The sequence below is a fragment of the Devosia sp. J20-27 genome (genome assembly GCF_055808595.1).
Map to the genome: position 1 here is coordinate 3,218,461 of NZ_CM147875.1, position 56,789 is coordinate 3,275,249.

Consider the following 56,789-nt stretch of genomic DNA (forward strand, 5'->3'; position numbering starts at 1 on the left):
CGGCGGCCCGGAGAGGTCGGATTGTAAGTTTTTAGAGCCATTGTTCTCTCTCCCCTCAGATGCCGGTCGAAATGTCGATCGACTGGCCATCGACCAGGGTTACAACTGCTTTCTTGACGTCCTTGCGGGTGCCAAGTTCCTGGCGGAAGCGCTTCACCTTGCCCTTGCGGATCGAGGTGTTGACTGCCTTGACCTTGACCGAGAACAGCGCCTCGACGGCGGCCTTGATCTCGGGCTTGGTGGCATCGATCGACACATCGAACACGACCTGGCCGTGCTCGGATGCCATCGTCGACTTTTCAGTCACGACGGGGTTACGAATGACGTCGTAGTGACGGAGCTTGCTCATGCGAACCGTGCCTCCAGCGCGTCAAGCGCTGCCTTGGTCAGAACGAGACGCTGGCGACGGAGAATGTCGACGACATTGATCCCCTGCACCGGCAGAACATCGATCTGCGGAATGTTGCGCGCCGCGAGGGCGAAATTCTTGTCGACCTCCGCCCCATCAATGATGAGCGCGTTGGACCATTCGAGCTTGCCGAACTGAACGCGGAGCGCCGCAGTCTTGGCTTCCTTGGTTGCAAGGCTGTCGACGATCGAGATCTCGCCGGCCTTGGCCTTGGCCGAAAGCGCATGCTTGAGGGCCATGGCACGGACCTTCTTGGGAAGGTCGATGGCGTGGCTGCGCGGCGTCGGACCGAATGCACGGCCACCACCACGGAACTGCGGCGCTTTGCGATCGCCATGGCGAGCGCCGCCCGAGCCCTTCTGCTTGACGAACTTCTTGCCCGTCCGATTGCCTTCAGAGCGGTTCTTCACGTCATGCGTGCCGGACATCGCCTTGAGCTGCTGATAGCGGACCATGCGGTGGAGGATGTCCGAGCGCACTTCCAGGCCGAAAATATCGTCCTTCAAAGTGACCGAACCGCCGGCCTTGCCATCCAGAGAGGTGATCTGGAGTTCCATTAAATCGTCTCCCCAGCGGCTGCGGGCTTGAACGAGCCCGGAGTCTGTACACCTGTGGGCGCCGGCTTCTTGACGGCGTCCTTGATCATGATCCAGCCGCCCTTGGAGCCCGGGACCGCACCCTCGATCATGATCAGCCCGCGCTCCACATCGGTGCGCACGACCCGCAGATTCTGGGTGGTTACACGACGGTCGCCCATGTGGCCGGCCATCTTCTTGCCTTTGAACACCTTGCCGGGATCCTGGCGCTGACCGGTGGAGCCGTGCGAACGGTGCGAAACGGACACACCGTGCGTGGCACGCAGACCACCGAAATTCCAGCGCTTCATACCGCCGGCAAAGCCTTTACCGATCGAAGTTCCGGTCACATCGACCAGCTGACCTTCAACGAAGTGATCGGCCTGCATAGTCGCGCCGACTTCGATGAGGTTCGCAGGATCGACACGAAACTCTGTTACCTGACGCTTGGGCTCGACCTTGGCGACGGCGAACTGGCCGCGCTCTGCCTTGGTCGTGTTCTTTGCCTTGACGGTGCCTGCGCCGAGCTGGAGGGCCGTGTAGCCGTCCTTCTCCTGAGTGCGCTGACCCACCACCTGGCAGTTCTGCAGACCAAGAACTGTCACCGGGACGTGATTGCCGTCCTCAGTGAAGATCCGGGTCATGCCCAGCTTCTGTGCGATCAAACCAGAACGCATCGGTTGTTACCTTTTCTCTTTGGCGCGTGACCGGGTCATTATTCCAAGAGGACCCTTTTGGTGATCAGCGCGAAAACTCGTTATCTAGAGCTTGATTTCGACGTCGACGCCGGCGGCAAGATCAAGCTTCATCAGTGCATCAACCGTCTGCGGCGTGGGATCCACGATGTCCAGCAGGCGCTTGTGGGTCCGGATCTCAAACTGCTCACGCGACTTCTTGTCGATGTGCGGCGAGCGGTTCACCGTAAACTTCTCAATTCGCGTCGGCAGCGGGATCGGCCCGCGAACCTGTGCACCTGTGCGCTTCGCCGTATTGACGATTTCGCGGGTCGAGGTATCGAGAACACGATGGTCAAACGCCTTGAGCCGGATGCGAATGTTTTGACCGTTCATCTTGTTTTCCTAGCGAAAAATGGATCGCGGCGCACTTGAAGTAGCGCGCCGCTCCTCGGTACCCAGAATTACTTCAGGATCTTGGCAACCACGCCGGCGCCGACGGTGCGGCCACCTTCACGGATAGCGAAGCGGAGCTTCTCTTCCATGGCGATCGGCACGATCAGCTGAACATTGATGTTCACGTTGTCGCCCGGCATCACCATTTCCGTGCCTTCCGGCAGGGTCACAACACCGGTCACGTCGGTGGTGCGGAAGTAGAACTGCGGACGGTAGTTGGCAAAGAACGGCGTATGACGGCCACCCTCTTCCTTGGTCAGAATGTACGCTTCGGCAACGAACTCGGTGTGCGGCAGAACCGAACCGGGCTTGCAGAGAACCTGGCCACGCTCGACCTGCGTACGGTCGATGCCGCGGATCAGCGCGCCGATGTTGTCGCCAGCCTGGCCCTGATCGAGCAGCTTGCGGAACATTTCAACGCCGGTAACGGTCGTTTTCTGGGTTGCCTTGATGCCGACGATCTCGACTTCTTCGCCAACCTTGACGATGCCGCGTTCGACACGGCCGGTGACCACGGTGCCACGACCCGAGATCGAGAACACGTCTTCGATCGGCATCAGGAACGGCAGGTCAACCGGACGTTCCGGCTGCGGGATATATTCGTCAACATTGCGCATCAGCTCGAGAACGGCGTCGTGGCCGAGCTTCGGATCGCCGTTGCTGAGGGCTTCGGTAGCCGAACCCTTGATCACCGGGATATCGTCGCCCGGGAATTCATAGGACGACAGCAGCTCACGAACTTCGAGCTCGACGAGCTCGAGAAGCTCCGGATCGTCGACCATGTCGCACTTGTTCAGGAACACTACGAGAGCCGGCACGCCAACCTGACGGGCGAGCAGGATGTGCTCGCGGGTCTGCGGCATCGGGCCGTCGGCAGCCGACACGACCAGGATCGCGCCATCCATCTGGGCAGCGCCGGTGATCATGTTCTTCACATAGTCGGCGTGGCCGGGGCAGTCGACGTGAGCGTAGTGACGGTTTTCCGTCTCATACTCGACGTGGGCGGTGTTGATGGTGATGCCGCGTGCCTTTTCTTCGGGCGCCGCGTCGATCTGATCGTACGCCTTGAAGGTTGCGCCACCGGTTTCAGCCAGGACCTTGGTGATCGCTGCAGTCAGCGAGGTCTTGCCATGGTCAACGTGACCGATGGTGCCGATGTTGCAGTGAGGCTTATTGCGGGAAAACTTTTCCTTGCCCATCGCTTCTCTCCGTATTCGTTAGCCCTACGGCCAACCTTGAGTTTCAGTTTGTTGTTTTAGGCGTACTTGGCCTGGACTTCGGTAGCGACCGCCTGAGGCACCTGCTCGTAGTGGTCGAAGGTCATGCTGTACTGAGCACGTCCCTGGCTCATCGAGCGGAGCGAGTTCACGTAGCCGAACATGTTGGCAAGCGGCACCATGGCGTCGATCACCTGAGCAATGCCGCGGGCCTCTGTGCCGCGGATCTGGCCGCGACGTGAATTGAGGTCGCCGATGACATCGCCCACATAGTCTTCCGGGGTCAGCACTTCAACGCGCATGATCGGCTCGAGGATCTTCGGAGCGGCCTTCTCGATAGCTTCGCGGAAGCCCGCGCGGCCGGCGATTTCGAAGGCGAGAACCGAAAAGTCAACGTCATGGTAGGCGCCGTCCACCAGCGTGAACTTCACGTCAACGATCGGGAAGCCGATGATCGGGCCAGAACCCATGACCGAGGCCACACCCTTCTGCACGCCCGGCACGTATTCCTTGGGCACGTTGCCGCCGACGATCGCCGACTCGAACTCGAAGCCCTTGCCGGCTTCATTTGGCTCGATGACGAACTTGATACGAGCGAACTGGCCCGAACCGCCGGACTGCTTCTTGTGGGTATAGTCGTGTTCGACCCGACGCGTAATGGCTTCACGATAAGCCACCTGCGGCGCACCGATATTGGCTTCCACCTTGAACTCGCGGCGCATGCGGTCGACGAGAATGTCGAGATGCAGTTCGCCCATGCCCGAGATAATGGTCTGGCCGGATTCTTCGTCGGTCTTGACGCGGAAGCTCGGGTCTTCGGCAGCCAGGCGAGCGAGGGCAAGGCCCATCTTCTCCTGGTCGGCCTTGGACTTGGGCTCCACGGCGATGTCGATGACCGGCTCCGGAAACTCCATGCGCTCAAGGATCACCTTGTTGGCAGGATCCGAGAGCGTATCGCCCGTCGTCGTGTCCTTGAGGCCGACGATAGCGACAATGTCACCAGCGAAAGCTTCGTTGATCTGCTCACGGCTGTTGGCGTGCATCTGGAACATGCGACCAACGCGCTCGCGCTTTTCCTTGACCGTATTTTCCAGCATGGCGCCGGCTTCAACGTGACCCGAATAGATGCGGCAGAAGGTCAGCGAGCCCATATGCGGGTCGTTGGCAATCTTGAAAGCCAGCATCGAGAGCGGCTCGCTGTCATCGGCGTGGCGCTCGATCTCGGCCTCGGTCTTCACGTCGATACCCTTGATCGCCGGGATATCGATCGGCGACGGCAGGAAGTCGATGACGCCGTCGAGCAGAGGCTGCACGCCCTTGTTCTTGAAGGCCGAACCACAGAACACCGGATAGAGCTTCACGTCGCAGGTGCCCTTGCGGATCAGCTGACGGAGCGTTTCGTTGCTCGGCATTTCGCCATTCAGGTAGGCTTCGGTCGCCGCATCGTCCATCTCGACGGCGGTCTCGACGAGCTTCTCGCGATACTCAACGGCGCGCGCCTTGAGATCTTCCGGGATCTCCACGACGTCCCACTGAGCACCAAGCTCTTCGTTGCGCCAGACGAGCGCATTCATCTCGATCAGGTCAACAACGCCCTTGAACTCGGTCTCAGCGCCGATCGGCAGCTGCATCACCACGGGCTTGATGCCGAGGCGCTTGTCCATGGTATCGAGGCAGTAGTAAAAATCAGCCCCGGTCTTGTCCATCTTGTTGACGAAGATCAGGCGCGGCACGTTGTACTTGTCGGCCTGACGCCAGACGGTCTCGGTCTGCGGCTCAACGCCCTGGTTGCCGTCGAGCAGCGCAATGGCGCCGTCGAGGACGCGGAGCGAACGCTCGACTTCAATGGTGAAGTCCACGTGGCCGGGAGTGTCGATGATGTTAAAGCGGAACGGCGTGCCGTCACGGCCCTTCCAGAAGGTCGTGGTCGCGGCCGACGTAATGGTAATGCCGCGCTCCTGCTCCTGCTCCATCCAGTCCATGGTGGCTGCGCCATCGTGAACTTCACCGATCTTGTGGCTCTTACCGGTGTAGTAGAGCACACGCTCGGTTGTCGTGGTCTTGCCAGCATCGATGTGAGCCATGATGCCGAAGTTGCGGTAATGATTGATCGAATATTCGCGAGCCATCTTGGTCGTGCCTTCCGATTACCAGCGGTAGTGCGAGAAGGCACGGTTGGCATCAGCCATACGGTGCGTGTCTTCGCGTTTCTTGACGGCCTGGCCGCGGCCGTTCAGCGCGTCCATGAGTTCGCCGGACAGACGCTCGCGCATGGTGTGCTCACCACGCTTGCGGGCGGATTCGATGAGCCAGCGAATGGCCAGTGCCTGCTGACGGTCGGTGCGGACCTCGACCGGAACCTGGTACGTGGCACCGCCAACGCGGCGCGAGCGCACTTCAACGGCAGGCCGGACATTGTCGAGCGCTGTGTGGAACACAGTGATCGGGTCCTGCTTGGTCTTGCTCTCGACGATGTCGAAAGCACCATAGACGATGCTTTCAGCAGCCGACTTCTTGCCGTCTTCCATGAGCGAATTCATGAACTTGGTGACGACGAGATCGCCAAACTTGGGATCTGGGATAACTTCACGCTTCTCGGCGCGGTGACGACGGGACATCTAAAGCTCTCCTTACTTCGGCCGCTTCGCGCCGTACTTCGAACGGCGCTGCTTGCGATCCTTGACCGACTGTGTGTCGAGGACGCCGCGCAGCACATGGTAGCGCACACCGGGAAGGTCGCGAACGCGGCCGCCACGGATCAGCACGACCGAGTGTTCCTGCAGGTTGTGGCCTTCGCCGGGGATATAGGAAATGACTTCACGGGTGTTCGTCAGGCGAACCTTGGCCACCTTGCGCAGTGCCGAGTTAGGCTTCTTGGGGGTGGTCGTATAGACACGGGAGCAAACGCCGCGCTTCTGCGGGTTCGCCTCCATCGCCGGGACCTTGTTCCGCTTGGGCTTGGAAACCCGGGGCTTGCGGATCAACTGATTAATGGTCGGCATTGCGCTCTTTCCATCCGTCCGAAATTCGTGCTCGCGAAAGATGCAGCAAACCAAAACGGCGCTCGCTATACCCGTTTTGGGTCAGCGGCGCCTTTGAATGCAGCGGACCACCGGCCAGACGGCAGGCGTTCATGCGCACAAAGATTTGCTACGTCTTCTTGCCTTTAGCAGTGTGTTTGAGTGCCCTGGATGCCCGCGCTAGGTGGCAGATACCCGTGTGAAACTCACGACCGACTGTTAAGGTGGCGCCTCTTTACGTCCCCTGAGTCATTGCGTCAAGGATTCTTTGCGCGGATTTTCGCGGCAGAGGTCCCGAAATCCGGTCGATGGCGGCATTTTGCGACGTCGGGGGAACCGGGCAGGCCACCCCTGCCCTTCATGCATAGCTCAGCAGGATTCGGTGCGCTCCACGTTGCCGTCCTCAGACAAAGGTGTACCATCGCTGAAGCTATGGGAACGATAGTGGTGTTAGGCCACCCGGTGAGGGAGAGCATAATGGGTTTGCGCGCGTCACTGGCCGTTGCGATGCTGATCGTCCTCTTGAGCGGGAACGCCGTGGCGCAGGTGCTGGTAGATGGTACCGATCCGGACAAGGTTGCCGAAGTGGCACGCGGCTATGGGTCGGCGCAGATGGACAGCGCCGCCAACGGCAACCCGATGATCTCCGGGGAGATTGAAGGTGTTTCCTACTACCTGTTCTTCCGCAATTGCTCCGACACGCATTCCGACTGCGAGGATTTGAATTTCTACGCCGGATTTCGCGACAACAAGCAGGCGCTGGATGCCATCAATGCCTGGAATCGCGACAAGCGCTTCGGCAAGGCCTATCTAGACTCAGATCTGGATGCGGTGATCGAGTACGATGTGAACCTTGAGTACGGCATTTCGCGAGAGAATCTCGACTCAAGTTTTTCCATCTGGAGCCTGATTCTCAAGCAGTTCGCCGATTACATCGGCTTTGAGCGCTGAGCTTCCTTTCTAGGGACCGAGCCCGCCTACTTGAGCACGGCGAGAGCGAAACCGTCGTAGCCCTTGCTGCCGACGGTCTGTATGGCGGTCGCATCCAGCTGCGGATGGCTGGCCAGGAAATCGATTCCCGCTCGCGATCCCTGAACGTTGGCGTCCGAGCTCGACGGATCGGCAACAGCGCCGTCGCGGACGACGTTATCCAGAACTATCACTGTACCTGACCGCGCCATTTTCAGAGCCCATTCGAGGTAGATCGGGTTGTTCGGCTTGTCGGCGTCAATGAAGACGAAATCGAAGGGCCCTGCCCCCTCCGACGCCAGGACCGGCAGGGTGTCAGCAGCAGCGCCGACACGTATATCGACCAAAGCGCCGAGGCCCGCCCGATCAATGTTGACTCTGGCCGTCTCGGCATGGCGCGGCACAAACTCGAGCGTTACGAGCCGGCCATCAACTGGCAGTGCCCGTGCCAGCCAGATGGTTGAGTAGCCGCCCAGCGTACCGATCTCGAGGATGTTCCTGGCGCCCTGAATGCGGGCGAGAAGATTGAGCATCCTGCCCTGCAGAGCCGACACATCAATGGCCGGAAGCCCGCTTGTGGCATTCAGGCTCAGCGTCTCTTCCTGAACGGGGTCATGCGGGAGCAATCTGGACGCTAAGTAGTCGTCCACAGCAGACCAGGTTGTGTCGCTCATCACGTACCTTCAGTGCTCAAGGGAGGCCCTGTAGTGTCATTAAGGCTGTGTTGAGGGCGGTACCAGCCCAAAAAGAAGGGGCCGCTGGGGCCCCTTCTGCAGTCTGTGTGACGTTCGCTTATTCCGCTGGCTCGGCCGGGGTCGGGACTGGCGCCGCAATTGCGGCCGTCGCGGCCTGACGGCGGCGTTCGTCGAGGATCAGATCGTCGCGCTTGGCGGCGATCAGCTTGGCCGACGAAATACCGGCACCGGTACCAGCCGGGATCAGACGGCCGACGATGACGTTTTCCTTGAGGCCTTCGAGAAGGTCGGCCTTGCCGGAAACCGCAGCCTCGGTAAGCACGCGCGTGGTTTCCTGGAACGAGGCAGCCGAGACGAAGCTGCGGGTCTGCAGCGACGCCTTGGTGATGCCCAGGAGCACCGGCACGGCTTCCGCCGGCTTCTTGCCGTCGGCAACGAGCTGGTCGTTGAGCTCGTCAAAGTCCAGCCTATCGAGCTGCTCGTCCTTGAGCATACCGCTGTCGCCGGGCACGGTGATTTCGACCTTCTGCAGCATCTGGCGAACGATCACCTCAATGTGCTTGTCGTTAATCAGCACGCCCTGCAGGCGGTAGACTTCCTGGATCTCGTTGACGAGGTAGCGAGCAAGCTCCTCCACGCCCTTGATGGCCAGGATGTCGTGCGGTGCGGGGTTGCCGTCGAGGATATACTCACCCTTCTCGATGGTGTCGCCTTCCTGGAGATGGAACGGCTTGCCCTTCGGGATCAGGTACTCGACCGGGTCTGCACCCTCTTCCTCTGGCTCGATGATGATGCGGCGCTTGTTCTTGTAATCGCGACCGAATTTGATCGTACCATCGATCTCCGCGATGATCGCGTGATCCTTGGGACGACGGGCCTCGAAGAGCTCGGCCACACGCGGCAGACCGCCGGTGATGTCCTTGGTCTTGGCGCTTTCGAGCGGGATACGCGCGAGCACGTCGCCCGGCGCAACCTTTTCACCCGGTTCAACCGCGATAACGGCGTCCACCGACAGCAGGTAGCGGGCTTCACCACCACGCTCAACCTTGGCGACAGAGCCGCCGCGGGTGATTGCCAGTGCCGGCCGCAAGCCATCGCCACGCTGGCTGGTCCGCCAGTCGATAACGACGCGCTTGGTAAAGCCGGTCGTTTCGTCGGTATTCTCGGCAACGGACGAACCGTCGACGAGATCCTCGAAAGCAACCTCGCCATCGACTTCGGCCAGGATGGGACGGGTATAGGGGTCCCATTCGGCGATACGCTGTCCACGGCGGACCTCGTCGCCTTCCTTGACCAGCAGCTTGGAGCCATAGGTCACACGGTGCGTGGAACGCTCCTTGCCCTCGTTATCGAGGATGGCGAGCGACACATTGCGCGCCATCACAACCAGCTTGCCGTCGGCCAGCTTGGCCACGTTGCTGTTGCGAATGGCGATCTTGCCTTCCGCACCGGCTTCGAGGAACGAGGTGTCGACCACCTGAGCCGTGCCACCGATGTGGAACGTGCGCATGGTGAGCTGTGTGCCCGGTTCACCGATCGACTGCGCCGCGATGACGCCCACGGCTTCGCCGATGTTGACCGGCGTACCGCGAGCCAGGTCACGGCCATAGCAGGTCGCGCAGCAGCCCTGACGCAGAGCGCAGGTCAGCGGCGAGCGGATCTTGACGCTCTGGATCTTGGCCGCCTCGATGATATCGACGTCCTTTTCCGACAGCAGCAGGCCGCGAGCGGCAATGACTGCACCGGTTTCGGGATGAACGATGTCTTCGGCGACGGTACGGCCCAGAATACGCTGGCCGATGGAGGCCACGATCTGACCCGCATCGATGATCGGCTCCATAGTGAGGCCGGCATCGGTGCCGCAATCGACTTCGGTGATGATCGAATCCTGGGCGACGTCAACGAGACGACGGGTCAGGTATCCCGAGTTCGCGGTCTTCAACGCGGTATCCGCGAGACCCTTACGGGCACCGTGGGTCGAGTTGAAGTACTCGAGAACGTTCAAGCCTTCCTTGAAGTTGGCCGTGATCGGGGTTTCGATGATCGAACCGTCCGGACGCGCCATCAGGCCGCGCATACCAGCAAGCTGCTTCATCTGCGCCGGCGAACCACGCGCACCGGAATGGCTCATCATGTAGACCGAGTTGATCGGCTTCTGACGACCGGTTTCCTTGTCGATCTGAACGGCAGCAATGCCCTTCATCATCTCTTCGGCAACCTTGTCACCACACTTGGCCCAGGCGTCGACGACCTTGTTGTACTTCTCGCCCTGAGTGATCAGGCCGTCATTGTACTGCTGCTCGAATTCCTCGACCAGCTTACGGGTCTCTTCGACGAGCGTGTACTTGCTCGCCGGGATAACCATGTCGTCCTTGCCGAACGAGATGCCGGCGCGGGCAGCGTGCTTGAAGCCAAGATCCATGATCCGGTCACAGAAAATGACCGTCTCCTTCTGACCGCAACCGCGATAGACGGTGTCGATCATCTTGGAGATCATCTTCTTGGTCATCAGCTGGTTCGCCGTGGCGAACGGCACCGTGATATTCTTGGGCAGAAGCTTGCCCAGGATCATGCGACCAGGAGTGGTCTCGACGATCTCCTTGGTCTCCTTGCCATCCTTGTCATAGACCGAAACGCGGCCCTTGATCTTGGTGTGCATGGTGACAACGCCCGTCGCAAGGGCGTGCTCAAGCTCGCCCATGTCGGAGAACGCCATGCCCTCGCCGGGCTCGTTCTCGTTCATCAGCGACAGATGGTAGAGGCCGAGAACGATGTCCTGGCTCGGAACAATGATCGGCTGACCATTGGCCGGATGCAGGATGTTGTTGGTCGACATCATCAGAACGCGGGCTTCAAGCTGCGCTTCAAGCGACAGCGGCACGTGAACGGCCATCTGGTCGCCGTCAAAGTCGGCATTGAAGGCGGCACAAACGAGCGGATGCAGCTGGATGGCCTTGCCTTCGATCAGATGCGGCTCGAACGCCTGGATGCCAAGACGGTGCAGCGTGGGCGCGCGGTTCAGCAGAACCGGGTGCTCGCGGATGACTTCGTCGAGGATATCCCAGACCTCCGGCTTTTCCTTCTCGACCAGCTTCTTGGCCTGCTTGACCGTGGACGAGAAGCCCTTGGCCTCGAGGCGCGAGTAGATGAACGGCTTGAAGAGTTCGAGCGCCATCTTCTTGGGCAGGCCGCACTGGTGCAGCTTGAGTTCGGGACCAACGGTGATCACCGAACGGCCGGAATAGTCGACGCGCTTGCCGAGCAGGTTCTGACGGAAGCGGCCCTGCTTGCCCTTGAGCATGTCGGACAGGGACTTCAGCGGACGCTTGTTGGCACCGGTAATGGTGCGACCACGGCGGCCGTTGTCGAACAGCGCGTCCACAGCTTCCTGCAGCATGCGCTTTTCGTTGCGAATGATGATGTCCGGGGCGCGGAGCTCGATCAGGCGCTTCAACCGGTTGTTGCGGTTGATGACGCGGCGATAGAGATCGTTGAGATCGGACGTGGCGAAGCGGCCGCCGTCCAGCGGGACGAGCGGGCGGAGTTCGGGCGGAATGACCGGAATGACGGTCATGATCATCCATTCGGGCTTGTTGCCCGAAACGATAAACTGCTCGACGATTTTGAGACGCTTGGCCAGCTTCTTGGGCTTGAGTTCGGTGGTCGCCTCGGCGATCTCGACACGGAGATCGGCCGCAATAGTTTCGAGGTCGAGCGCCAGCAGAATGTCGCGAATAGCCTCGGCGCCGATCTTGGCGGTGAAGCTGTCGGCACCGTACTCGTCCTGCGCATCGAGGTACTGCTCCTCGGTCATCAGCTCACGGAGCGTGAACGGGGTCAGACCGGGATCGAGAACGACATAGTTCTCGAAGTAGAGGATACGCTCGATGTCCTTGAGCGTCATATCGAGCAGCAGCGCGATACGGGACGGCAAGGACTTGAGGAACCAGATGTGCGCGACGGGCGCGGCCAGTTCGATGTGGCCCATGCGCTCGCGGCGTACGCGGCTCAGCGTGACTTCAACGCCGCACTTCTCGCAGATGACACCCTTGAACTTCATTCGCTTGTACTTGCCGCACAGGCACTCGTAGTCCTTCACGGGCCCAAAGATGCGGGCGCAGAACAGGCCGTCGCGCTCGGGCTTGAACGTACGGTAGTTGATGGTTTCCGGCTTCTTGATCTCGCCGTACGACCAGGAGAGGATTTTCTCCGGGCTCGCGATGTTGATCTTCATCTGATCGAACATCTGGGCGGGGACCTGCGGGTTGAACGGGTCCATGACGTGGTGATGAGAATTCATCAGGTAGCTCCTCTTATCGGTGGCTCCCGGCGGGCTGGGCCGGGAGCGTACCGAATGAATGGGGGGTAGAACTCGGCAGCTTTATTCCGCCGCGTTCTGAGGAGGTTCGAGCTGGTCCGCAGCCGGGCCGCCCGGGGCAAGTTCGCTGCCTTCGGACATGTCGAGTTCGACATTGAGTCCGAGAGAACGGATTTCCTTGACCAGAACGTTGAACGATTCCGGGATGCCCGCTTCGAAGGTGTCGTCGCCACGCACGATGGCTTCGTAAACCTTGGTACGGCCGGCAACGTCGTCCGACTTGATCGTCAGCATTTCCTGGAGCGTGTAGGCAGCGCCATAGGCTTCCAGTGCCCACACTTCCATTTCGCCGAAGCGCTGACCGCCGAACTGCGCCTTGCCGCCCAGCGGCTGCTGGGTAACGAGCGAGTACGGACCGATCGAACGGGCATGGATCTTGTCGTCGACCAGGTGGTGCAGCTTGAGCATGTAGATATACCCAACCGTCACCTTGCGGTCGAAGGCTTCACCGGTACGACCATCGTAGACAGTCGACTGACCCGAGGAATCGAGGCCTGCGCGCTGCAGCATCTCGACGATATCGGCATCCTTGGCGCCGTCGAAAACCGGCGTCGCGATCGAGATACCCTTGGACAGATGCTCGCCGAGACGGACCGTGCTGTCGTCATCCAGATCGGTGATCGACATGTCGCCCTCGAAGATCGAGTGGATCTCCTTCTTGAGCGGCTTCAGGTCACCCTTCTGCTGGTAGACCTTGAGCATGTCGTTGATCTTCTTGCCGACGCCGGCGCAGGCCCAACCCAGGTGGGTCTCAAGGATCTGACCAACGTTCATGCGCGACGGCACGCCAAGCGGATTGAGCACGATGTCGACGGGGGTACCGTCTTCAAGGTACGGCATGTCTTCGCGCGGAACGATGCGCGACACCACGCCCTTGTTGCCGTGACGGCCGGCCATCTTGTCGCCTGGCTGGAGCTTGCGCTTGGTGGCGACAAACACCTTGACCATCTTCATGACGCCCGGCGGCAGTTCGTCACCGCGCTGCAGCTTGTCCACCTTGTCGATGAAGCGCTGCTCGAGCGTCCGGCGGCTCTCCTCGTACTGAGCGTGCAGAGCCTCCATCTCGGCCATGACCTTGTCGTCCTCGACCGCAAACTGCCACCACTTGGCGCGCGGCTGGGCCTCGAACATCTGGTCATTGAGCTTGGTGCCGACGACATAGCCCTTCGGACCTGCTGTCGCGGCCTTGCCGAACAGCATCTCCTTGAGGCGCGCGTAGACGTTGCGGTCGAGGATCGACTGCTCGTCGTCGCGGTCCTTCGCCAAGCGCTCGATTTCCTCGCGCTCGATGGCCATGGCGCGCTCGTCCTTGTCGATGCCGTGGCGATTGAACACGCGCACTTCAACGACCGTACCAGCATCGCCCGGCGGCACGCGCAGGGAGGTGTCGCGAACGTCGGAAGCCTTCTCGCCAAAAATGGCGCGGAGAAGCTTCTCTTCCGGCGTCATCGGGCTTTCGCCCTTTGGCGTGATCTTGCCGACGAGGATGTCACCGGCCGCCACTTCGGCACCGATGTGCACGATACCAGCTTCGTCGAGGTTCTTGAGCGCTTCTTCCGAGACATTGGGAATGTCGCGCGTGATTTCCTCGGGGCCGAGCTTGGTGTCGCGGGCCATGACTTCATATTCCTCGATATGGATCGAGGTGAAGACGTCCTGCATCGAGATCTTCTCGCTCAGCAGGATGGAGTCTTCGAAGTTGTAGCCGTTCCAGGGCATGAACGCGACGAGCACGTTGCGGCCCAGGGCGAGGTCGCCCAGTTCGGTCGACGGGCCGTCGGCAATGATGTCGCCCTGCCCGATGTGATCGCCAACAACGACCAGCGGACGCTGGTTGATGCAGGTCGACTGGTTCGAACGCTGGAACTTCATCAGGTTGTAGATGTCGACGCCAGATTTCGAGGCATCGGTCTCTTCGGTGGCGCGAATGACGATACGAGTCGCATCCACCTGGTCGACGATGCCCTTGCGCTTGGCAACGATAGCGGCGCCGGAGTCGCGGGCCACAACCGACTCCATGCCGGTGCCCACGAAGGGGGCCTCGGCACGCAGCAGCGGCACAGCCTGGCGCTGCATGTTCGATCCCATGAGGGCGCGGTTGGCGTCGTCGTTCTCAAGGAACGGGATGAGCGCCGCGGCCACGGAAACCACCTGCTTGGGCGAAACGTCCATGAGATCGACGAGATCGCGCGGCGTCAGGCCGTTGTCGCCGGCGTGGCGGGCAACGATCAGTTCGTGCGCAAATTCGCCCTTTTCATTGAGCTCGGCATTGGCCTGAGCGACGTAGTGCTTAGCCTCTTCCATGGCGGAGAGGTAAACAACGTCGTCGGTCACCACGCCCTCCACAACCTTGCGGTAGGGAGTCTCGATGAAACCGTACTTGTTGACGCGGGCGAAGGTCGCCAGCGAGTTGATCAGACCGATATTCGGACCTTCGGGGGTCTCGATCGGGCAGATACGGCCATAGTGGGTCGTATGCACGTCGCGAACTTCGAAACCGGCACGCTCACGTGTGAGACCACCAGGGCCAAGCGCCGAGAGGCGACGCTTGTGGGTGATTTCGGACAGCGGATTGGTCTGATCCATAAACTGGCTGAGCTGCGACGACCCGAAGAACTCGCGGACGGCGGCAGCCGCCGGCTTGGCGTTGATCAGATCCTGCGGCATGACCGTGTCGATTTCGACCGAGCTCATGCGCTCCTTGATGGCACGCTCCATGCGGAGCAGACCAAGGCGGTAGTGGTTTTCCATGAGTTCGCCGACAGAACGCACGCGGCGGTTGCCGAGATTGTCGATGTCGTCGATTTCGCCGCGACCGTCGCGGAGGTTCACCAGAGTACGGACGACCTCGACGATATCCTCCTTGCGGAGGGTACGGACGGTGTCTTCTGCCTCGATCTCGAGGCGCATGTTCATCTTGACGCGGCCAACAGCGGACAGGTCATAGCGCTCGCTGTCAAAGAACAGCGACTTGAACATGGCTTCGGCGGTTTCCACCGTCGGCGGCTCACCCGGACGCATGACGCGGTAGATGTCGAACAGGGCGTCTTCACGCGACTCGTTCTTGTCGACGGCGAGCGTGTTGCGCAGGTAGGCGCCCACGGTGATGTGGTCGATGTCCAGGATCGGCAGCTCGTCGAAACCGGCATCGAGCAGCTTGGTCAGCGTCTTCTCGTCCAGCTCGTCGCCGGCTTCCACGAAAACTTCGCCGGTGTTGAGATCGAGCAGATCCTCGGCGACGAAAGTGCCGTAGAGGTCCTCGTTGACTGCGGCGAGGTGGGTCAGGCCGTTCTCAGCCAGCTTCTTGGCCTGGCGGGCCGAGAGCTTCTTGCCGCCCTCGTGGACCACGTCGCCGGTCTTGGCGTCGATCAGGTCATGGGTCGGCTTGGCGTTCTTGATCTTTTCCCAGTTGTAGGGGATCTGCCAGCCGGTCTTGGTCTTCTCGTAGGTGACAGAGTCGTAATAGGTCGACAAGATCTCCTCGGCATCCATGCCGAGCGCCTTGAGCAGCGAGGTCACCGGGATCTTGCGACGGCGATCGATTCGCGCATAAACGATATCCTTGGCGTCAAACTCGATGTCCAGCCAGGAACCGCGATAGGGAATGATCCGGCCGGCGAACAGGAGCTTGCCCGACGAGTGGGTCTTGCCCTTGTCATGATCGAAGAACACACCCGGCGAGCGGTGCATCTGCGAGACGATCACACGCTCGGTGCCATTGACGATGAACGTGCCGTTCGACGTCATGAAGGGCATGTCGCCCATATAGACGTCCTGCTCCTTGATGTCCTTGACGGACCGGGCGCCGGTTTCCTCATCCACTTCGAAAACGATCAGACGCAGCGTCACCTTGAGCGGCGCGGCGAATGTCATGTCGCGCTGGCGACACTCGTCAACGTCATACTTGGGCAGCTCGAACTCGTACTTGACGAACTCGAGGGATGCCGTGTTGGAAAAATCGGTGATCGGGAAGACCGACTTGAAGACAGCCTGAAGTCCCTCTTCCCTGCGACCGCCCTTGGGCTCGTCGACGAGGAGGAACTCATCATAGGAGGCCTTCTGGACCTCAATGAGATTAGGCATCTCCGTGACTTCGCGAATGGACCCAAAGGACTTGCGTACCTTACGGCGGCCGTTGAACGTGGTAGCCATACCCGCTCCTATCTTTCTCTCGAATGTCTCGGAGGCACATGTCCAAAGACCCGACTATCAGCCGTCGGATATCAGGACATCTGCCTTGTGAATGTGATCGTCCGGGGCAATGGGAGGCGCCCCTTATTCCGCAACTTCAGAAACTTGCGCCCTGCCCTGCCAATGCAACCGGCTGCGGGTGGCGACTGTCGCTATAGTCAACACTACGACAGGAATAGGGCAGCGCCGTGAGGCGCTGCCCGAAACTTGCAGACCTTACTTCAGGTCGACCTTGGCGCCGGCAGCTTCCAGCTTTGCCTTGATGTCGGCAGCTTCGGCCTTGGAAGCAGCTTCCTTGATGGTCTTGGGAGCGGCTTCGACAAGCGCCTTGGCTTCGCCGAGACCCAGGCCAGTGATGGCACGGACTTCCTTGATGACGTTGATCTTGTTGTCACCGAACGAGGTGAGAACGACGTCGAACTCGGTCTTTTCTTCAACGGCAGCGGCCGGAGCAGCGGCAGCGGCGGCAGCAGCCACCGGAGCGGCAGCCGAAACGCCCCACTTTTCTTCGAGCATCTTGGACAGTTCAGAAGCCTCGAGGACGGTGAGAGCCGAGAGGTCGTCTACGATTTTGGCGAGATCAGCCATTTGAGTTCACTTTCAGATTTGTGTTGTTCAGTTCGAACCGTGGGTGGGGCCGAAACCCCGGTACTAAGCGCCTATGCTGCGTTGCTCTTGTCCGCGTAAGCGGCGAGAACCCGTGCAATCTGACCACCCGGTGCCTGCACGACCGAAGCGATACGGGTCGCGGGCTGCTTGAGCATGCCGGCGAGCGTAGCGCGGAGCTGGTCGAGCGAAGGCATGGTTGCCAGCGCCTTGACGTTTGCTGCGTCGAGCTCGGTCTTCCCCATTGCACCGCCAAGAACCTCGAACTTCGAGTTCTTGTCTGCGAAAGTGGCCGCGACTTTCGGCGCGGTCATGGGATCCGTGGCGTAGGCGAGGACAGTCGGCCCGGTAAACAGGGCAGAGATGTCCGCGTTGTCGGTGTCCTTCAGAGCGAGCTTGGCAAGGCGGTTCTTTGCCACCTTCACCGAGCCACCGGCCTGCTTCATCTGCTTGCGCAGATTTTCCAGGTCGGCAACGGTGAGGCCGGCATTGCGCGCGACCACAATCGATCCAGCGCCCGCGAATGCGGCCTGGAGCGACGTGACGAGTTCACGCTTTTCCGCTCTTTCCACTGCTAGTCTCCACATTGAGCCCGGCGATAAACGTGCCGGACTTTTGCCAATTGCTGTCCTCCATTGCGGGAGTTCAGCGGGTTAACGCCTGTCAACCGAGCTGACCGCGGAAGGACGAAATGCCCCTTGGCGGCAACTGGCCTGGTTCGAACCGACTAACCGCTTCACAGCGGAAACCGGTCTTCCCCCCGTCTATTGCTGGCCCCTGTCGGGATTAAGTGCCTTGCGGCGCACCACGCAGTCTCGGACAGGACTTATCTGGTCTCGCGACCAGATATCGGGGCGGAGAACCGCCCCGAATTCGTGCATCCGGCCAACTGGGCCGGCTTCGACGGTCTTACGCGTGGACCGACGAGGGATCGACATGGACGCCCGGGCCCATGGTCGAGGAAACGGCAACGCGCTTCATGTAGGTGCCCTTGGCACCGGCCGGCTTGGACTTCTGCACCGCATCGGCGATGGCCTTGATGTTCTCGAGCAGCGCCTGCTCGGTAAACGAAGCCTTGCCGACGCCGGCGTGGATGATGCCAGCCTTCTCGACGCGATATTCAACTGCACCGCCTTTGGCGGCCTTGATGGCGCCGGTGACGTCGGGAGTCACGGTGCCGACCTTGGGGTTCGGCATCAGATTGCGCGGCCCAAGAATCTTGCCGAGACGGCCAACCAGCGGCATCATGTCGGGTGTCGCGATGACACGGTCGAAATTGATGTTGCCGGCAGTGATCTGCTCGACCAGGTCTTCGGCACCAACGACGTCAGCACCGGCGGCGCGGGCTTCATCGGCCTTTGCGTCCTTGGCGAACACGGCGACGCGAACGGTCTTGCCGGTGCCATTGGGGAGATTCACGACGCCGCGGACCATCTGGTCGGCGTGACGCGGATCAACACCCAGATTGAACGAGATCTCGACGGTTTCGTCGAACTTGGCCTTGGCCCGGTCCTTGACGAGTTTCACAGCCTCTTCAATGCCATAGAGCTTCTTGCGATCGATGCCTTCGGAGATCGCTGCGGTACGTTTTCCCAGCTTTGCCATGTTTTAGCCCTCGACCTGAATGCCCATTGAACGGGCGGATCCAGCGATCATCGACATCGCCTGCTCAACGTCATAGGCGTTGAGGTCCTTCATCTTCTTCTCAGCGATCTCGCGGATCTGCTGGGAAGTGATGGTGCCGGCCGAGTCCTTGCCCGGAAGCTTAGAGCCAGACTTCAGGTTCATCGACTTCTTGAGGAAGTAGGTCACCGGGGGGAGCTTGGTTTCGAAGGTGAAGCTCTTGTCGGCGAAAATGGTGATCACGACCGGGGTCGGCGCACCCTTTTCCATTTCCTGCGTGGACGCGTTGAACGCCTTGCAGAATTCCATGATGTTGAGGCCACGCTGACCGAGCGCGGGGCCGATCGGGGGCGACGGGGTCGCCGAGCCGGCCGGAACCTGAAGCTTCAGGTAGCCAGTAATTTTCTTTGCCATCGTACGTCCTTTCAAAACGCTTGCCCGGTGTCACCCGAACGCAGTTGACGCCGTGGTGCGAGGTTTTGCCGGTGGCTGGCCGCCACCGCCCTCTCCCACGGTTTTTCCGTAACCCTGCGGCTACGAATTCCCGGCCTGGGCCGGAAACTTCATGGTCAGACCTTTTCGACCTGACCGTATTCGAGTTCCACCGGAGTGGGACGCCCGAAGATCGATACTTCCACCTTGAGGCGCGAGCGTTCCTCGTCGACTTCCTCGACCACGCCATTGAAGCTGGCGAAGGGGCCGTCGGCGACGCGCACCTGCTCGCCGACCTCGAACGAGACCGACGGCTTGGGATGATCCACGCCTTCCTGCACCTGCTGCAGGATCGCCATGGCTTCCTTCTCCGAGATCGGCATGGGCTTGTCGCCCGAACCGAGGAACCCGGTGACCTTCGGCGTGTTCTTGATGAGGTGGAACGCCTGATCGGTCAGTTCCATCTTCACCAGCACATAGCCGGGGAAAAACTTGCGTTCTGCGTCGACCTTGCGGCCTCGGCGCATCTCGACGACCTTTTCGGTCGGCACAATGACGTCCTCGAACAGGTCTTCGAGCTTTTTCTGCGCAACCTTCTGGCGAATATCTTCCGCCACCTTGCGCTCGAAATTCGAATACGCCTGAACGATGTACCAGCGCTTGGCCATGCCGCGTCGTCGCTCCTAATTCTTTGTTCTTTGCAGACCGCTCAGCGGATCGACAGCATCAACTGGACAAGCCAGGAAATAATCTGGTCGGCGACAAGGAAGAAAATACTCGCCAACGCCACCATGACCAGAACCATGACCGTTGAGATCAAGGTCTCGTTGCGCGATGGCCAGCTTACCTTGCTGACTTCCTGACGCACCTCTTGCAGAAATTTCATGGGGTTAGCGCCAGCCATCAGCATTCTTTCCTTTTGGGCGTTTCGGCCCATAACCAAAAACCGCGCGAGTCTCCTCGGCGGCTGAGAGGGCGTATCTAGTCGGTCGACAGAAAGATTGCAACCCCCATACCCAGCCAAGCAAAGAACTGGGACGCGATGGCGGCCAGGAACTGCGAGTTGGCGCCGGCCAAGTGCACCGCCAGCCGCTAGAGATCGTTCATGGGAGGTTGGTGGGAAAGTTTTACGCCTGGCAGGGGCAGAAGGACTTGAACCCTCGACCCTCGGTTTTGGAGACCGATGCTCTACCAACTGAGCTATACCCCTATCAGGCGACGCACGGTCTAGTCGCAAACTGCGTGCGGTGCAACAGTTCTCCTCGGACGTTTTGCTGTGGCCGCCGGAAAATGCAGGTCGCGCACGCCAGCGCCTGTGAAACGGGCCCGATCCCCTTGTGTACTTGCTTGGCGGCCAGCTGCGCTCGTGGCAGATTGCTGCCGTTGCGGGCCTCGTCCGCAGCGATGAGGGAGTGTGCCGGCTGCAAGAATTGCGCCGGACCCAACAAACAGGGGAATGCAATGAAGAAGATTATTGCCGTCACCGCGCTGGTCGTGGCCGGCCTTGCCGCGCCGGCGCTGCCGACCCAGGCCGCACCGATGATTTCCAAGAGCGACTGCCTGATTCTGCCGCTGCTCAAGGCGGACTGCCGCACCATGCTGCGCGAGGACGTGAAGATGGCCATGGGTACGCCTCACACCACGGCGGTGCGTGCGCCGAAGGTGAAATCCCCGATACCGTTGTGGTGGACGTGCGAACCGGCACCTGCCGGCACGAAAGCCATGTTCGTCTGCGATTGACGGCTCTGTCGGCGGTCAATCCATAGACGCGAGCAACCTACGCCCCGGCCGGTCCGGGGCGTTTTGCCGCGAGGCCTGCAATTCTGCCTTCTGTATGAAAGGGCTATTCAGGACTGGAGCGGGTGAAGGGAATCGAACCCTCGTCATAAGCTTGGAAGGCTTCTGCTCTACCATTGAGCTACACCCGCATTCCGGCGACACTGGCACGCCCCGATTGTCACGTGCAAGCGTCCGACGGTGACGCCGACCGGCAAAGGGGAAGTGGTGGAGGGGACTGGATTCGAACCAGTGTACGCTAAGCGAGCAGATTTACAGTCTGCCGGATTTAACCACTCTCCCACCCCTCCACTAGAGACGGAAGAGACGCGCCGGGGCGCGTCGTCGGGCGGTTTATGGTGAGCTTGGCCGGATGTGTCAACAGAGAATGTTTCAGCTTCGTCACAAGCCATGGACGTATGGTTGAGCTTGCTGGACGGGGGCAAACCGCGTACCGGAAAGCCATGAGCCGCAACAAGTTTCCGCCCAAGCCAAAATACAATCCCGATGATGGTCCGGTGTACCTGTATGGCATCCATACGGTGCGCGCCGCGCTGGATAATCCGCTCCGGGAGAAACGCGCCCTGCTGGCGACTCCGAATGCCCTGATCCGCCTGAACGAGAGCGGCGGGATCGGCAAGATGCGTGTTACCGAGACAACGCCACGGGAACTCGACAAACTGCTGGGCAACGACACGGTACACCAGGGTGTGGCGCTGGAAGTGGAGCCGGTCAGCCGGTTCGGGCTCAACGATATCCAACAGCTCAAACTCGTAGTTGTCCTCGACCAAGTGACCGACCCGCACAATGTGGGGGCGATCCTGAGGACGGCATGCGCCTTTGGCGCCGATGCAATGTTGACCACGGCCCGGCATTCGCCACGCGAAACGGGGGTTATGGCGAAATCGGCCTCCGGCGCACTTGATATGGTGCCACTGATCGAAGTGCGCAACCTGGGCAATGCACTGGAAACCCTTAAGCAGCGGGGCCTGAGGGTGCTGGGTTTCGACTCGGAGGCCGAGGCACCGTTGACGGCACGTACGGACGATGTGCCAATGGCCATCGTGCTGGGCGCCGAAGGCAAGGGCTTGCGCCAGCGCACGCGGGAACTCTGCGACGAAATGGTGAGGCTCGATATGCCCGGGCCCATCAAGTCGCTGAATGTCTCGAACGCTGCCGCCATTGCGCTCTTTGCGGCCACGGCAGGACGTAAATAGAAAAGGGCCGCGACTGGCGCGGCCCCTCCCCGATCATCATCAGTGCCTAGCTTACTTGGCGCAACGCACCATCGGCGCGCCACCATTAACGGTGATGGTATCGGCGGTCGGCATGGCGATATCGAGCGGCTTGTCTGCGGTGCCGAGAGCAGCCTTGCCGCCATCGAGCGGGGTCGGCGAGACAATCGTCAAGTCGCTGCCCTGCCGGATGCTGAGAGCCGAGATGACGACATAGTCGGTTGCGCCCGCTTGATCGACGTTGGCACAGGCAGCTGCATCGGCAGCCCAGACGCCAAGGTAGGCGACGTTGTCGGTCTTGGCGTTGGCAGCGAGCATCGTATCCGGCTTGAGACCGGCACCCGGAAGCTTGCCAGGTTCAGATGCAGCCATGGCTGCTGGTGCCATCGCGTCGGCGGCCGGTGCCGAAGCAGCAGCGTCCAGAGCAGCCTTTGCGTCGGCTGCGCCCTTTGCGGCGGCGGCGTCAACTGCTGGTGCGGCGGCAGCGGCAGCTTCCGTAGCGGCCTTTGCATCGGCGGCAGCCTTATCGGCAGCGGCCTTTTCAGTCGCAGCCTTGGCGTCAGCGGCAGCCTTGTCAGCAGCTGCCTTCTCTTCAGCTGCCTTGGCTTCCGCAGCGGCCTTATCAGCAGCGGCCTTGTCAGCGGCCGCCTTGGCGTCGGCAGCTGCCTTGTCGGCAGCTGCCTTCTCCTCAGCAGCCTTCGCCTCCGCAGCAGCCTTATCAGCAGCAGCCTTCTCCTCGGCTGCCTTGGCTTCCGCAGCGGCCTTGTCAGCGGCGGCCTTGTCAGCGGCGGCCTTTTCCTCCGCCGCCTTGGCTTCGGCGGCAGCCTTGTCTGCAGCAGCCTTTTCTTCAGCTGCCTTGGCTTCCGCCGCTGCAGTGTCGGAGGCGGTCGTGTCGGTCGCAGCGGGGGTGGAATCGGCAGCAGGCGTGGCCGGCTGGCTGGAGTTGTTGTCACAGGCCGCGAGCAGCACGCTCATGGCGAGCACGGCCGGCAGGGCCAGATAGGAATTCAGTTTCATGTTGCAGTCCCTCTTCTTTCCCGAGGTGTGGTTCGCAGGGTTTCCGCGAGCGCATCACTGCGCCTCATACACCAGCATCCCTGCGCGGATGCAACAGCGGTCTTGCCTTTGGAACCCAAGATTCCGGCTCATTGCGCCTGACGTTTGGCGCGTGTCACCGCCTCGTCAAGCGCGGATAAAAACTGCGAGCGGTCGCGCGCCGTAAATTCTGCATTCAGGCCGCGGCTCTCGCCGGTTTCGCGCAAGTGCTGCTTGAGCTCGCGCATGGCCAGGGCCATGCCGATGGATTCCTCGGTGAAACGCTTGCCGTTGGGGCCAAGGACCTGAGCGCCAATATCCAGCGCCCTGCTCGCCAGCGGAATATCGGAGGTGACGACGATGTCGACCGGCGTCAATTGCTCAACGATCCAGTCGTCGGCGGCGTCGGGACCATAGGGGACGTAGACGTAGCGGATCATCGGGTCGCGGGTTGGGCGCGACCCCTGGTTGGCGACAAGAGTAATGGTGAGACGCTGGCGCATGGCCACGCGGATGGCCTCATCCTTGACCGGACAGGCGTCTGCATCGACGTAGATCTGGGGCTCGGACACTTATCCACCTCACGGCGCCGTGGTGACACTGACCACAGCAGCAACAATCAAAGTCTTGAAAAAGAACAAAAATGCCAAATGCAACACGACGGGTTTCCGCATCCTTCTGATGTCACATCGACATCGGACGCAGAGATCAATGTGCCCATCAGATGGGAAAATCCGAGGACTGCAAATATCGTCGGAACAATCTCACCAGGAAATGCAGTCGACCAGAGCGCGGGGCGGCGCACCGAAGGCCGTGCTAATAGACCGTGGTGAGAACTTCGACTTCACGCCCCTGTCCGGGAGAAACGGCGAACTCCCGGCTGAAGACGGTATCGCCGCGCTTGGCCAGAACGAGATAGTCACCCTCGGCGAGCACCGTAGCTGGAAAGGCACCGATATTGGTGAAGACAGTCTCTCCGCTGGCGGTCTTGACGGTCCAGTCGATGTCGGCAATTGCCTCGCCGCCCTCCTCGGTGACCAGCTTGAAGGAAATCTGCGCGGCGCGGTGGTAGAGCGTTGCGTCGGTCAATTCGCCCGGCTCGACACGAAGGTCGGCGCGAACGACAGCGTTCACGTCTCCGAAATACGAGACGACGTGATAGGTGCCCGCATTGAGCGTGACCACATCGTTGGCGCTCATGTTTTGGGCGACGAGAGTGCGGTCGGCCTCGGAATCGGAAGAGAATATGTCGAAGCGCAGCAGGTTGATGGGAATTGAGACATCGCCGGAGACGGCGGCATTGAGACGCATGGCACCGGCATCGAGCACCATGGACTTCGCATTGTCGCCTTCGTGCACCTCAAGCGTATCGGTCGCCTGAGCACGGCCGTAGGCGGCGTGCACGACGTACTGACCGGGCGGCAGTTCCAGACTGGCGGTAGCAGAGTCGGACTTGGCGGCGAGCGCCAGTTCTCCCGACGCGTCGGCCCGCGCTTCAAATACCCGCCAGACGACCCCCTCGGAAATACTGGCGCCGGCCTCGGTGATTTTTGCCGTCAATGTGACCGGCTGCGGCTCCAGTGCGACGGCCTCTGCAGCGGCGGCGGCGTTGGAAGCCTGGTCGGCCGGAGTGGCCAGTGGCTCCGAGTCGTCTGGTTGCGCCTCGTCCGCCACATCGGCGGGCACGGGAGCCATTCCCTCCGGGATTCGGTCCGCGGGACGCGGCAGAGGCAATGGCGCAACCTGTGCGACCGATAGAGAGGGGGCGCCCATCAGCAGAGCGCACAGCAGAAATCTTAAGAATCTAGACGTCTTCACCCGTACCCCGCAGCCGTTCCTGGCGCCGGCCCGACGCATGTTTCGAGCACCTACGCTTGGATTAGGGAAAAGCTGTGTCATAAGGGCGCCCTACCCGCAAGCATTCGACGAAAGCTCTCCCCCATGGCCGCCAACCCTGTCCTGCTCGACTATTTCAAGACCCGCCGTTCGGTTGGTATCGGCTTTCTGGCGGAGCCCGGACCGAATGCGGATGAACTTGAGCAGATCCTGACGATCGGCACCCGGGTGCCCGACCATGGCAAGTTGACGCCGTGGCGGCTGGTGATCTGGGAGGGCGAGGCGCGTGCCCGGGCAGGCGAGAAGCTGGCCGCCATCGCCAAGCTCAACAATCCCGCGGCAGAGGACGCAGCACTCGACGCGGACCGTCGCCACTTCCTGCCCGCGCCATTGACCATCGGCGTGATCTTTTCGCCCAAACAAAGTCCGAAGATTCCGGAACTCGAACAGTTCATGTCGGCGGTCAATGTGTGTTTTGCGCTCGAGCACGCTGCCTTCGCATCGGGATTTGCCGCCACCTGGATGTCGCGCTGGGTGCTGTTCGACGCAGCGGCCCAGCAGGCGCTCGGAGCGCGAGGCGGCGAACGGTTTGTCGGCTTCATCCATATCGGCACGCCCAAGATCAAGCCCGAGGACAGACCCCGTCCGCCGCTCGACAGCGTCGTCAGCTACTGGACGGAGTAACCTTTCGTTAACCCACCCTGCGCAATAGTTAACGAAATCTTGCCGGAGATCAGTACGAGTCGATGGGCGTCCAGCCAATAGCGGTGCCGCAAAGCCTTGCCTACGTGCTCAATTCCGCGGGCACGAAAAGTGGCGTCGATTTCGACTACCTTCTGCAAACGGCAGTCCGCGAGAGCAGCCTCAACCCGACTGCCAAGGCATCGACCTCGAGCGCTGTCGGCCTTTTCCAGTTTCTGGAGAGCACCTGGCTGCAGGTGATGAAGGATGAAGGTCCACGGCTGGGCTACCAATCCTATGCTGACGCAATTACCGAGACCAGCGATGGCGATTTCGTCATCAAGGATCCAAAATTGCGGGCCGAGGTCCTGAGACTACGCGAGGAACCGCAGGTGGCGGCAGACCTCGCGGCCGCTTTCACCAGGAACAATGGCGCCTATCTCTACGGAAAATTCGGCCGCATGCCGAGCCCCGGCGAGCTCTACATTGCCCACTTCCTAGGCCCGCGCGGGGCGGAAAGGATGTTCACCGCGGGCCTCGAAAATCCCGATCAGATCGCGGCCAGTCTGTTTCCGCGACAAGCCAAGGCCAACCCCTCGATTTTTTACGACGACGGACAGGCCCGGACCATCCGGCAAGTCTACAAGGCGCTGGTGCAAAAGCACGAGGGCGGCTCGGCTGCGGCCGGGGCCGATGCCGCCTTTGCCGCACAGCAACTGGCAGCCGACCCGGCCAATCCCGCGCCGCTGGCCTTCGGACAGGGCTCCAAGTGGCCGGATACGCAGCCCCTGCCCTCACGGTTCTCGCAGGACGACATGTCGTTCACGGGGCTGTTTTCCAACGAAGCCGCACCAATCCAGCCGCGCGTGTTGATGACGCCGGCCGATGAAGCGCATCCCAACAGCGCCTTCTTTACCCAGCTCTACGGCAAGTAACGCGGTTAAAGGGGACGCAACAAACAGGGTGAACCGTTCCTTAAACCTTGGCCGCTAACCTGATTTCCGGAGTATCCGGAGAGTTGTAATGGTTGCGTACCAGGATTTTGTGTCCCTGACCCGGTCCGGCGATAGCCAAGAACGCGGACAGGCCGCGCATCTGGCGGCGCAAGCCTACCTTGCCCATCACGGCCCGGCCGATGAGCATGCCGCGCTTTATGCCGCACTGATCGGCTTTCTCGATGATCCTTCGGTCAAGGTGCGTGCCGCCCTCGCCTATGGCCTGCTGCATACCCGCGACGCTCCACGCCCAATCCTGCTGGCGCTGCTGCAGGATGCCGAGATCATCGCGCGCGCCGTGGCGCAGTACTCGCCAGCGCTGATCGACGCGGATCTGCTCGGCATGCTGCGTGGCGCCGAGCCCAGCATGCTGCTGGCGGTGGCGATGCGTGACCGTCTATCGCCCAGGGTGATCGCGGCGCTGCTTAAGCGAGCCGACAAGGCCACCACACTAAAGCTGCTTGGCCGCAAAGACATCGAGATAGCGCCGGACCGGATGATGCTGCTGGCGACGGGAGTGGCGCTTGAGGATGCCGACATTCGCGGCGCATTGCTGGCGCGCAACGATCTGCCGGCAGCGGCCCGGCTGACGCTGGTGCAGGCCGTCGCCCAGAAGCTGGCGGGCGCGCGCATGGTCAAGGGCGCGGTGGCCCCGTCGCGACTTGAACGACTGCTGCGCAACGCCACCGATACCGCCTTGACCGAGATCGGCGAGTCCGAGGCGGCCGCCTCACGTACCGGCTACGCCATCGAGCTTGTCATCAGCGAACGGGTCTCGGCCAGAGTCATGCTGCATGCCGTGGTCAACGGGCACGTACTGTTTTTCGCCGACTGTCTGGCCGAACTGGCCGAAGCACCGCGCGACAAGGTGTTCACGCTACTGGAGTCGGGCAGCCGCGCCGCGCTCAACGCCCTCCTGGCCCGCTGCGGGCTCGGGCCGGCGGTCCGCAACATGATTGCCCGGCTGATCTTTCACGCCCGTGCCGCGGACCTTGCCGACGACGTGGCGGCGCGACATTTCGTCGTCACAGCACTCACCGAGGAACTGATCGTCGAGCACGACGGCATGATCCCGACGGAACTTGAAGAGGCCTTTGCCTATCTCTCCGAGCAGAACGTGACACTGGCCCGCAAGGCGGCGCGCGGTGTCATGTCGGCCTTTGCCGATGACGTTCATGGCCGGAAGGCGCTGCCTGGGCTGCCGCCGCAGGAAGAGTATCTGGCGCTGCCGGCGGCTTAATAGCGGAACTGCTCGCTGAGGACGCGTTCTTCGAGACCGGTGCCTGGATCGAACAGCAGGGTTACCCTGCGGTCGCGGTTTTCCCGCACTTTCACCTCAACGACATTGTGGAATTCGACATTGTCGGCAACTGCACTGACCGGTCGCTTTTCGGCCTCGCGGGTCCGGAACGTGACTTCGGCGCGGTTGGTGAGGATGGCGCCGCGCCAGCGACGCGGCCGGAATGGCGAGATCGGGGTCAGTGCCAAGAGAGACGAGTCGATGGGCAGGATGGGTCCATGAGCCGACAGGTTGTATGCAGTAGAACCTGCCGGAGTGGAGAGGAGCACACCGTCGCAAATCAGTTCATCGAGCCGGGGGTGGCCATCGACAAGGATTTCCACCTTGACGGCCTGATAGGATGCGCGGAACAGAGAGACTTCATTGAGCGCCAGCGCCTCGAACTGATTGCCATCGGCATCGCGCACCGACATCGCCAGGGGATAGATGTCGGTCGGGTTGGCACTCTGCAGACGCTCCACCAGCCCCTCGGCCGAGAAGGCGTTCATGAGGAAGCCGACCGAGCCGAAATTCATCCCATACACGGGAATGCCCAAGTCCATTACCCGATGCAGGGTTTCCAGCATCAGCCCGTCGCCACCCAGGGCCACGACCACACCGGCCTCGACCAGCGGCACGTTGCCATAACGCTCACGCAACGACTCGGCGGCGGCATCCGCCTCGGGCGTGCCGCTCGAAACGAAAGCGATGCGGTCGGTTGCAACCATGCTGCAATAGGCTCCAAGGACGGGCCGCCTTGCTAGCACGCGATAGCACGAGGCGCCAGCCGCCGCGGAATTCACCTTTGGGCGGAACCGCTTAGAGAGCCCGGCTGAAGGTTTGAGTCATCTCGCCGCACTGCCAGCTTGCAGCAACTGCCCGCCGATGCTAGCTAGCCGCCTGTGCCGGTATAGCTCAGTTGGTAGAGCATCTGATTTGTAATCAGGCGGTCGCGGGTTCGAATCCTGCTGCCGGCACCATCCCTCCAGCTTGCCAAATGTTCACAGCATGCGCGCATATCGGGCGCTGATCGCGTGGGACATGCCGCTGGCAGCCCAGTCGAGGCCGTAGGTCAGATCAAGGTTGCTGCGCGGAGCGAGATCGAGATGAAGGTCGAGCGTGGCGGCGATTGAACTGCCGCCCGCTGAAGTTCCTGGAACGGCGAAGGGCGCAGATCCGGCGAAGGCGTATGACGTGGCGGGCGCTGAATTGGCGCGGTGTTTCCAGGCGAGCGAGCCACCTACCGTGAGCAAGACGGTTCCGAGCGCAAGTTTGTGGCCGGCCCTGAGCCCGAGGGCAGTCTCATAGGCGTCGGTGGATGTGGCCGCGACTGTCAGGGCACCGGCGCCGCCGGCCTCGGAATAGGCAGGCGTGAAGCTGCGCGCATATCCGAGATCACCGAACAGTTCGACATCGACGGGCCCGAGGACAAAGCTCTGGGCAACTTCCGCGAATGCTTGCGCGGTCATGACGCCGTAGGCGCTGGTCAGTGTTTCGTTGACGCCTGGGGCAGTGAGGCGACGAGAAGAGTCTATTGCGTGGTAGCCGAGGTTGCCGCCGAAGCGGAGTGACAGGCCACCGAATTGTTTCGCCCCGTAGAGACCGACCTGAATGTTGGTGGCGGTGGTTGTGGCGGTTCCAGAGGCGATCGATGAGCCGCCGATTCCCATGAGCGCGCCGGCAGTCCAGTCATTGCCCAGTTCGACATCGGCGCCGCCGATCATGCCGACGCTGCCGGAGTGCATGCCGCCCATGCTGGACGTTGTGGCCACCAGCCTGCCCCACACGCTGGGCTGAAGGGTATCCGTCCAGTCACCGGTCGTGAAGCTGGTATGGCCGAAGGCGGGAGTCGATGGCGCGAGAGTGCCCGACTGTTGCTGGATGCGGCCAAGAGCGGCGGTACTCAGCGTCGAGGCACTTTGCAGCATGGCGTCGCTGGCGGCCAGAAGGTCGGTGCCAGCGAGTTGCTCAAGCAAGGCCGATGCAGCATCGACATCCATCTTGTCGAGCTGGTCGTAATACGGTGCTGCGGAACCCATGGCGTCGAGCAGGGCCGCTACTGCGGCCTGGGCCGGCGACCGGGCGTAGGAGGCAAAGGCGGCGCCAGTGGGCGACAGGTTGAGGAGTACCCGGTCGGTCTCGTAGACGAGTTCGGGCCGATAGCGCAACGAGGCCGAGGTGACGCTGGCGAACCGGTCGGATGGCAGCAAGGCTGTGTCGGAGAGCAGGAAGGCCTGACCGACGACCGCGCCGCCTGTCGGCACGATTTTCAGCGCGGCGGCGTCCAGATTGGCACTGGAGACGTGCAAGATATCAACGCCTGCGGTGCCGGCTTCGATCTCGAGCATGGACCCGACATGAAAGGTGACATCACCGGCCCAGATCGAGCCGACAGAGTGACCGGGTGCCAGCGTTCCGAAGATGTCGAGGATGTCGAGATGCCCAGTTCCGGAGAGCCGCCCGGCGGATTTGACGCGCACGGTACCCGCCGGCAGCCGCCCGGCTATGTCGAGGGTGCCTTCGATCAGGTCGATATCGAAGGGCGCGTCCCACGCGAGGCCAGCTTCCGGGGCGCTCAGGTGCCAGACTGAGGAACCTGATTTCTGGAAGTGCTGGAAGCCGACATATTTCGTGCCCAGCTCTTCCAGGTCGAACTCCGCCGTGCCAACGCCGCCCCAGACCAGCAGGTTTTCTCCGCCCTGCCCGTCGATCAGGCCGTCGAGCTGATAGCCCGGTTGCAGTTCGAGTACGCTGTCGCCATTGCCGAGCATGGAGTAACTGCCCTCGCCGCGAAGCGTACCGGCGAGGCTGAGTTGCGTCGTGCCCCCGTTCAGCACCTGAACGGGAATTGGCGCATCGATGAAGCTGCCGTGTCTTAGCTCTATGGTGACGGGAGCGTCGCTCCACTGGGCGATGTCGAGACCGACCGTAGCCGTTATCGCGGCTCCGCTATCGACAATGACAGACAGCGGCTGTCCGCCGCCACTGCCGATTCTGACACCGGTGACGGCGGCAATTGTATCGCCAAGCGTGAATGAACTCGCGCCTGCTCCCATAGCGTAGCCGCTGATTGCCGTGCCATTCAGACTGACAATCGAGTTCCCGTTCCCGAAGTAGTTGATCGACGTGCCTGAAAGCAGCACCGCAGTATCGAAGCCGTCAAAGACCAGGTCAGCCGCGTTCGTCAGACTGACCCGTCCGTCAAACATGAAGCTCAGGGAATCCCAGTTGGCGCCGGCAGTCTCGTCCAGGCTGATCAGGACGTCGCCGTTGGCGTCGCAGCTCACACTGAGACCGCCAACGTCATAGGGACAGGCTGCTTGAGCCTCGACCTCGTGACAGGCGAAAAGCACCGCCACTCCCACGACTACGGCAGGGCGGTATATAGCCGGAAATATGATGTCTAGACAATAAAACTGCATCGGCCACATCGCTTTCGCAACATCCGACAAAGCCCGTCGCGACCACCGCCGCGCGAGAACTACATTTTTATTATACGTCTAACTACTTATTACTTGACACGATGAGGGGCTGCAATCCCCAAAGCGATCCACCAATTCGGCGGCGGCTGCCGATTTTCGCGGATGGGTTCTCCAGGGCCCGCAAACCGCCACGGGTGTAAGGGAATCTAAAGCGCGTCGCGGCATGTTCGATCGAACGGACGCCCCTGCGTAGTCCGACAAGGCCTTGGAATGACTGACGCAACACATGCCGATGCGCTGCCCACCCGCCAAAGCGGCAATGACGCTGACGATCAGTTGGCGGCTGCTGAGCAGCTTGCCGGATTTGGCCGCTGGCACTGGCGGCCAGGCTCGTCACGAGTTCATGTCAGCTCCGGAATGGCGGGCCTGCTGGGTCTGATCGTGCCCATTGCCGACATCAATGGCCGTGACTTGCTGCGCGCCATCGCCCCCAGCGACCGAAAAGAGCTGATCGCCCGCGTTCGCCACTGCAGGCAAGGAAAATACGCCCGCGATCTGGAGGTCTCGGTGACCGGCGAGGACGGCGGGGACCGCACGGCCCTGACCATGTTCCGAGCCGGCTCGAACGGCAAGCTCTGGGGCATATGTCATGACGTTACCGTGGCGCGTCTCGTCGCGGCCGCACTCGAGCGCAGCGAACGGCGCTGGGAGACAGCGCTGGAGAGTGCGCGGCAAGGCGTCTGGGACTACGACGTCGTGACCGGATCGATCTATCATTCCCGGACATGGCGGACGTTGCGCGGGCTCAATGCCGCCCATGATACGAGGGATACGCTGGAAGGCTGGCGGAGCCGGCTCCATCCAGACGATGTGGAGCGCTGCCTTGCATCCATCAGGGCCCAGCACGCGGGCGAAGTCGAGCGCAGCGTGCTGATCTATCGCGAGAGGCATGTCGACGGCCACTACATCTGGATCTCCAGTGTCGGCGCGCCGGTGGAGTGGCTGGCAGACGGCCGGCCCAAGCGGCTGATCGGCACCGATACCGAGATCACGGAATCGAAAGCCGCAGAGGCCGAGCTGCTGCGACTGTCAAGCCGGCTGGAACTGGCGCTGGAAGTATCGCGCATCGGAGTCTTCGAGGCCAATCTCAATACAGGCGAGGTCTATTGGGACCAGCGGGTTCGGGAAATGTATGGCGTGCCTGTTGACGACAGCCCGATCGGACCGACCGTCTGGGACAATGCCCTGCATCCGGACGACGCGGAGATGGCGGCAGAGCGAGTGTGGACCGCCGTTGGCAACAAGAGCTCTTATGAATCTGAATTCCGGATCATACGACCGGATGGGGCAGAGCGGACGATCCGGACCAAGGGAACCTATCGCCTCGATATCGATGGGACGCCCAAAATGCTCGGTGCCAACTGGGATGTGACAGACGAGGTCAAATCCAAGCACGAGCTCGAGCGGGCTATTTCGCTGGCCGAAGCCAGGAACGTCGAACTCGAAGAGACCCGGGCACAGATCGAGCACAACTCGCTGCATGACATCCTCACCGGGCTGCCCAATCGACGCTATCTCGATCGTTGGCTCAAGGAGAAATCGGAGCTCTGTCACCGGCGCGGCGGCAGCATCGCCCTGCTCCATATTGACCTCGACCGGTTCAAACAGATCAACGACACGCTCGGCCACGTTGCCGGCGACGCCATGCTGGTGCACGCGGCGCAGCTGCTGCGCGGCAATCTGATCGACGACGACTTCGTGGCGCGCGTCGGCGGCGACGAGTTCATCATTGTCTGCGTCTACGACGGCCCCGCCACCCGACTGGACAAGACGGCCCGCACAATTATCGACCAGATGCGTCAACCGGTGCCTTATGACGGGCACTTCTGCCGGTTTGGCGCCAGCATTGGTATCGCGGTCCAGTCCGGCAGCGCGATAGACGCCAAGCGGCTGCTGATCGACGCCGACATCGCGCTCTACCGTGCCAAGCGGCGCGGCCGAAACGGCTACGAATTCTTCTCCGAAGCGCTACAGGCGGAGACGGTCAACACCAAGCGCGTTGCTGACGACATCCTGCGCGGCATCGAACAAAACGAGTTCTTGCCTTACTATCAGCCGCTCGTGGATGCGAAGACGCTCGAAGTGGTCGGCGTAGAAGCGCTGGCGAGGTGGAAGCATCCGAACGGCATGCTGTCGCCGGCAAGCTTTCTCAAGATCGCCGAAGACCTGAATGTCGTGACAGCAATTGATCGCCTGATCTTCGAGGCGGCGCTCCGCGACTTCGACGCCTGGCAAGACAAGGGCCTCGCCATTCCGTCGGTGTCGGTGAACGTGTCGTTCCGCCGTCTGCATGACGAGCACCTGATTTCCAGCCTGAAGGACCTGCCGATCCGGCCCGGGACGCTGTCCTTCGAATTGCTGGAGTCGATCTTCCTCGACGAGCCCGACGACGTGGTGAACTGGAACCTCGAGCAAATCCGGGAGCTTGGGATCAACATCAATATCGATGACTTCGGCACTGGCCACGCCTCGATCCTGAGCCTCGTGAAACTGCGACCGACGCGGTTCAAGATCGACAGGCAGTTCATCGATGAAATCGAGAGTTCGGAAAGCCAGCGGCGGCTGGTGAGTTCTCTGGTCGATATCGGCAAATCGCTGTCGATCATGGTGGTCGCCGAAGGTGTCGAGACCATGGACCAGGCCGGCATTCTGCGCGACGTCGGCTGCGACATCCTGCAAGGATATGCCTTTGCCCGGCCCATGCCGGCAGCAGCGCTGGAGGAACTGGTGAAATCGCGCCGATGGCTGCAAGCCTCCTAGCCAAGGACAGCAGAATCCGCTAGCGGCAGGCGGTCGAGCACCGTTCGACAGTATCCTGATTGTTTTTCATGACTATTCATGGCGTCGGCATCGTTCTCACGCCGCTCGCCAAGTGCTATACATTCCCCGCTTGCAGCAGAAGCGCACATTTGATGGTACAGCCCGACAGGCGTCTGGTTCCTATAGTCTCGCTCGACGTGGTGGGCTTTTCTCGCCACGTGCAGCGCAATGAACGGCAGACACTGCGTCTCGTGCAGCGGGTCTACGACCGGCTGATTGCGCGCACCATCGGGCGACAGGGCGGCAAGGTCTTCAAGACGATGGGTGACGGCTTGCTGGCCGAATTCCAGAGCGTGGTGGCAGCAGTCAGCTGGACGGCGGACGTGCAACGCGAGTTGCACGAGCGCAAGATCAAGGCGCCGGGAGGCGAACTGTTCCAGATCCGGGCCGGGATTGTGCTGGCGGATGTGCTGGTGGCGGGCGACGACCTCTATGGCAGCGGCATCAATCTGGCCGTGCGGGTACAGAGCCACTCGCCGCCGGGCGGCATGTGCATCACCAAGTGGATGTTCCAGTATCTGAATGGCACGACAGACCTCGAGTTTGCCGACCTGGGTCCGACCGAACTCAAGAATATCGCCAAGACGGTCCGGCTCTACGTCTGGCACCCCGACGGCATCGGGAAGACTGCCGTCGAGCCGGCGGCAGCACCCGTCCTGCCGTCGAACCGGCCATCGGTGGTGTTGCTGCCTTTCGACAATCTGTCGGGAGAGGCGGACCAGGGCTACTTCGCCGATGCGGTGGTGGAGGAAATCACGGCAACGCTGTCGCGGGTGCGGGATTTCTTCGTCATCGCAAGGAACTCGGCCTTCTCCTACAAGGGCCGATCGAGCGTCGACGTGCGGCAGATCGGCAAGGAACTCGGTGTACGCTACATCGTCGAGGGATCGGTTCGCAGGGTGGGCGACCGCGTGCGGATCACCGCCCAGCTGGTGGAGACCGACAGCGGAAATCATATCTGGTCCAACAAGATAGACGGCACAGTGACAGAGCTCTTCGACTTGCAGGACCGCATGGCGGCCGAGGTCGCCAGCGCCATCCAGCCTTCGATCCGGCGCGCCGAGATCGAACGGGCGCGGTCGAAGCGGCCTGACAGCCTAGCGGCCTATGATCTGGTGATGCGGTCATTTCCGCACCTGTGGGCACATCGGCCGCAGGACAATGCCGAAGCAATTGCGTTGCTCGGCCGGGCGCTGGATCTGGAACCCAATTACGGGTTGGCGGCAGCCCTTGCAGCCTGGGCGCACGGGCAGCAGGTGGCCTATAACTGGTCCAGTGATTTCGCCGGAGAACGTGAGGCTGCTCAACGGTTTATCGAAGCTGCGACGATGGGCGTGACGGATGATCCGACGGCCCTGACGGCGCTGGCGTCGGCGATGATGCAACTGGGCGGGGACGTCGGACAGGCGGCGGCGTTTGCCGATCAGGCCCTGGTGCTCGACCCGAACCATGCCTGGGCATGGATGCGGCGCGGGTTCGGTCAAGTCTATCTCGGAAATCCCGACGAGGGGCTGCTGGCATTCAAGCAGGCCGAGCGGCTAAGTCCTTTGGATCCCTTCGCTTTCAATGTGCATCTGGGGATGGGTCTGGCGCATTTCGCGGCGGGACGGCCACAGCAGGCGGCGCAACTGGCGCGGCAGGCTCTGTCGGAGCGGCCCGGTCTCACCTGGCCACATCGCGACATCGCGGTTTACCATGCACATCAAGGAGATAGTGCCGCCGCCGTGGAGGCCCTGCAGCGCTTCCTGGCGGCCCGACCAGGGATGACACTGGCCGCCGTGGCCGACAGCCTGCGGTTCATGGAGCCGGGCTTGCTGCGCCGCTATCTCGACGGCCTGAAGATCGCGGGGCTCGAGTAGCCCGAAAATGGCCACAGAGATGAACGGCACCTGAACAAGTTTAGGCGCCTTTTGCCGATCGCATGAACCGGCCAACAAGTTCAATAGGGCACTCTGGTCTTCCACCCGAGGCGGAAGACAATTGGACCTGAGACTTGAGAAGCGACTGGCACCGCGGCGCAACACGCTGATTGCAGCGGTGATCGTGCATTCGAGTGGACGAAAGCGGACGGACTGCATCATCCGCAACCTGTCCGACTCCGGAGCCAAGCTGGAGCTCACCGGTTCGGTGGCCAGCATCCCCAATACGTTCGACCTGATCGCGCCGGGGCACCGCCCGCATCCCTGCCAGGTAGTGTGGCGCACGCTGAAGGAACTGGGCGTGCAGTTCCGCTAGTCGATTCAGGACTCGAGCGGCCGACGATACTGATAGATGCCGACGTCGATGGAGTTTTCCATGAACCCGGCCTCGCAGTAGCAGAGGTAGTAGACCCATTTGCGCTTGAACTCGGTATCGTAGCCGAGCTTTTCGATCTCCGGCCAGCATTCGAGGAAACGATCGTGCCAGAGCCGCAGCGTCCTGGCGTAGGAGAGGCGGAAGGTCTCGGTGTTTTCCAGCACGAGGCCGACGCGCTCGCCCTGCTCGAGCATGGCGGACTTGGTCAGCAGCATGCCGCCCGGGAAGATGAAGCGCTGGATGAAGTCCGGTCCCGCCTTGTAGTCCTCGAAATCGGCCTCATCGATGGTGATGGCCTGGATCGCGGCAGTGCCGCCGGGCTTGAGGCGGTCGTGGACGGTCTGGAAGTAGCTCGGCCAGTGCTCCTCGCCGACCGCCTCGATCATCTCGATCGAGCCGATGTGGTCGAACTGCCCCTGGGTATCGCGATAGTCCTCGAAGACAAGCGTGGCCAGAGTGTCGAGCCCCTGCCGCTTCAAACGGTCCTGGCCGAACTTCAACTGCTCGCGTGACAGTGTGATGCCGCGCAGGTTGGCACCGAAATCCCGGGCAACGGTTTCGGCGAAGCCGCCCCAGCCACAGCCGATTTCGAGTACCGAACTGCCCGGAGTGATCCCGGCCATCTCTGCGACCCGCCGGTACTTGGTGTGCTGGGCCTCCTCAAGCGACTGATCCTCGGAGGTGAAGATGGCGGACGAGTAGGTCATCGAGGGATCGAGCCACTTGCCGTAGAACTCGTTGCCGAGGTCGTAGTGTTCGGAGATGTTCTTTTTCGAGCCCTCTTTCGAGTTGTGGCGCGACATATGGTACGAGAGATCCTGGGCGGCGCGGCGGAACCAGTTCTTTTCGGTCTCGGCAGGCGTGAACACGGCCCGGTTCTGCAGGAAATAGCGGAACAGCGACGTGAGGTCCTCAACCTCGATATCGCCGTCGATATAGGCCTGGGCGAAACCGACCGTGCCCCGGCGCAAGGTCTTGGTGATGACCTTGAAATTGCGGATGTGCAGGATCGGGTGTTCGCCTGTGGCCGGATTGCCAAACGTGACCGACTTGCCGTTGGGCAGGGTCAAGGTGACTGCGCCATGTTGCGGCTTGCCGATCAGGTGCTTGCCGAAGAAGGCAGCAATACCCGAGGTAAAGTGCGTCCAAAGTGTGCTATCCGCCAGCCGCGGTTCAACAGCGATCTTGTCCATTATGCCTTAACCTAACGCGCGTGACATGTGGCCACAGACGTCCTGTCCGATGCTCCCAAGCATCATCGGGATAGCTCTTCCCGGTGCCCTACCCAGTATACATAGCTACGGGGTAGTTTAGTTTCCAGATGCGGTTATGCAAGAGGCACGAGCGGCTTAGCGGGCCCGCAGGGTCGCCAGGTCGGTGACGCGAAACTGCACTTCCTCGCGCCCCTGCCAGTGATCGAGCGTGAGCGACCCCGCCAGGTGCAGAGGCGTGTCGTTGCCGGCACCGAGCAGCACCTGCCCCAGTTCGGTACTGGCGGCCCGGAAAGCAATGGCCTTCAGACGTGCGCCGTCGCCGGACGTGAGGGTGAACTTGACGTGGCCGCCGCCGCCCACAACGTCAGGAAAGCGCGCCTTGTGCGCGGGGAAGGCAAAGACCGGCTGGGGGTTGCCGGCGCCGAAGGGCCCTGCCCGCTCGATGTCGTGGACGAAGCCGACCGAAGCACCGCGGGCGGTCAGTGCGGCGTCGATTTCCAGCGCCGTCTCGGCCCGCGCCACAGTCACCGGCTTGCTCAGGCTATCGTAGATATGCGCCCGGAACGCCGGCAACTGGCCGGCCTTGATGGTGACCCCGGCCGCCATGGCATGGCCGCCACCCTTGGGAATGAGGCCAGCGTCGACGGCGGCAATCACCGCCGTGCCCAGATCAACGCCGGGGACGGATCGGCCTGAACCGGTGCCGCCGCCGTCCGGGCCAAGGGCGATGGCAAAAGCCGGCCGGTCGAAGCGCTCGCGCAGGCGGGCGGCGATCAGCCCGACAATTCCGGCATGCCAATTGGCCGATGCAAGAATGAGGACCGGTGGCCCCTCGCCATTGCCGATCTCGGACTCGGCGACGCGGGTGGCCTCCTCGACAGCTTCCAGTTCGATACGCTGACGCTCGGTGTTGAGTTCGTTGAGCTGGCCGGCGATCAGCAGCGCCTCGTGCTCGTCATCGATGGCCAGCAGGCGGGCGCCCAGGCCGGCGTCGCCGATGCGCCCCCCGGCATTGATGCGGGGACCGATCAGGTAACCGAGATGATACGGATTGAGCGGTCCGTTGACCCGCGCCGCCAGAGCCAGGGCGCCGATGCCCCGGTTGTTGCCGAGCCGGGCGATCTCGAGGCCGCGAATGACGAAGGCGCGGTTGAGGCCCTTGAGCGGCACGACATCGCAGACGGTGGCGAGGGCAACAATATCGAGCATGCCCATGAGATCGGGGAGACCGGTGTCGCCACGGGCCCGCAGGGCCCGATTGACGGCGACCAGCACCATGAAGGTGACGCCGGCGGCGCAGAGGTAGCCAAGGCCGGACACGTCGTCGGGGCGGTTCGGGTTCACCAGTGCGTTGGGTTGCGGCAGTTCCTTGTCGGAGAGGTGATGGTCGATGACCAGCACGTCAGCACCGCGGTTGCGGGCGTGCAGGATGGGGTCGTCGGAGGTGGTGCCGCAATCGAGGGTGATGATCAGCGTGGCGCCGGCATCGATCAGCTTGTCCATCGCTGCGATATTGGGGCCATAGCCTTCGAATATGCGGTCGGGGATGTGGACCTGCGGGTCGAGGCCGAAGTGGCGCAGATAGCGGCTCATCAGGGCGCAGGACGAGGCACCGTCGACGTCGTAATCGCCAAACAGAGCAATCTGCTCGTTGTCGGCGATGGCGGCGGCCAGCCGCTCGGCGAGGCCGTCCATGTCGGCCAGGGTCGAGGGGTCCGGCATGAGGTCGCGGATGGTCGGCGTCAGATAGGTTTCGGCCTCGTCGATGCCGACGCCGCGGGCCGCGATGATACGGGCGAGGATTTCCGACAGGTCGGTGCGCTGGCCGATTGCCTGGGCGATGCGGGTGGTATTGGGATCGAGCCGGTCGACCCACTGGCGCCCGGTGACGGATCGATCAACATCGAGGAAGGAGGCGCGCGGTTCAGCCATGCCGACGAGGTAAAGCACATAAGCGGCTGCGGTCGAGAGCTTTGGACGTTGCTGCAGCGCCAATTCCCAAAAAACGGGTATGGAGGCGCAGATCATCTAAACTTTCGTTCGGCTCTCCCCATATATCGGGCAACGCCTCAGGAGGGCCATTCAATGTACGTTTCCGGCAGGATCCGGTTTCTGGCGATTTTTCTCAGCCTGCTCACGGCCTTTTCGGTGGTGACCGTGGATAGCGCCGAAGCGCGGCGCGGCGGCAGCTTCGGCAGCCGCGGCTTGCGGACGTTCCAGACGGTTCCGCCGACCAAGACCGCGCCCAATGTAACGGCGCCGGTCAATAATACCATGAGCAACCCGAGCGCCGCGTCGCGCGCGGCCACCCCGGTCAATGCGGCGCGGCCGGGCCTTTTCAGCGGCGGGCTGCTGCAGGGGCTGTTTCTGGGCGGGCTGTTCGGGCTGTTCCTCGGGCACGGTTTCGGCGGCATTGGCGGCATGCTGAGCCTGCTGTTCCAGGTCGCGCTGATCGGCGGGGTGTTGTGGCTGCTGTTCGGGCGGCGTCGCCTTGCCACGGCCGGCGGTCCTGGCGGTGCTGGCGGGAACCCCTTTGCCCGGGCCGATGGTCCGCAGCAGAGCCCCTACACGCGCCGCGGTGGTGGCGGCGGTGCAGCGACGCAAGGCCAGTATGAGGTGAGCACCAGCGATCTCGATATTTTCGAGGAGCGACTGGCGCAGGTGCAGGACGCCTATTCGCACGAGGACTACGCCGGATTGCGGAAACTCACGACGCCCGAAATGATGGGTTACCTCGCCGAGGAACTCGGCGCCAACGCCAGCCGCGGCGTACGGAACGAGGTGTTCGATGTCAAAATGCTGGGCGGCAGCGTCGCCGAGGCCTGGCGCGAAGGCAGCAGGGCATTTGCGACCGTCGCCCTGCGCTACGAATCCAGGGACCTGACCCGCGACCGCGCCACCGGCCAGATCGTATCGGGCTCTGACGCGATCAGCGAGACCACGGAGATCTGGACCTTCGTGTCCGAGAACGGCGGAGAGTGGAAGCTCTCCGCCATCCAGGAAGCCTAGGCAGGCACGATCAGCGCCGGTGGTCGGCGCTGATCCAACGGACGGTCTGGCTCCAGGAGCGCATGACCACTGTCGAGGTGCGGACGACGTTCTTGCGCAGGCGGACGCCGTTGAGCAGCGAGCCATCGGTGACGCCGGTGGCGGCAAAGAGGACATCGCCGGAAGCCAGTTCCTCCACCGAATATTTGCGGTTGGGGTCCTCGACGCCCATGCGACGGGCGCGGTCGCGCTTGTCGTCGGTATCGAGAATGAGCCGGGCCTGCATCTGCCCGCCGATGCAGCGCAGCGCCGCTGCGGCGAGGACGCCTTCAGGGGCACCGCCGGAGCCGAGATAGATGTCGATGCCGGTGTCCTCGGTGTTCACTGCGTGGATGATGCCGGCGATATCGCCATCGGAGATCAGCTTGATGGCGCAGCCGGTGGAGCGCAGTTCATCGAGCAGGCCGGAGTGGCGCGGGCGATCGAGCATGCAGACAGTGATTTCCGGCACCGGGACGCCCTTGGCGGCGGCCAGGGACTTGATGTTGTCGGTCGGGCTGGCATCGATATCGACAGTGGCCGGCGCGTAGCCGGCGCCGATGGCCAGCTTCTGCATGTAGACATCGGGAGCGTTGAGCAGTCCGCCGCGCTCGGCCATGGCCAGCACGCAGATCGAATCGGGCTGGTTCTTGGCGCAGAGCGTGGTGCCTTCGAGCGGGTCGACAGCGATATCGACATTCGGCCCGTCGCCGGCGCCGACTTCCTCGCCGATAAAGAGCATGGGCGCCTCGTCGCGCTCGCCTTCGCCGATGACGATGCGACCGTTGATGTGGACGCGACCCAGTTCGGCGCGCATCGCCTCGACGGCCGCAGCGTCGGCGGCCTTCTCGTCACCTTTACCGCGCCAGCCGGCGGCGGCAATGGCGGCGCGTTCGGTGACGCGCACCAGTTCGAGAACCAGAGATCGGTCGAGTGACGCCGGGCTGCGGTCGGTCTTGCTCAGTTTCATTACGTCTCCCCTGCCTCCCGGCAAGGGGAAGCGGTTACAAGGTCTCGATACGGATGAGCTGTGGCTCACCGACAATGAAGCCGTCACTGGCGATCTGCGCAAGCGCTTCCCGCACGGTGGCCTCCATTGTCGAATGCGTCAGCAGCACGATCGTTCTGGTCCCGCCGCCGTCGATACCGCTGTCGGTAACACGCAAATCCGGACGCTGGATGACACTTTCGAGCGAGATGCCCGACGCCCCCATACGCGTAGCAATAGACGCTAGGGCGCCCGGAATATCCTTGGCATTTAGTCGGATGTAATAGCCGCCCTCGTGGGCGCGCATCGGCGCCCGGCGATATGGGGTCAGTTCGGCGCTGGGCACGCCGAGCGGCGGGACGCGGTTGCCGCGGGCGATATCGAGGATATCGGAAAGCACCGAGGAGGCGGTCGGCGGGCCGCCGGCGCCGGGACCGGCCAGCAGCAACTCATGCACATGGTCGGTTTCGAGGGCGACGGCGTTGAGCACGCCATCGACACCGGCAATGGCCGAGGTTTTCGGCACCAGGGTGGGATGGACGCGCTGTTCGATGCCGTCGGCCGACCGCTGGGCAATGCCGAGCAGCTTGATCTTGTAGCCGAGATCGCCGGCGACCTTGATGTCGGCCTGGCTGATGGTGGTGATGCCTTCGACAAAGATCTCGTCGGGGGCGATCTCGCAGCCAAAGCAGAGCGAGGCGAGGATGGCGAGCTTGTGGGCGGTGTCGAAGCCGCCGACGTCGAAGGTCGGATCGGCTTCGGCATAGCCGAGCTTTTGCGCGTCCTTGAGGCATTCGGCAAAGGAGATGCCCTCATTGCCCATGCGGGTGAGGATGTAGTTGCAGGTGCCGTTCATGATGCCGTAGACGCGGGCGATGCGGGCCGAACCGAGCCCCTCGCGCAAGGTCTTGATGACCGGGATGCCGCCGGCGACAGCGGCCTCGAAGCCCAGCGGGGCACCGGACTCCTCGGCCAGACGGGCCAGGTTGACGCCGTGGCGAGCCAGCAGGGCCTTGTTGGCGGTCACCACCGGGCGGCCGATCTCGAGGGCGGCCTTGACCGCCGCCAGAGCCGGGCCGTCCTCGCCGCCGATCAGTTCGACGAAGAGATCGATGCTGTCGGATTTGGCGAGCGCGACGGGGTCGTCGAACCACTCGAGCTCGGTCACGTCGATGCCGCGGTCGCGGCTGCGCGAGCGGGCGCAGACAGCGGTGACGACCAACTTGCGGCCGAGCTTGCGGGTGAGTTCCTCGCCATCCTTCTGGATGATGCGCACCAGCGTGGCGCCGACATTGCCCAGCCCGGCGACGCCGATGCGCAGCGGCGCCACCGACTGGGTGTCGGCCTGCTCCTGCATGGCCTTGAGGATGCGGTTGCGGGTATCGGAGCGCGGCTCCCTGCCCTCGCGCAAATCGAAGACGAAGAGCGGATCGCCGGCGATGGCCCGGCCGAAGCGGGTGGGAGTCCAGCCGCGGGCGGCAATGAAGGTTTCAACGGCCTGGCGGAAGGACTGGATATCGGACATCGGCGGCTCCTGAGCGTTGCGGCGAGGCATAGATAGGAATTGCCCTACGCGTCAATAGGACCCCGCGAAACAATTTGTAATATTTGGATGCATTGACGATTCAGGTGCAGGTTGTCACATTTCATTCATGCGACGGGTTTGGGAGGACCGGGCGCAGATGAAGGCATACAAATGTCGACCTATATATTTCTCTCTTCTGGTCTATATACTGAGGCCTCTCGATTTATCTCCGCTTGTTTTTTGCGCACGGAGATCAAGAAATGAGCAATTCTCTGGTCTGGCTCGCGTCCTATCCGCGGAGCGGCAACACATTCCTGCGCACCGTGCTGAACCAGTGCTTCGGCATGAAGTCGGCCAGCATCTATCGGGATGATCTCGGCCACCAGGAAGGCATCGAGCGGCTGGCCGGCCATATCGAGCATGATGCCGAGGGGCGGCTGAACTTCGGCGATCAGCCGCTGCAACTGATCAAGACACATGCGGCGCCGTTCGATAACCGGCCGGCGATCTATGTGCTGCGCGACGGACGTGAAGCGGTGGTCAGCCTCTACCACTTCCTGCACGAGCGGCATGCGCTGGAAAAGATCGTGGCGGGCAAGACCAACTTTGGCAGCTGGGCGGACCATGTCACCGCCTGGCATCCGCAGAACCGGCCCAATACGCTGTTGATCCGCTACGAGGACCTGGCGACCAATGTCGGGATCTGCGTCGAGCAGATCGCCGACTTCCTGAAGCTGACGCCGCAGCAGAAGAGCATGCCGCCGCGCGACGAACTGGCCAGGCAGGACGGGCACTGGATACGCCCGCAGGATGCGCCACGGGTGCCGCTGGAGGGCGAAGTGCTGGAGCGCTTCTGGGAAGTGAACGGCAATGTGATGCAGGAATTCGGCTACTGGTAGCTACCGGGTGACCTGCCCCAAACGAAAACGGCCCGGTGATGAACCGGGCTGTTCTGTTTCTGGCGAGTTGAATTCACTTGGCGGTCGACAATGGCACCACGTTGCCGTGGCTGGGAGCCGAGGCCAGGAATTTCTTGATATTGCGGGCTGCCTGCCGGATGCGCTGCTCGTTTTCGACGAGGGCAAGGCGGACATACTGGTCGCCGTATTCGCCGAAGCCGACACCGGGCGCGACGGCGACGCCGGTTTCCTGGATCAGCAGCTTGGCGAACTCAAGCGAACCCAGATGGGCGAACTGATCCGGAATCGGCGACCATACGAACATGGTGGCCTTGGGGGACGGCAGTTTCCAGCCGGAGCGGGCAAAGCTCTCGACCATGACGTCGCGGCGGGACTGATAGATCTGGCGGACATCGGAAATAACGGTGTCGTCGCCATTTAGCGCGGCGGCGGCGGCCACCTGCACCGGCGTGAAGGCTCCATAATCGAGATAGGACTTCACGCGCGCCAGAGCGGCGATGAGACGTTCGTTGCCGACCGCGAAGCCGACACGCCAGCCGGGCATGGAGTAGGTTTTCGACATCGAGGTGAACTCGACGGTGATGTCTATGGCGCCGGGCACCTCGAGCACCGAGGGCGGCACTTCGCCGTCGAAATAGATCTCGGAATAGGCGAGATCGGAGAGGATGAAGATGTTGTTGGCCCGGCAATAGGCGACGACTTCCTTGTAGAAGTCCAGCGTCGCCGTGTAGGCGGTCGGATTGGCCGGGTAGTTGAGCACGAGAGCGATCGGCTTGGGGATCGAGTGCCGGACGGCACGATCGAGCGAGCGCATGAAGTCCTCGTTCGGATCCGCCGGCATGGAGCGGACAACGCCGCCCGACATGATGAAACCGAACGAATGGATCGGGTAGGTCGGATTGGGCACCAGCACCACGTCGCCGGGGGCGGTGATGGCCGAAGCCATGTTGGCGAAGCCTTCCTTGGAGCCAAGGGTCGCGACGACCTGGGTGTCCGGATTGAGCTTCACGCCGAAGCGTCGGCCATAGTAGCTCGCCTGGGCCTTGCGCAGGCCCGGGATGCCGCGGGACGACGAATAGCGGTGGGTGCGCGGATCGTTGACCGTTTCACGTAGCTTGTCGACGATATGCTGCGGCGTGGGCATGTCCGGATTGCCCATGCCCAGATCGATCACGTCGACGCCGCTGGCGCGGGCCTTCGCCTTGATCGGATCGATATGGGCAAAGACGTAGGGCGGCAGGCGGCGGATGCGATAGAAATCTTCGTTCATCTGTTCCTCGGGGTCCGCGACGCACTGGCAGGCGCTGATGGTCTCATCTGAGACGGCGATTATCGCGGAATTATGGTTTTGACTCAGTTAAGCGGCCGATGGACCGCTGCGGCTCGGGGGTTTATCCGCTCTTCCCAGCCGCACGGCGGCACTCGGGAAGAGCTAGCGGGCGGCGGCCCCAGCGCGCAAACGTCCTGCCCCGGCCGCTTGGCCGGGCGCAAAGAACAGCGCTGCTACACCCTGATGAGTCATGGGCATTTGTGTACGAGGCGTTCGGCCCTGCGGTCAAGCCTTCCGCTGCCGCGACCGCCGGGCATGGAACAGGGAATAGAGGGTTGCTGTCAGCATGGGCACCAGGACGCAACCGATGAGCCAGAACACCAGATGGCTGCGGGGCGCCAGCAGTGCGGCAACCAGCAGCACCAGACCGCCGATGATTGCGAGGACACCGCCCAGCCGGTGGGTCGCCTGCCAGTTGCCCGGATCGCGCAGCGTGGTCGGCATGCGAATGCCGGCAAAGCTGTTGGGCTGCGACTTCGGCATGGCATTGCCCAGCACCAGCAGCAGCAGGCCGAAGGCCACCGCGAGCACCTGGATGACATTGATGGGGGCTCCGATGCCGATCAACACCATCATGACCTCAATGGTGAGGAAGATCGCCGTGAGGGCGGTCAGCGCCACACCCGTGACGTAGCGCCCGGCCTCAACGTCGGACGGCGACGCAAAGCGGGCGACGGCAAGGAAAATCGCCCAGACCAGAGCCACGATCGCGACAGGCAGCAGCAGGGCGAGATCGCGCGGCAGGAAGCCATCGGGCTCGCCGGTGATGCCCCAGTGCACCGGCAGTTGCAGCCCTGCCGGCACCAGCACGAACCCGGCGGCCACGGTCAGGACGAATGCCAGCACGAGGATGAGTCGCACGGGGGTAAAGAAGCGGATCATGGCCTGGGCTCCTTGAAGGCGAGAAAGCCCGACAGCGCTTCCTCGAGAATGGACATGTTGAGGTGGTAGATCAGGCTCGTCCCCTGCCGCTCCACCGAGACCAGTCCGGCGTCCTTGAGCTTGGCGAAGTGGACCGAAAGCGTCGGCTTGGTCAGGTCGAAATGACCAGCCAGATCGCCAGCCGACATCGGCCCACGCCGCAGCAGCTTGAGGATCTCCCGGCGGACGGGATGGGACAAAGCTTCAAACACGGCATTCATCGTCATGCGGGTTATTTAGTCATTCGTCTAATTAGAGTCAAGACGAATGACTTGTGCGCATGTCGCCGGGGCCACAAGTTCCCGGACTCATTGGCGTCGCTCAGGCGTGCAGAAAGGCCTGCATGCCGACAATATTGGCGATGGCGCTGATCGTCTCGCGGCTCAGGTCAATGTCGCCGGCGGCGTAGGAGTAGCGCAGTTGCGCCGGGTCACGCGGACCGATGATGGGGCGGACATTGGGGGCGAGGCCGGTGAGATAAGCGATGATCATCTGGCCGGCCTCCAGGCCCAGGTCGCGGGCGATGGCCTCGATCTTTTCGGCGGCCTCGGTGCAGGCCGGATTGGCATAGTTGGCGGGCGCAGGCTGGCCAGCGGCGCGCTTTTCGAACAGCCCCTGGCATTGCGAGGTGTAGAACTGCAGTTCGACGTCGTTGTTGACGGCGTGGTGGAACATTGGTGCGTCGATGATGACGTTGGTCGGATCGGCCGGCGGTGTCATCGGGCGGCAGAGCACGTTGCCCAGAACCTGATTGGCGGAAAAGCCCCCTGCCCGCTCGGCCTCGCGCATGCGCAGCAGCGTCCAGTTCGAGCAGCCCAGACCGATGAGCTTTCCTTCGGCCACCAGTTCATGCAGCGTGCCGAGAATGTCGGCGGCGGGGATACGCGGATCGTCGCGATGCATGAAATAGAGATCAATGCGGTCGGTCTGCAGGCGCTTGAGGCTGAGCTCGACATCGAGACGGATCGAGGTGCGGTCGCAGCGGCTGACCGAGGCATCGGTGAGCGCGGGATGCGCGCCCTTGGTGACAACGCGCAGATGGTCGCGATTGCCGCGGGCCGCCATCCACTCGCCGATGATGGTTTCGGAGCGGCCGGACTCGCCAGGCACCCAGTCGGAGTAGACCGCGGCCGTATCGATCACGGCGCCACCCAGCTCGGTATAGGTATCGAGAATGGCAAAGGCGTTGTCGCGCCCGCCGTCGCCGAGCCCCAGGTTTGCCGTGCCGAGAATGAGGGGATTGGTGAGCATCTGGCTATCCTGTGATCAGTGGCAGGTGGTCGAGGAACTGTTGAGTACTGGCGGCCCAGGAGAAGCGCTCGGCATAGGTGCGGCAGTTCTCGCGCGAGATGTTGAGGGCCTCGAGCGCGGCGGTGCGCAGGTCCTCCTTGAGGACGCCCACCGGCTCGCTGCCGATGACATCGATGGGGCCGGTGACCGGAAAGGCGGCGACCGGCGTGCCGCTGGCGAGCGCCTCAAGCAGCACCAGGCCAAAGGTGTCGGTGCGACTGGGAAAGACGAAGACGTCGGCACCGGCAAAGAGCCGCGCCAGGTCATCGCCATGCCGCGCCCCGGTGAAGATGGCGTGCGGGTACTTACGTTCGAGTTCGACGCGGCTCGGTCCGTCGCCGACGACGACCTTGGTCCCCGGCAGATCGAGATCGAGGAAAGCCTCGATGTTCTTTTCTACGGCCACTCGGCCGACGTAGAGGAACACCGGACTGTCGAAGGCGAGCGGCGCGCGCTTGTGGGGGTGGAAGAGCGTGGTATCGACGCCCTTGGTCCAGACCGCGACATTGGCGAAACCGCGCGCCTCCAGCTCGGCCTGTAAATGCGGCGTGCCGACGAGGCAGTAGCGGGCCGGTCCGTGGAACCAGCGGAGGAAAGCGTAGGACCAGTTGAGCGGCACCGGCAGCCGGGCGCGCAGATATTCGGGAAACTGGGTGTGATAGGCGGTGGAGAAGGGCAGCTTGCGCTCGACGCAGTACTTGCGGACGATCAGCCCGAGCGGGCCTTCGGTGGCGATGTGAATGGCGTCGGGGCGGATGGCCCGGATCTTTTCATGCACGGTGTGCTTGTGGACCAGCGACAGGCGGATCTCGTCGTATCCCGGCATGGGCATGGTGCGATAATCGAGCGGAGTGACCAAGCGGACGTCGATGCCGCCGGCTTCCATCTGCTCGATGACACGCTCGATCGAGCGGACGACGCCGTTGACCTGCGGGTGCCAGGCGTCGCTGACGATAAGGACGGTGCGGGGCAAATCCATGGGGTGCCTTGGTAGCAGAGAGGCCGGTGGCCCTCCAGCCCTCTCCCGCCTGCCAAGGCAAGTCGGTGGGGACATAAGCAAAAGGGCCGGATTGCTCCGGCCCCTCGCACATATCGATGTTCCGAAACGCTTAGCGCTTGGAGAACTGGAAGGACTTGCGGGCCTTGGCCTTGCCGTACTTCTTACGCTCGACCACACGGCTGTCGCGGGTCAGGAAGCCACCCTTCTTGAGCACGGCGCGCAGCTCGGGCTCGAAATAGGTCAGCGCCTTGGAGATGCCGTGACGAACGGCACCGGCCTGGCCGGACAGACCGCCGCCGGCAACGGTGGCGACGACGTCGTACTGGTCCTTGCGCGAGGCGGCGACGATGGGCTGCTGGAGCACCATCTGGAGCACCGGACGAGCGAAGAAGTGGTTGAACTCCTTGCCGTTTACGGTGATCTTGCCGTTGCCCGGCTTGATCCAGACGCGCGCGATGGCGTTCTTGCGCTTGCCGGTGGCATAGGCACGGCCCTGCGCATCCAGCTTCTGCTCATAGACGGGCGCATCGGCCTGCACGGCGACGCTGGCGACGGTGCCCAGATCTTCGAGCGAGTTGACGGTCTCGGCCATTACTTGAGCCTCACATTCTTGGAGTTGAACGAGCCGACGTCGAGCTTGGCCGGCTGCTGGGCCTCATGGGGATGCTCGCCACCGCCATAGACCTTGAGGTTCTTGAGCTGGGCACGGCCGAGCGGACCGCCCGGGATCATGCGGCGCACGGCATTTTCGAGCACGCGCTCGGGGAAGCGGCCGTTCAGGAGCTCGCGCTGCGTGCGGTCCTTGATGCCGCCGGGATAGCCGGTGTGCCAGAAGAAGCGGCGCTGATCGAGCTTCTTGCCGGTCAGCTTGATCTTGGAGGCATTGATGACAATGACGTTGTCGCCCATGTCCATGTTCGGCGTATAGGTGGGCTTGTGCTTGCCGCGCAGGCGCAGCGCGATGATGGAGGCCAGGCGCCCCACCACCAGATCCGTCGCGTCGATCAAGATCCACTTCTTCTCGATCTCGCTCGGCTTGGCCGAGTACGTGCTCATGTCTGTATTCCCTGTAGATTGGTGAGCGGCATGTACCGATGTCCGCATCAACTGTCAACAGGATGATAGAAACCCTGTAAAAACAGTGTGTTATAGGTGCGGTATTTGGATACCGCCATTGCGGTATCCCATTACCGTGCAGTTTTCCCTGTCATATCAGCGAGATAGGCCACAATCGTGCCGGTGAGCATGAAAGCCAGAGCCTGGTGACCGAGTGCCAGCGAAATGGGCACGGCTGTCAGGAGGGTCGCAATGCCGAGAACGACTTGCAGGGCGATGAGCAGGCCGATGCGCGGCAGCCAGCCATGGGCGCCGGAAAAGCCCCCTGCCCGCGACTGCCGCCAGAGCAGCAGCGCGGCATAGAGGACGATCAGATAGGCGAGACAGCGATGGGCGAACTGCACCGTCAGGGCATTCTCGAAGAGATTGAGCCACCAGGGCTGGATGGCGCCCAGACCATTGGGGATCCAGGCCCCGTCCATCAGCGGCCAGGTGTTGTAGCCCATGCCGGCATCGATACCGGCGACGAAGGCGCCGGCAATGAGTTGCACGAAGACCAGCAGCAACAGCAGCACAATCGGCCAGCGCGGGCGCTCGGGGGACATCGGCCGGGGCTCCAGCCGACGGGCGACCCAGACCAGTGCCATGAACAGCAAGGCGGCAGCGCCGAGATGGGCGGCGAGGCGGTATTGCGAGACATCGACGCGTTCGGAGAGGCCGGAGGAGACCATCCACCAGCCCAGAGCGCCCTGCAGTCCGCCCAGGACAAAAAGGGCAGCCAGCGGCGCCGCGAGATTCCAGGAGAACCGGCGCTGAACCAGAAAGACGAGGAACGGCACGGCAAAGGCCAGGCCGATGACGCGGCCGAGGAAGCGGTGCGACCATTCCCACCAGAAGATGTACTGGAACGCCGCAAGGCTCATGCCGCGGTTCTGCAACTGGTATTCGGGGATCAGTTTGTAGGCCTCGAACTCGGCCTGCCAGTCAGCCATGGACAGCGGCGGCAGGATGCCCGAGATCGGCTTCCACTCGACGATGGACAGGCCGGAGTCGGTCAAACGGGTGATGCCGCCGAGCGCCACCATCAGCAGCACCAGGGCGGCGACGCAGTAGAGCCAGATGCGAACGGGCCGCAGGCGGTCGCCCGAGGCCAGGTCGTCGAGGTGCGGCGTTTCGATGCTTGCCAAGTGGATGATCCCGGACCAGTTTGCGCGCGGCGGTTAGGTACGCCCCGGTTCCCGGCTTGGCAACGGCCGCAATGACGCAGGACAGCACGACACCATGACGCAACGCACCCGCAAACTGTTCGGCACCATCCTGACGCTGGTCCTGATCGTGGTCTGGTGCGTGATGGCGGGGGCGATCTACGCCAACTGGCTGGGCGACGCGCCGTGGTGGGGGCTGCTGGTCTACTTTGCGGTGGCGGGCGGGCTGTGGTTCTTTCCGGCAGCGTGGATCATCCGCTGGATGGCCCGGCCGGACGACGCCTAAGCCGCGCCGCGGCGCCGGGGTCGGTAGCCGTCCATCTCGATCGGACCAGGCCATTTGCCGCTGACGCCGCGGGCGATGGTGGCGGCGAGATCGATGGTCGGCATCGGGCGGCCGAAAAGGTAGCCCTGGACCAAGTCGCAATGCAGATCGCGCAGGACCAGCGCCTGTTCCTCGGTCTCGACGCCCTCGGCGGTGACTTTCAGATCGAGCACCTTGCCCAGGGCGATAATTGTGGAGAGGATTTCGCGCGACTTCGAGCCTTCGACGGTGAGGCCGGACATGAAGGACTTGTCGACCTTGAGCTTGTCGAACGGGAAGCGCCAGACGTAACCGAGCGACGAATAACCGGTGCCGAAATCGTCGAGGGCGATGGAGACGCCGAGTGCCTTGATGGCCATCAGGTCCCGGAGCACCTTGTCCGTGTCGGTGATGAGCACGCTCTCGGTGACTTCCAACTCCAGCCGGTGCGGCGGCAGGCCGGACCAGGCCAGGACATCGCGCACCATGCCCGGCATGTCGCCGGCGGCGAACTGGGCTGGCGAGAGGTTGACCGCGACCGTCAGTTCGCCCGGCCACTGGCTGGCGATGGTGCAGGCCTCGCGCAGCACCCACCGGCCGATATCGTTGATCAGGCCGGTACTCTCGGCGATCGGAATGAACTCGGCAGGCGAAATCGGCCTGCCCTGGCTGTCGGTCATCCGCAGCAGCGCCTCGAACCCCTTGAGCCTGTCGGTGGCGGTCTCGTAGAGCGGCTGGAAGTTGATCTCGAATTCGCTGTTGAGCAAGGAACTGCGCAGCCGGGACTCGATGGCGGCGAGGAACTGGCGCTCACTCTCCATGCCGGGGTCGAAGGCCATGGCCCTGCCGCGATTGCGGGTCTTGGCATTGTGCAAAGCGAGGTCGGCGGCGAGGAACAGCTGGTCGACGGTCTTGCCGTCGCACGGGTAGAAGGAATAGCCGACCGAGGCGCCGCAGTTGACCTTGGTGTTGCCGATGTCGAACGGCTTGGCCATTTCGCGGGCGATATCGTCGGCCAGTTCGGCGACGACCTGGGGCAGATTGGCATAGTAGGGCTGGCAGATGGCGAACTCGTCAGCGCCGAGCCTGGCGATGCGCTCGCGCGTGCCCATGAGCCGGCGCAGTCGCCTGGCGGCCTGCCTCAGCAGTTCGTCGCCGGCGGCATGGCCGAGGGACTCGTTGACATATTTGAAGCGGTCGAGATCGATGAAGTGCACTGCGACCGAGAGCCCCTTGTCCTCCGCGCCATTGATAAGGTCGCGGGTGATGCGGCTGAAGGTGGTCCGGTTCAGGCAGCCGGAGAGCTCATCGTACTGCGTGGATAGCTGCAGGCTGCGCGCCTTGGTCGAGAGCTGGCGCAGCTTCCGCAGAAAGAGGAAGCCAGGAATGCCGAAGGCCGCGAGGACCAGCAAAGTGACCTGGATGGCGACGTTGCGAAACTGCTCCAGGCGCCCGGGCCAGCTCTGGCTCTCGTCGGAGCTGACCGAGAGGATGCCGATGACAGTGCCAGCGTCAAGCAAGGGTATGGTTGTGTCGGCGTAGAACGCGGGCCGGATCTCGCCAGTTTCTTCCGTGAGCGCGTAACTCGTGCGCCCGGTGGCAAGGACGCTCGCCGCGGCGCTGCTGCGCTCGACGGTATCGGGCAATGCGCCGGTTGCGTGGTAGGTCGAGTCGCCGCGCAATACGCCGTTCTGATCGTAGAGCCTGAAGCTGGAGACCGCGCCGATCGGCCGGACGCCGCCGAGCAGTGCTGCCGTGCGCTGCGGGCTCAGGCGGCCGGATATGATCGCATCGAGATCAGGAACGATATCGACGAGATGCTGGCCAAACGTTTTCGCCACATACTCGGAGTGGGCGCGTTGCATGTCCGATATTGCGGCATAGCCGACGACGTAGGCGCCGACAGCTGCAATCACCGTCGCTATTGCGAGCGGAATGATCCACGCAATGCCTCGTTTGGTTCGCCGCAACAAGTTGATCCCCCAAGCAACTGGCCCGCGCCGACGCGTGCTGCACAGGCGCCGTCACGAGATAGTGAACGGCAAGCATGGAGGAACTCTTAAGATGACTGTCTTCCCGCCCCTGGCGAAGACGACCGCGACAACATCAACAATAAAATGCGAGGTGATCAGGATCGCAGACGGGAGAAAATCGCGCCGGTGGCGAAGACATCGACGTAGCGCCGGGCCTGGAAGAGGCCGTTGAGCGAGACGCGGGGCAGCGCGTGCAAGCTGTCCTTGTGGCGGTGATAGAGCCCGCCGGGACGGGTGGTGACTGCCGTGCGCAGACCCAATTCCTTTGCCATCAGGTATTCCCGCTCGCCGGCCGATGCGGTGCCACCGATGGGGTAGGACAGGTGGATCGGCGCTATGCCGAACTGCGCCTTGATGATGCGCACCGACTGCTCGATCTCGCTGCGGGCTTCGGCAGGCGGGAGCTTGGCCAGTTCGTAGTGGTGCACGGTGTGGGCACCGATGGTGCAGAGCTGTTCACCGGCGAAGGTCTTGAGCTCGGGCCAGTCCATGATCAGGTCGCGGCAGTGGGCGTCGAGGTCCATGCCATATTGTCCGGCCAGCGCCCGGATAAGCTGGACCCGGTCGGGCTCGGGCATGGCGCGCATGCGCCAGTAGAGGTCGTCATAGGCCTCGCGCTTTTCGGCAAGCGTCCTGGTCGGGACGTAGTCGGTCTCGCCCAGATAGGTGACGGCTATGGCGTCCTGCTGGGCAATGATGTCCTCGAGCGCCTGCCACCAGATTTCACCGACGCCATCGACGAGTGCGGTGGGCACATAGAGGGTGAACGGACACTGGGTCTTGCGCAGGATGGGCAGCGCGTGGCGCAGGTTGTCGCGATAGGCGTCGTCGAAGGTGAAGACGACGAAGGGCCGTGTGCGTTCCGGCGCCTCGATGCGGCGGACGGCCTCGTCGAGATCGACGATATCGAGTCCCAGTTCCCGGACGCGGGTGATGGTGAACTCAAGAAAGTCCGGCTGCACCTGCAGAATGGCGTTGGGCGAGAAATCCGCCGGCGGCTCGGGCAGCACGCGATGCAGAGTGAATATGATGCCTTTTGAGGTCGACAGCCGACGGATCAGGGCCGGCAGATGCGAGGCCCAGAGCAGCTCGAACATGCCGCGAATGGCGGCGTATTTGAGCTGCGACATCAGGCGACGAACCGCTGCGACGGTACCGAGACGAGCTGACCGACCTCGTAGCCGAGGGTGGCGGCCTCCGCCAACGTCGACTGGACGATGCTGCGGTCGGGATACTGTTCGCCCGAGACCACGACAAGCCGGCCTTCGACGCCGGAAAAGATTGGCAGCGACGAGCTGACACCGATACGGCCGGTGGTGACGATGACGACCTCGTAGATGTCGGTCAGTGCCTCGATGAGGGTAACCGGCTTCATCGAGCGGCGCTCCAGCGTCGACTGCCGTCCCCAGGGAACGGCGGCGAGACCTTCGCTGACCTTGTGCACGACGTCGCCGAACGTTGCCTTGTCGGCGGCAAGATCGCTGATGCCGGCCTCGGACGACGGGCGGGCGCTGCCGGCGTCGATGGTGGCGACGCTGAGGCCACGCCCAAGGGCGCTTTCCACCAGCACGTCGGCGACGTTCTCGACATCGCCGAACTCGGTCAGGGCAGCCAGCATCACCACCCGGACGCGGCCGATGGCGATATCGGCGGCCAGATTGCTCAGTTCGAGTGCGGCGGCGCCGGCAGCATCGGGCCTAGCCTCGGGCGTGTCGGCGACATCCTGCGACGGTGCAGGTTCGACGGCCGGGCGCGGTTGCGTGGTGGCGACAGCCGCTGTCTCCAACTCGGGTACGGGTTCGGGTTCGGCAACCGGTTCTGGCGCAGACGCGGTGGCGGGAGTTACGGCGGCCTGAGCCGGCATGGCCGGCGCATCATCCTGCAAGGCGGGCGTTTCGAGTTCGACGGTCGCGACGTCGGCCACAGACGGCTCGACAGGGACATGACGAACAGGCCGACGGAGGAGCCGGGCGAACAGGCCAGGCGCCTTGGGTGCTGTGGCGGCGGCCGGCTGGATCAATTCGGGTTCGGACTCGGGCTCCGGTTCCGATTCCGGCTCAAGCTCCGACGGAGCTTCACTTTCCGACTCGAAGAGGTCGGGCTCCACCTCGGCGTCATCGGCAAGATCTGCCTGCTCGTGCGAACGCGGGACGCCAGCGACAGAGCGCTGGGTGATGGCGCGGCCGGACATCAGTTCGCCGAAAAGAATGCCGCCGACCTGCAGGGCGAGGGCGACGAAGCCGACGGCGCCAAGGATCAGCGAAGTCTTGGGCGAGGCCGGATTGATGGACGGCGCCGCCATGGTCACGACGCGGACATCGGGGAGCGCCGAACTGGAATCGGTGCGGGCCGACGCATCGGAATAGCGGGCCAGATAGCTTTCGAGCAGGTCGCGCTGTGCCTTGGCGTCGCGCTCCAGGGCGCCGAGGGCAACCGTGTCGCGGGTGGCGGTAGAGACGGAAAGCTTGAGCCGGGCGAGGTCTTCGTTGAGCGATTGCTCGAGAGCGGCCTCGACCTGCGCTTCGGCATCCAGAGCATCGGCAACGCGGCGGCCCTCGGCGGCAATCTGGCTGCCGATCGACGCGATCTGGGCGGTCAGGGCCTTGATGGTCGGATGGTTGGGCAACAGGGTCGACGAACGCTGCGCCAGCTCACCGCGCAGAGCCGCCTGGGACTGCACGAGGTTCTGGATGACCAGCGAATTGCGCACGTCGGGGACGCCGTCGATGGGCTGCCCCGACCGAATGAGGCCACGGATCAGATTGGCGCGCGACTGCGCGGAGTTCTTGCGCTCCTGGGCCGAGGTGATCTGGGTGGCAATGTTGGAGAGCTGCTGCTCAAGGATCGAGGTTGTGCCGGTGCCGGTACCGCTCTGGAAGAGATCGTTTTCGGACTTGTAGTTGGCGACAGCGGTCTCGGCCTTGCTGACCTCGGTCCGCAGCCGGGCGATCTCGGCCTCAAGCCAGGTCGAAGCCTCGGCAGTGTCGGACAGCGACAGACTGGCGCGACGCCGCACATGGGCGTTGGCAATGGCATTGGCGATGCTGGCGGCCAGTTCCGGATCCTGCGAGCGGACATAGACCGAGATGACGGCGGAGTCGCGCTCGCGAATGACGGTGACATGATTGTTGAGGTTTTCGAGGACGATCTCATCTCCGCCACGCACTTCCGGCTGGCGACCGAAGAGCTGCAGGATCAGCGCCACCGGCGAGACCCCTGCCCCGCCGAACTCGCGGACGTCGCGCAGGTTGAGCTCGTTGATCACGGTCAAGAGGTTGTCGCGCGACTTGATCAGTT

50 protein-coding genes and 4 tRNA genes (2 of these 54 only partly in view) are annotated in these 56,789 nt (G+C 62.6%); 13 read left to right on the plus strand and 41 right to left on the minus strand.

Going from position 1 to position 56,789, the window contains the following annotated elements:
• The 9 genes from rplB to rpsL form a co-directional block, all read right to left on the minus strand.
• Nucleotides 1-41: the beginning of a 50S ribosomal protein L2 gene (gene rplB, locus AC0L4C_RS15975; RefSeq protein WP_473400693.1), read on the minus strand. The gene continues 799 nt to the left of window position 1, outside the view; 41 of the gene's 840 nt are visible here — the first part of the coding sequence; it begins with the start codon at nt 39-41; the stop codon falls past the left edge of the window.
• 14 nt (nt 42-55) lie between these two features.
• The gene (locus tag AC0L4C_RS15980) at nt 56-349 is read right to left on the minus strand and encodes a 50S ribosomal protein L23 (protein ID WP_473400694.1); all 294 of its coding nucleotides are present in this window, start codon (nt 347-349) and stop codon (nt 56-58) included.
• Nucleotides 346-966, minus strand: coding sequence for a 50S ribosomal protein L4 (gene rplD, locus AC0L4C_RS15985; RefSeq protein ID WP_473400695.1), 621 nt, complete (start codon nt 964-966; stop codon nt 346-348). Before rplD ends, AC0L4C_RS15980 begins: the two co-directional genes overlap by 4 nt.
• A complete protein-coding gene (gene rplC / locus AC0L4C_RS15990) occupies nt 966-1,661 on the minus strand; it encodes a 50S ribosomal protein L3 (RefSeq protein ID WP_473400696.1) in 696 nt (231 codons plus the stop codon). The genes rplD and rplC overlap by 1 nt, the downstream gene beginning before the upstream one ends.
• Nucleotides 1,662-1,745: 84 nt before the next feature.
• Complete coding sequence (rpsJ, locus tag AC0L4C_RS15995; protein WP_035038345.1) at nt 1,746-2,054, minus strand: 30S ribosomal protein S10; 309 nt, start codon at nt 2,052-2,054, stop codon at nt 1,746-1,748.
• A 68-nt stretch (nt 2,055-2,122) separates the two neighbouring features.
• Complete coding sequence (tuf, locus tag AC0L4C_RS16000; protein WP_473400697.1) at nt 2,123-3,313, minus strand: elongation factor Tu; 1,191 nt, start codon at nt 3,311-3,313, stop codon at nt 2,123-2,125.
• Nucleotides 3,314-3,369: 56 nt separating this feature from the next.
• Nucleotides 3,370-5,460: an elongation factor G gene (fusA, locus tag AC0L4C_RS16005; RefSeq protein WP_473400698.1), complete on the minus strand. Its 2,091-nt coding sequence runs from the start codon at nt 5,458-5,460 to the stop codon at nt 3,370-3,372.
• Nucleotides 5,461-5,478: 18 nt separating this feature from the next.
• On the minus strand, nt 5,479-5,949 hold the full coding sequence (gene rpsG / locus AC0L4C_RS16010) for a 30S ribosomal protein S7 (RefSeq protein ID WP_473400699.1): 471 nt from the start codon (nt 5,947-5,949) through the stop codon (nt 5,479-5,481).
• Between the two features lie 12 nt (nt 5,950-5,961).
• Entirely contained in the window at nt 5,962-6,333 is a 372-nt protein-coding gene (gene rpsL, locus AC0L4C_RS16015) for a 30S ribosomal protein S12 (RefSeq protein ID WP_395814118.1), read from the minus strand.
• A 495-nt stretch (nt 6,334-6,828) separates the two neighbouring features.
• Here rpsL and AC0L4C_RS16020 point away from each other — a divergent pair, with 495 nt between their 5' ends.
• Complete coding sequence (locus AC0L4C_RS16020) at nt 6,829-7,302, plus strand: YbjN domain-containing protein (RefSeq protein ID WP_473400700.1); 474 nt, start codon at nt 6,829-6,831, stop codon at nt 7,300-7,302.
• Nucleotides 7,303-7,328: 26 nt separating this feature from the next.
• Here the strand turns inward: AC0L4C_RS16020 and AC0L4C_RS16025 are convergent, their stop codons facing one another.
• The 10 genes from AC0L4C_RS16025 to AC0L4C_RS16070 form a co-directional block, all read right to left on the minus strand.
• The gene (locus AC0L4C_RS16025) at nt 7,329-7,994 is read right to left on the minus strand and encodes an O-methyltransferase (protein ID WP_473400701.1); all 666 of its coding nucleotides are present in this window, start codon (nt 7,992-7,994) and stop codon (nt 7,329-7,331) included.
• A 118-nt stretch (nt 7,995-8,112) separates the two neighbouring features.
• The gene (gene rpoC, locus AC0L4C_RS16030; RefSeq protein WP_473400702.1) at nt 8,113-12,315 is read right to left on the minus strand and encodes a DNA-directed RNA polymerase subunit beta'; all 4,203 of its coding nucleotides are present in this window, start codon (nt 12,313-12,315) and stop codon (nt 8,113-8,115) included.
• Between the two features lie 81 nt (nt 12,316-12,396).
• A complete protein-coding gene (gene rpoB, locus AC0L4C_RS16035) occupies nt 12,397-16,545 on the minus strand; it encodes a DNA-directed RNA polymerase subunit beta (protein ID WP_473400703.1) in 4,149 nt (1,382 codons plus the stop codon).
• Nucleotides 16,546-16,800: 255 nt separating this feature from the next.
• Nucleotides 16,801-17,172 (minus strand): 50S ribosomal protein L7/L12, encoded by a 372-nt coding sequence (rplL, locus tag AC0L4C_RS16040; RefSeq protein WP_473400704.1) that lies wholly within the window; start codon nt 17,170-17,172, stop codon nt 16,801-16,803.
• A gap of 71 nt (nt 17,173-17,243) precedes the next feature.
• The gene (gene rplJ / locus AC0L4C_RS16045; protein ID WP_473400705.1) at nt 17,244-17,762 is read right to left on the minus strand and encodes a 50S ribosomal protein L10; all 519 of its coding nucleotides are present in this window, start codon (nt 17,760-17,762) and stop codon (nt 17,244-17,246) included.
• A gap of 337 nt (nt 17,763-18,099) precedes the next feature.
• Complete coding sequence (gene rplA / locus AC0L4C_RS16050) at nt 18,100-18,795, minus strand: 50S ribosomal protein L1 (protein ID WP_473400706.1); 696 nt, start codon at nt 18,793-18,795, stop codon at nt 18,100-18,102.
• Between the two features lie 3 nt (nt 18,796-18,798).
• On the minus strand, nt 18,799-19,227 hold the full coding sequence (rplK, locus tag AC0L4C_RS16055) for a 50S ribosomal protein L11 (protein WP_473400708.1): 429 nt from the start codon (nt 19,225-19,227) through the stop codon (nt 18,799-18,801).
• 155 nt (nt 19,228-19,382) lie between these two features.
• Entirely contained in the window at nt 19,383-19,913 is a 531-nt protein-coding gene (nusG, locus tag AC0L4C_RS16060) for a transcription termination/antitermination protein NusG (protein WP_192656611.1), read from the minus strand.
• Nucleotides 19,914-19,954: 41 nt separating this feature from the next.
• Entirely contained in the window at nt 19,955-20,149 is a 195-nt protein-coding gene (gene secE, locus AC0L4C_RS16065; protein WP_473400709.1) for a preprotein translocase subunit SecE, read from the minus strand.
• Between the two features lie 230 nt (nt 20,150-20,379).
• Nucleotides 20,380-20,455, minus strand: a tRNA-Trp gene (locus tag AC0L4C_RS16070).
• Between the two features lie 251 nt (nt 20,456-20,706).
• Between AC0L4C_RS16070 and AC0L4C_RS16075 the strand changes: the two genes are divergently transcribed.
• Nucleotides 20,707-20,985, plus strand: coding sequence for a hypothetical protein (locus tag AC0L4C_RS16075; protein WP_473400711.1), 279 nt, complete (start codon nt 20,707-20,709; stop codon nt 20,983-20,985).
• 114 nt (nt 20,986-21,099) lie between these two features.
• On the opposite strand, the gene AC0L4C_RS16080 is transcribed toward AC0L4C_RS16075, so the two are convergent.
• A tRNA-Gly gene (locus tag AC0L4C_RS16080) sits at nt 21,100-21,173 on the minus strand.
• A gap of 74 nt (nt 21,174-21,247) precedes the next feature.
• Nucleotides 21,248-21,332: transfer RNA gene (locus AC0L4C_RS16085), tRNA-Tyr, on the minus strand.
• 153 nt (nt 21,333-21,485) lie between these two features.
• Between AC0L4C_RS16085 and rlmB the strand changes: the two genes are divergently transcribed.
• Nucleotides 21,486-22,238, plus strand: coding sequence for a 23S rRNA (guanosine(2251)-2'-O)-methyltransferase RlmB (gene rlmB, locus AC0L4C_RS16090; RefSeq protein WP_473400712.1), 753 nt, complete (start codon nt 21,486-21,488; stop codon nt 22,236-22,238).
• Nucleotides 22,239-22,289: 51 nt separating this feature from the next.
• On the opposite strand, the gene AC0L4C_RS16095 is transcribed toward rlmB, so the two are convergent.
• The 3 genes from AC0L4C_RS16095 to AC0L4C_RS16105 all read right to left on the minus strand — a co-directional run bounded on the left by AC0L4C_RS16095 (nt 22,290) and on the right by AC0L4C_RS16105 (nt 24,986).
• Entirely contained in the window at nt 22,290-23,273 is a 984-nt protein-coding gene (locus AC0L4C_RS16095; protein ID WP_473400713.1) for a hypothetical protein, read from the minus strand.
• A gap of 128 nt (nt 23,274-23,401) precedes the next feature.
• On the minus strand, nt 23,402-23,863 hold the full coding sequence (locus AC0L4C_RS16100; protein ID WP_473400714.1) for a YaiI/YqxD family protein: 462 nt from the start codon (nt 23,861-23,863) through the stop codon (nt 23,402-23,404).
• A gap of 244 nt (nt 23,864-24,107) precedes the next feature.
• On the minus strand, nt 24,108-24,986 hold the full coding sequence (locus AC0L4C_RS16105; protein ID WP_473400715.1) for a hypothetical protein: 879 nt from the start codon (nt 24,984-24,986) through the stop codon (nt 24,108-24,110).
• A 246-nt stretch (nt 24,987-25,232) separates the two neighbouring features.
• On the opposite strand from AC0L4C_RS16105, the gene AC0L4C_RS16110 reads away from it, so the two are divergent.
• The 3 genes from AC0L4C_RS16110 to AC0L4C_RS16120 all read left to right on the plus strand — a co-directional run bounded on the left by AC0L4C_RS16110 (nt 25,233) and on the right by AC0L4C_RS16120 (nt 28,043).
• Complete coding sequence (locus tag AC0L4C_RS16110) at nt 25,233-25,811, plus strand: nitroreductase family protein (protein ID WP_473400716.1); 579 nt, start codon at nt 25,233-25,235, stop codon at nt 25,809-25,811.
• Between the two features lie 62 nt (nt 25,812-25,873).
• A complete protein-coding gene (locus AC0L4C_RS16115; protein ID WP_473400717.1) occupies nt 25,874-26,743 on the plus strand; it encodes a transglycosylase SLT domain-containing protein in 870 nt (289 codons plus the stop codon).
• Between the two features lie 88 nt (nt 26,744-26,831).
• Nucleotides 26,832-28,043 carry a DUF2336 domain-containing protein gene (locus AC0L4C_RS16120; protein WP_473400718.1) on the plus strand — a complete coding sequence of 404 codons (1,212 nt, stop codon included), beginning with the start codon at nt 26,832-26,834 and terminating at the stop codon, nt 28,041-28,043.
• Here AC0L4C_RS16120 and AC0L4C_RS16125 read toward each other — a convergent pair.
• Nucleotides 28,040-28,810, minus strand: a complete 771-nt coding sequence (locus AC0L4C_RS16125) for an NAD kinase (protein ID WP_473400719.1) — start codon at nt 28,808-28,810, stop codon at nt 28,040-28,042. The two genes, AC0L4C_RS16120 and AC0L4C_RS16125, sit on opposite strands and share 4 nt — an antisense overlap.
• A gap of 176 nt (nt 28,811-28,986) precedes the next feature.
• On the opposite strand from AC0L4C_RS16125, the gene AC0L4C_RS16130 reads away from it, so the two are divergent.
• Nucleotides 28,987-29,062 (plus strand) — tRNA-Thr (locus tag AC0L4C_RS16130).
• Between the two features lie 21 nt (nt 29,063-29,083).
• Here AC0L4C_RS16130 and AC0L4C_RS16135 read toward each other — a convergent pair.
• Nucleotides 29,084-31,435: an autotransporter outer membrane beta-barrel domain-containing protein gene (locus AC0L4C_RS16135; protein ID WP_473400720.1), complete on the minus strand. Its 2,352-nt coding sequence runs from the start codon at nt 31,433-31,435 to the stop codon at nt 29,084-29,086.
• Between the two features lie 339 nt (nt 31,436-31,774).
• Between AC0L4C_RS16135 and AC0L4C_RS16140 the strand changes: the two genes are divergently transcribed.
• From AC0L4C_RS16140 to AC0L4C_RS16150, 3 genes are all read left to right on the plus strand, one after another.
• Entirely contained in the window at nt 31,775-34,324 is a 2,550-nt protein-coding gene (locus tag AC0L4C_RS16140; RefSeq protein WP_473400721.1) for a sensor domain-containing protein, read from the plus strand.
• Nucleotides 34,325-34,476: 152 nt separating this feature from the next.
• Nucleotides 34,477-36,243 carry a tetratricopeptide repeat protein gene (locus tag AC0L4C_RS16145; protein ID WP_473400722.1) on the plus strand — a complete coding sequence of 589 codons (1,767 nt, stop codon included), beginning with the start codon at nt 34,477-34,479 and terminating at the stop codon, nt 36,241-36,243.
• A 121-nt stretch (nt 36,244-36,364) separates the two neighbouring features.
• On the plus strand, nt 36,365-36,619 hold the full coding sequence (locus AC0L4C_RS16150) for a PilZ domain-containing protein (protein WP_473400723.1): 255 nt from the start codon (nt 36,365-36,367) through the stop codon (nt 36,617-36,619).
• Nucleotides 36,620-36,624: 5 nt separating this feature from the next.
• Here AC0L4C_RS16150 and AC0L4C_RS16155 read toward each other — a convergent pair whose 3' ends face one another.
• Together AC0L4C_RS16155 and recJ are read right to left on the minus strand one after the other, a co-directional pair.
• Complete coding sequence (locus AC0L4C_RS16155) at nt 36,625-37,872, minus strand: class I SAM-dependent methyltransferase (RefSeq protein WP_473400725.1); 1,248 nt, start codon at nt 37,870-37,872, stop codon at nt 36,625-36,627.
• Nucleotides 37,873-38,028: 156 nt separating this feature from the next.
• Complete coding sequence (recJ, locus tag AC0L4C_RS16160) at nt 38,029-39,825, minus strand: single-stranded-DNA-specific exonuclease RecJ (RefSeq protein WP_473403536.1); 1,797 nt, start codon at nt 39,823-39,825, stop codon at nt 38,029-38,031.
• Between the two features lie 153 nt (nt 39,826-39,978).
• On the opposite strand from recJ, the gene AC0L4C_RS16165 reads away from it, so the two are divergent.
• Nucleotides 39,979-40,902, plus strand: coding sequence for a Tim44 domain-containing protein (locus tag AC0L4C_RS16165; protein ID WP_473400726.1), 924 nt, complete (start codon nt 39,979-39,981; stop codon nt 40,900-40,902).
• A gap of 10 nt (nt 40,903-40,912) precedes the next feature.
• Here the strand turns inward: AC0L4C_RS16165 and glpX are convergent, their stop codons facing one another.
• Both glpX and AC0L4C_RS16175 read right to left on the minus strand, forming a co-directional pair.
• Nucleotides 40,913-41,890 (minus strand): class II fructose-bisphosphatase, encoded by a 978-nt coding sequence (gene glpX / locus AC0L4C_RS16170; RefSeq protein ID WP_473400727.1) that lies wholly within the window; start codon nt 41,888-41,890, stop codon nt 40,913-40,915.
• A gap of 34 nt (nt 41,891-41,924) precedes the next feature.
• Nucleotides 41,925-43,265 carry a homoserine dehydrogenase gene (locus tag AC0L4C_RS16175; RefSeq protein ID WP_473403537.1) on the minus strand — a complete coding sequence of 447 codons (1,341 nt, stop codon included), beginning with the start codon at nt 43,263-43,265 and terminating at the stop codon, nt 41,925-41,927.
• 428 nt (nt 43,266-43,693) lie between these two features.
• Here AC0L4C_RS16175 and AC0L4C_RS16180 point away from each other — a divergent pair, with 428 nt between their 5' ends.
• Nucleotides 43,694-44,332: a sulfotransferase domain-containing protein gene (locus tag AC0L4C_RS16180; protein WP_473400728.1), complete on the plus strand. Its 639-nt coding sequence runs from the start codon at nt 43,694-43,696 to the stop codon at nt 44,330-44,332.
• Nucleotides 44,333-44,405: 73 nt separating this feature from the next.
• On the opposite strand, the gene AC0L4C_RS16185 is transcribed toward AC0L4C_RS16180, so the two are convergent.
• The 8 genes from AC0L4C_RS16185 to AC0L4C_RS16220 all read right to left on the minus strand — a co-directional run bounded on the left by AC0L4C_RS16185 (nt 44,406) and on the right by AC0L4C_RS16220 (nt 51,137).
• Nucleotides 44,406-45,623, minus strand: a complete 1,218-nt coding sequence (locus AC0L4C_RS16185; RefSeq protein ID WP_473400729.1) for an LL-diaminopimelate aminotransferase — start codon at nt 45,621-45,623, stop codon at nt 44,406-44,408.
• A 285-nt stretch (nt 45,624-45,908) separates the two neighbouring features.
• Nucleotides 45,909-46,565 carry an SdpI family protein gene (locus tag AC0L4C_RS16190; RefSeq protein WP_473400730.1) on the minus strand — a complete coding sequence of 219 codons (657 nt, stop codon included), beginning with the start codon at nt 46,563-46,565 and terminating at the stop codon, nt 45,909-45,911.
• Entirely contained in the window at nt 46,562-46,816 is a 255-nt protein-coding gene (locus tag AC0L4C_RS16195; RefSeq protein WP_473400731.1) for an autorepressor SdpR family transcription factor, read from the minus strand. Before AC0L4C_RS16195 ends, AC0L4C_RS16190 begins: the two co-directional genes overlap by 4 nt.
• A gap of 109 nt (nt 46,817-46,925) precedes the next feature.
• Nucleotides 46,926-47,855, minus strand: coding sequence for an aldo/keto reductase (locus tag AC0L4C_RS16200; protein WP_473400732.1), 930 nt, complete (start codon nt 47,853-47,855; stop codon nt 46,926-46,928).
• A gap of 4 nt (nt 47,856-47,859) precedes the next feature.
• A complete protein-coding gene (locus AC0L4C_RS16205; protein WP_473400733.1) occupies nt 47,860-48,873 on the minus strand; it encodes a glycosyltransferase family 4 protein in 1,014 nt (337 codons plus the stop codon).
• Between the two features lie 130 nt (nt 48,874-49,003).
• A complete protein-coding gene (rpsI, locus tag AC0L4C_RS16210; RefSeq protein WP_473400734.1) occupies nt 49,004-49,486 on the minus strand; it encodes a 30S ribosomal protein S9 in 483 nt (160 codons plus the stop codon).
• On the minus strand, nt 49,486-49,950 hold the full coding sequence (rplM, locus tag AC0L4C_RS16215) for a 50S ribosomal protein L13 (RefSeq protein ID WP_473400735.1): 465 nt from the start codon (nt 49,948-49,950) through the stop codon (nt 49,486-49,488). The genes rpsI and rplM overlap by 1 nt, the downstream gene beginning before the upstream one ends.
• A gap of 131 nt (nt 49,951-50,081) precedes the next feature.
• Entirely contained in the window at nt 50,082-51,137 is a 1,056-nt protein-coding gene (locus AC0L4C_RS16220) for a COX15/CtaA family protein (protein ID WP_473400736.1), read from the minus strand.
• Nucleotides 51,138-51,231: 94 nt separating this feature from the next.
• Here AC0L4C_RS16220 and AC0L4C_RS16225 point away from each other — a divergent pair, with 94 nt between their 5' ends.
• Nucleotides 51,232-51,441: a DUF2842 domain-containing protein gene (locus AC0L4C_RS16225; protein WP_473400737.1), complete on the plus strand. Its 210-nt coding sequence runs from the start codon at nt 51,232-51,234 to the stop codon at nt 51,439-51,441.
• Here AC0L4C_RS16225 and AC0L4C_RS16230 read toward each other — a convergent pair.
• The 3 genes from AC0L4C_RS16230 to AC0L4C_RS16240 form a co-directional block, all read right to left on the minus strand.
• On the minus strand, nt 51,438-53,429 hold the full coding sequence (locus AC0L4C_RS16230) for a putative bifunctional diguanylate cyclase/phosphodiesterase (RefSeq protein WP_473400738.1): 1,992 nt from the start codon (nt 53,427-53,429) through the stop codon (nt 51,438-51,440). The two genes, AC0L4C_RS16225 and AC0L4C_RS16230, sit on opposite strands and share 4 nt — an antisense overlap.
• Before the next feature lie 158 nt (nt 53,430-53,587).
• Nucleotides 53,588-54,622, minus strand: a complete 1,035-nt coding sequence (locus AC0L4C_RS16235; protein WP_473400739.1) for a polysaccharide deacetylase family protein — start codon at nt 54,620-54,622, stop codon at nt 53,588-53,590.
• Nucleotides 54,622-56,789, minus strand: partial view of a Wzz/FepE/Etk N-terminal domain-containing protein gene (locus AC0L4C_RS16240; RefSeq protein ID WP_473400740.1) — the 3' portion only. Its footprint extends 265 nt past the window's final position; 2,168 of the gene's 2,433 nt are visible here — the last part of the coding sequence; the start codon falls outside the window, past its right edge — the gene reads right to left on this strand; the stop codon is at nt 54,622-54,624. Before AC0L4C_RS16240 ends, AC0L4C_RS16235 begins: the two co-directional genes overlap by 1 nt.

Coding starts and splice junctions, on each gene's coding strand:
- fusA (WP_473400698.1), bottom strand. CDS start 5,460: ATGGCTCGCGAATATTCGATCAATCATTACCGCAACTTCGGCATCATG.
- rpoC (WP_473400702.1), bottom strand. CDS start 12,315: ATGAATTCTCATCACCACGTCATGGACCCGTTCAACCCGCAGGTCCCC.
- AC0L4C_RS16200 (WP_473400732.1), bottom strand. CDS start 47,855: ATGCTCACCAATCCCCTCATTCTCGGCACGGCAAACCTGGGGCTCGGC.
- rpsL (WP_395814118.1), bottom strand. CDS start 6,333: ATGCCGACCATTAATCAGTTGATCCGCAAGCCCCGGGTTTCCAAGCCC.
- AC0L4C_RS16145 (WP_473400722.1), top strand. CDS start 34,477: ATGGTACAGCCCGACAGGCGTCTGGTTCCTATAGTCTCGCTCGACGTG.
- rpoB (WP_473400703.1), bottom strand. CDS start 16,545: ATGGCTACCACGTTCAACGGCCGCCGTAAGGTACGCAAGTCCTTTGGG.
- AC0L4C_RS16175 (WP_473403537.1), bottom strand. CDS start 43,265: ATGCAGGAGCAGGCCGACACCCAGTCGGTGGCGCCGCTGCGCATCGGC.
- AC0L4C_RS16190 (WP_473400730.1), bottom strand. CDS start 46,565: ATGATCCGCTTCTTTACCCCCGTGCGACTCATCCTCGTGCTGGCATTC.
- AC0L4C_RS16235 (WP_473400739.1), bottom strand. CDS start 54,622: ATGTCGCAGCTCAAATACGCCGCCATTCGCGGCATGTTCGAGCTGCTC.
- AC0L4C_RS16095 (WP_473400713.1), bottom strand. CDS start 23,273: ATGAAACTGAATTCCTATCTGGCCCTGCCGGCCGTGCTCGCCATGAGC.
- glpX (WP_473400727.1), bottom strand. CDS start 41,890: ATGAAACTGAGCAAGACCGACCGCAGCCCGGCGTCACTCGACCGATCT.
- rpsJ (WP_035038345.1), bottom strand. CDS start 2,054: ATGAACGGTCAAAACATTCGCATCCGGCTCAAGGCGTTTGACCATCGT.
- AC0L4C_RS16120 (WP_473400718.1), top strand. CDS start 26,832: ATGGTTGCGTACCAGGATTTTGTGTCCCTGACCCGGTCCGGCGATAGC.
- rpsI (WP_473400734.1), bottom strand. CDS start 49,486: ATGGCCGAGACCGTCAACTCGCTCGAAGATCTGGGCACCGTCGCCAGC.
- rpsG (WP_473400699.1), bottom strand. CDS start 5,949: ATGTCCCGTCGTCACCGCGCCGAGAAGCGTGAAGTTATCCCAGATCCC.
- AC0L4C_RS16110 (WP_473400716.1), top strand. CDS start 25,233: ATGGCCGCCAACCCTGTCCTGCTCGACTATTTCAAGACCCGCCGTTCG.
- rplA (WP_473400706.1), bottom strand. CDS start 18,795: ATGGCAAAGCTGGGAAAACGTACCGCAGCGATCTCCGAAGGCATCGAT.
- AC0L4C_RS16105 (WP_473400715.1), bottom strand. CDS start 24,986: ATGGCTCCCGTGCCCGCCGATGTGGCGGACGAGGCGCAACCAGACGAC.
- AC0L4C_RS15980 (WP_473400694.1), bottom strand. CDS start 349: ATGAGCAAGCTCCGTCACTACGACGTCATTCGTAACCCCGTCGTGACT.
- recJ (WP_473403536.1), bottom strand. CDS start 39,825: ATGGCTGAACCGCGCGCCTCCTTCCTCGATGTTGATCGATCCGTCACC.
- rplL (WP_473400704.1), bottom strand. CDS start 17,172: ATGGCTGATCTCGCCAAAATCGTAGACGACCTCTCGGCTCTCACCGTC.
- AC0L4C_RS16075 (WP_473400711.1), top strand. CDS start 20,707: ATGAAGAAGATTATTGCCGTCACCGCGCTGGTCGTGGCCGGCCTTGCC.
- AC0L4C_RS16025 (WP_473400701.1), bottom strand. CDS start 7,994: ATGAGCGACACAACCTGGTCTGCTGTGGACGACTACTTAGCGTCCAGA.
- rplM (WP_473400735.1), bottom strand. CDS start 49,950: ATGAGCACGTACTCGGCCAAGCCGAGCGAGATCGAGAAGAAGTGGATC.
- AC0L4C_RS16180 (WP_473400728.1), top strand. CDS start 43,694: ATGAGCAATTCTCTGGTCTGGCTCGCGTCCTATCCGCGGAGCGGCAAC.
- AC0L4C_RS16020 (WP_473400700.1), top strand. CDS start 6,829: ATGGGTTTGCGCGCGTCACTGGCCGTTGCGATGCTGATCGTCCTCTTG.
- AC0L4C_RS16225 (WP_473400737.1), top strand. CDS start 51,232: ATGACGCAACGCACCCGCAAACTGTTCGGCACCATCCTGACGCTGGTC.
- secE (WP_473400709.1), bottom strand. CDS start 20,149: ATGGCTGGCGCTAACCCCATGAAATTTCTGCAAGAGGTGCGTCAGGAA.
- AC0L4C_RS16185 (WP_473400729.1), bottom strand. CDS start 45,623: ATGAACGAAGATTTCTATCGCATCCGCCGCCTGCCGCCCTACGTCTTT.
- AC0L4C_RS16140 (WP_473400721.1), top strand. CDS start 31,775: ATGACTGACGCAACACATGCCGATGCGCTGCCCACCCGCCAAAGCGGC.
- AC0L4C_RS16205 (WP_473400733.1), bottom strand. CDS start 48,873: ATGGATTTGCCCCGCACCGTCCTTATCGTCAGCGACGCCTGGCACCCG.
- AC0L4C_RS16165 (WP_473400726.1), top strand. CDS start 39,979: ATGTACGTTTCCGGCAGGATCCGGTTTCTGGCGATTTTTCTCAGCCTG.
- rlmB (WP_473400712.1), top strand. CDS start 21,486: ATGAGCCGCAACAAGTTTCCGCCCAAGCCAAAATACAATCCCGATGAT.
- AC0L4C_RS16155 (WP_473400725.1), bottom strand. CDS start 37,872: ATGGACAAGATCGCTGTTGAACCGCGGCTGGCGGATAGCACACTTTGG.
- rplD (WP_473400695.1), bottom strand. CDS start 966: ATGGAACTCCAGATCACCTCTCTGGATGGCAAGGCCGGCGGTTCGGTC.
- nusG (WP_192656611.1), bottom strand. CDS start 19,913: ATGGCCAAGCGCTGGTACATCGTTCAGGCGTATTCGAATTTCGAGCGC.
- rplC (WP_473400696.1), bottom strand. CDS start 1,661: ATGCGTTCTGGTTTGATCGCACAGAAGCTGGGCATGACCCGGATCTTC.
- AC0L4C_RS16115 (WP_473400717.1), top strand. CDS start 25,874: ATGGGCGTCCAGCCAATAGCGGTGCCGCAAAGCCTTGCCTACGTGCTC.
- AC0L4C_RS16125 (WP_473400719.1), bottom strand. CDS start 28,810: ATGGTTGCAACCGACCGCATCGCTTTCGTTTCGAGCGGCACGCCCGAG.
- rplK (WP_473400708.1), bottom strand. CDS start 19,227: ATGGCAAAGAAAATTACTGGCTACCTGAAGCTTCAGGTTCCGGCCGGC.
- tuf (WP_473400697.1), bottom strand. CDS start 3,313: ATGGGCAAGGAAAAGTTTTCCCGCAATAAGCCTCACTGCAACATCGGC.